This is a genomic window from Poseidonibacter ostreae (assembly GCF_009208075.1).
Taxonomy (GTDB): domain Bacteria; phylum Campylobacterota; class Campylobacteria; order Campylobacterales; family Arcobacteraceae; genus Poseidonibacter; species Poseidonibacter ostreae.
In genome coordinates this window covers 1-56961 of record NZ_WFKJ01000014.1, presented here as the reverse complement: position 1 = coordinate 56961, position 56961 = coordinate 1, and the positions used below count along the sequence as shown (strand labels likewise).

General features: G+C 28.5%; 47 protein-coding genes. 20 read left to right on the top strand and 27 right to left on the bottom strand.

The window, feature by feature from the left end:
- From GBG18_RS06310 to GBG18_RS06295, 4 genes are all read right to left on the bottom strand, one after another.
- Nucleotides 1-335: hypothetical protein (locus GBG18_RS06310; protein ID WP_152189440.1), on the bottom strand; the 335-nt coding region annotated here is incomplete at its 3' end.
- Nucleotides 336-383: 48 nt separating this feature from the next.
- Nucleotides 384-1486 (bottom strand): IS3 family transposase gene (locus GBG18_RS06305; protein ID WP_152189438.1). Its coding sequence is split into 2 segments (ribosomal slippage): nt 384-1225 and nt 1225-1486, totalling 1104 coding nucleotides; the frame shifts between segments, so codons are not numbered across the junction.
- Nucleotides 1487-1591: 105 nt separating this feature from the next.
- The gene (locus GBG18_RS06300; protein WP_152189436.1) at nt 1592-1852 is read right to left on the bottom strand and encodes a flagellar biosynthetic protein FliQ; all 261 of its coding nucleotides are present in this window, start codon (nt 1850-1852) and stop codon (nt 1592-1594) included.
- A gap of 2 nt (nt 1853-1854) precedes the next feature.
- On the bottom strand, nt 1855-2808 hold the full coding sequence (locus tag GBG18_RS06295; RefSeq protein ID WP_152189435.1) for a hypothetical protein: 954 nt from the start codon (nt 2806-2808) through the stop codon (nt 1855-1857).
- 93 nt (nt 2809-2901) lie between these two features.
- Between GBG18_RS06295 and GBG18_RS06290 the strand changes: the two genes are divergently transcribed.
- A complete protein-coding gene (locus GBG18_RS06290) occupies nt 2902-3951 on the top strand; it encodes a flagellar basal body P-ring protein FlgI (RefSeq protein WP_152189433.1) in 1050 nt (349 codons plus the stop codon).
- 1 nt (nt 3952) lies between these two features.
- Nucleotides 3953-5059 carry a flagellar motor switch protein FliM gene (gene fliM, locus GBG18_RS06285; protein ID WP_152189431.1) on the top strand — a complete coding sequence of 369 codons (1107 nt, stop codon included), beginning with the start codon at nt 3953-3955 and terminating at the stop codon, nt 5057-5059.
- Here fliM and pyrC read toward each other — a convergent pair.
- From pyrC to amtB, 5 genes are all read right to left on the bottom strand, one after another.
- Complete coding sequence (gene pyrC, locus GBG18_RS06280; RefSeq protein WP_152189429.1) at nt 5056-6084, bottom strand: dihydroorotase; 1029 nt, start codon at nt 6082-6084, stop codon at nt 5056-5058. The two genes, fliM and pyrC, sit on opposite strands and share 4 nt — an antisense overlap.
- On the bottom strand, nt 6084-6422 hold the full coding sequence (locus tag GBG18_RS06275; protein WP_152189427.1) for a P-II family nitrogen regulator: 339 nt from the start codon (nt 6420-6422) through the stop codon (nt 6084-6086). Before GBG18_RS06275 ends, pyrC begins: the two co-directional genes overlap by 1 nt.
- Nucleotides 6423-6479: 57 nt before the next feature.
- Nucleotides 6480-7667 carry an ammonium transporter gene (locus GBG18_RS06270; protein ID WP_152189425.1) on the bottom strand — a complete coding sequence of 396 codons (1188 nt, stop codon included), beginning with the start codon at nt 7665-7667 and terminating at the stop codon, nt 6480-6482.
- Nucleotides 7668-7790: 123 nt separating this feature from the next.
- A complete protein-coding gene (locus GBG18_RS06265; protein WP_152189424.1) occupies nt 7791-8129 on the bottom strand; it encodes a P-II family nitrogen regulator in 339 nt (112 codons plus the stop codon).
- A 10-nt stretch (nt 8130-8139) separates the two neighbouring features.
- Entirely contained in the window at nt 8140-9354 is a 1215-nt protein-coding gene (gene amtB / locus GBG18_RS06260) for an ammonium transporter AmtB (protein ID WP_152189422.1), read from the bottom strand.
- Nucleotides 9355-9564: 210 nt separating this feature from the next.
- Between amtB and GBG18_RS06255 the strand changes: the two genes are divergently transcribed.
- Nucleotides 9565-11478 carry an ankyrin repeat domain-containing protein gene (locus GBG18_RS06255; RefSeq protein ID WP_193311085.1) on the top strand — a complete coding sequence of 638 codons (1914 nt, stop codon included), beginning with the start codon at nt 9565-9567 and terminating at the stop codon, nt 11476-11478.
- A gap of 19 nt (nt 11479-11497) precedes the next feature.
- Here GBG18_RS06255 and GBG18_RS06250 read toward each other — a convergent pair whose 3' ends face one another.
- From GBG18_RS06250 to GBG18_RS06240, 3 genes are all read right to left on the bottom strand, one after another.
- Complete coding sequence (locus GBG18_RS06250) at nt 11498-12295, bottom strand: ABC transporter ATP-binding protein (protein ID WP_152189419.1); 798 nt, start codon at nt 12293-12295, stop codon at nt 11498-11500.
- 9 nt (nt 12296-12304) lie between these two features.
- Complete coding sequence (ntrB, locus tag GBG18_RS06245; protein WP_152189417.1) at nt 12305-13114, bottom strand: nitrate ABC transporter permease; 810 nt, start codon at nt 13112-13114, stop codon at nt 12305-12307.
- A 293-nt stretch (nt 13115-13407) separates the two neighbouring features.
- Entirely contained in the window at nt 13408-14790 is a 1383-nt protein-coding gene (locus tag GBG18_RS06240) for a CmpA/NrtA family ABC transporter substrate-binding protein (protein ID WP_152189415.1), read from the bottom strand.
- Nucleotides 14791-15104: 314 nt separating this feature from the next.
- Between GBG18_RS06240 and GBG18_RS06235 the strand changes: the two genes are divergently transcribed.
- The 13 genes from GBG18_RS06235 (at nt 15105) to GBG18_RS06175 (ending at nt 38329) form a co-directional block, all read left to right on the top strand.
- Complete coding sequence (locus GBG18_RS06235; protein WP_152189414.1) at nt 15105-16385, top strand: MFS transporter; 1281 nt, start codon at nt 15105-15107, stop codon at nt 16383-16385.
- A gap of 91 nt (nt 16386-16476) precedes the next feature.
- Nucleotides 16477-18102 carry a protein kinase domain-containing protein gene (locus GBG18_RS06230; protein WP_152189412.1) on the top strand — a complete coding sequence of 542 codons (1626 nt, stop codon included), beginning with the start codon at nt 16477-16479 and terminating at the stop codon, nt 18100-18102.
- Between the two features lie 96 nt (nt 18103-18198).
- Entirely contained in the window at nt 18199-20190 is a 1992-nt protein-coding gene (locus GBG18_RS06225) for a molybdopterin oxidoreductase family protein (protein ID WP_152189410.1), read from the top strand.
- 124 nt (nt 20191-20314) lie between these two features.
- Nucleotides 20315-21910, top strand: coding sequence for a ferredoxin-like domain-containing protein (locus GBG18_RS06220; protein ID WP_152189408.1), 1596 nt, complete (start codon nt 20315-20317; stop codon nt 21908-21910).
- A 2-nt stretch (nt 21911-21912) separates the two neighbouring features.
- Entirely contained in the window at nt 21913-23508 is a 1596-nt protein-coding gene (locus GBG18_RS06215; RefSeq protein WP_152189406.1) for a DmsC/YnfH family molybdoenzyme membrane anchor subunit, read from the top strand.
- Between the two features lie 97 nt (nt 23509-23605).
- Nucleotides 23606-25912 carry a molybdopterin oxidoreductase family protein gene (locus tag GBG18_RS06210; protein WP_152189404.1) on the top strand — a complete coding sequence of 769 codons (2307 nt, stop codon included), beginning with the start codon at nt 23606-23608 and terminating at the stop codon, nt 25910-25912.
- 249 nt (nt 25913-26161) lie between these two features.
- The gene (gene nirB, locus GBG18_RS06205; RefSeq protein WP_152189402.1) at nt 26162-28630 is read left to right on the top strand and encodes a nitrite reductase large subunit NirB; all 2469 of its coding nucleotides are present in this window, start codon (nt 26162-26164) and stop codon (nt 28628-28630) included.
- The gene (gene nirD, locus GBG18_RS06200; protein WP_152189400.1) at nt 28630-28938 is read left to right on the top strand and encodes a nitrite reductase small subunit NirD; all 309 of its coding nucleotides are present in this window, start codon (nt 28630-28632) and stop codon (nt 28936-28938) included. Before nirB ends, nirD begins: the two co-directional genes overlap by 1 nt.
- Nucleotides 28939-29023: 85 nt before the next feature.
- Nucleotides 29024-29887, top strand: a complete 864-nt coding sequence (locus GBG18_RS06195) for a hypothetical protein (protein WP_152189398.1) — start codon at nt 29024-29026, stop codon at nt 29885-29887.
- 87 nt (nt 29888-29974) lie between these two features.
- Nucleotides 29975-34546 carry a transporter substrate-binding domain-containing protein gene (locus GBG18_RS06190; protein ID WP_152189396.1) on the top strand — a complete coding sequence of 1524 codons (4572 nt, stop codon included), beginning with the start codon at nt 29975-29977 and terminating at the stop codon, nt 34544-34546.
- Nucleotides 34546-34905 carry a response regulator transcription factor gene (locus tag GBG18_RS06185; protein WP_152189394.1) on the top strand — a complete coding sequence of 120 codons (360 nt, stop codon included), beginning with the start codon at nt 34546-34548 and terminating at the stop codon, nt 34903-34905. The genes GBG18_RS06190 and GBG18_RS06185 overlap by 1 nt, the downstream gene beginning before the upstream one ends.
- A 125-nt stretch (nt 34906-35030) precedes the next feature.
- Complete coding sequence (locus tag GBG18_RS06180) at nt 35031-35783, top strand: Fis family transcriptional regulator (protein WP_152189392.1); 753 nt, start codon at nt 35031-35033, stop codon at nt 35781-35783.
- Nucleotides 35780-38329 (top strand): [protein-PII] uridylyltransferase family protein, encoded by a 2550-nt coding sequence (locus GBG18_RS06175; protein ID WP_152189390.1) that lies wholly within the window; start codon nt 35780-35782, stop codon nt 38327-38329. Before GBG18_RS06180 ends, GBG18_RS06175 begins: the two co-directional genes overlap by 4 nt.
- Before the next feature lie 11 nt (nt 38330-38340).
- On the opposite strand, the gene GBG18_RS06170 is transcribed toward GBG18_RS06175, so the two are convergent.
- The 11 genes from GBG18_RS06170 to GBG18_RS06120 form a co-directional block, all read right to left on the bottom strand.
- Complete coding sequence (locus GBG18_RS06170; protein ID WP_152189388.1) at nt 38341-41835, bottom strand: acyl-[ACP]--phospholipid O-acyltransferase; 3495 nt, start codon at nt 41833-41835, stop codon at nt 38341-38343.
- Entirely contained in the window at nt 41835-42473 is a 639-nt protein-coding gene (locus GBG18_RS06165; RefSeq protein WP_152189386.1) for a MerR family transcriptional regulator, read from the bottom strand. The genes GBG18_RS06170 and GBG18_RS06165 overlap by 1 nt, the downstream gene beginning before the upstream one ends.
- Before the next feature lie 67 nt (nt 42474-42540).
- Nucleotides 42541-43446, bottom strand: a complete 906-nt coding sequence (gene rarD / locus GBG18_RS06160) for an EamA family transporter RarD (protein WP_152189384.1) — start codon at nt 43444-43446, stop codon at nt 42541-42543.
- 14 nt (nt 43447-43460) lie between these two features.
- Nucleotides 43461-44918, bottom strand: a complete 1458-nt coding sequence (locus tag GBG18_RS06155; RefSeq protein WP_152189382.1) for a methyl-accepting chemotaxis protein — start codon at nt 44916-44918, stop codon at nt 43461-43463.
- A 119-nt stretch (nt 44919-45037) separates the two neighbouring features.
- Complete coding sequence (locus GBG18_RS06150; RefSeq protein ID WP_152189381.1) at nt 45038-45265, bottom strand: thioredoxin family protein; 228 nt, start codon at nt 45263-45265, stop codon at nt 45038-45040.
- Nucleotides 45266-45283: 18 nt separating this feature from the next.
- Nucleotides 45284-46225, bottom strand: a complete 942-nt coding sequence (locus GBG18_RS06145; protein WP_152189379.1) for a permease — start codon at nt 46223-46225, stop codon at nt 45284-45286.
- A gap of 12 nt (nt 46226-46237) precedes the next feature.
- Nucleotides 46238-47152, bottom strand: a complete 915-nt coding sequence (locus tag GBG18_RS06140; protein ID WP_152189377.1) for an MBL fold metallo-hydrolase — start codon at nt 47150-47152, stop codon at nt 46238-46240.
- A 14-nt stretch (nt 47153-47166) separates the two neighbouring features.
- A complete protein-coding gene (locus GBG18_RS06135) occupies nt 47167-47580 on the bottom strand; it encodes an arsenate reductase ArsC (protein WP_152189375.1) in 414 nt (137 codons plus the stop codon).
- A 36-nt stretch (nt 47581-47616) separates the two neighbouring features.
- Complete coding sequence (locus tag GBG18_RS06130; protein WP_152189373.1) at nt 47617-48876, bottom strand: arsenic transporter; 1260 nt, start codon at nt 48874-48876, stop codon at nt 47617-47619.
- The gene (locus tag GBG18_RS06125; protein WP_152189371.1) at nt 48873-49238 is read right to left on the bottom strand and encodes a gamma-glutamylcyclotransferase family protein; all 366 of its coding nucleotides are present in this window, start codon (nt 49236-49238) and stop codon (nt 48873-48875) included. Before GBG18_RS06125 ends, GBG18_RS06130 begins: the two co-directional genes overlap by 4 nt.
- Before the next feature lies 1 nt (nt 49239).
- Entirely contained in the window at nt 49240-49545 is a 306-nt protein-coding gene (locus GBG18_RS06120) for an ArsR/SmtB family transcription factor (protein WP_152189370.1), read from the bottom strand.
- A gap of 154 nt (nt 49546-49699) precedes the next feature.
- On the opposite strand from GBG18_RS06120, the gene GBG18_RS06115 reads away from it, so the two are divergent.
- Genes GBG18_RS06115 through GBG18_RS06105 form a run of 3 tightly spaced genes read left to right on the top strand, consistent with a single transcriptional unit; the run spans nt 49700 to nt 52087 of the window.
- Nucleotides 49700-50275 (top strand): NAD(P)H-dependent oxidoreductase, encoded by a 576-nt coding sequence (locus tag GBG18_RS06115; RefSeq protein ID WP_152189369.1) that lies wholly within the window; start codon nt 49700-49702, stop codon nt 50273-50275.
- Nucleotides 50276-50303: 28 nt separating this feature from the next.
- Nucleotides 50304-51263 carry an LLM class oxidoreductase gene (locus GBG18_RS06110; protein WP_152189367.1) on the top strand — a complete coding sequence of 320 codons (960 nt, stop codon included), beginning with the start codon at nt 50304-50306 and terminating at the stop codon, nt 51261-51263.
- Between the two features lie 11 nt (nt 51264-51274).
- On the top strand, nt 51275-52087 hold the full coding sequence (locus GBG18_RS06105) for an SDR family NAD(P)-dependent oxidoreductase (RefSeq protein ID WP_152189365.1): 813 nt from the start codon (nt 51275-51277) through the stop codon (nt 52085-52087).
- Here GBG18_RS06105 and GBG18_RS06100 read toward each other — a convergent pair.
- Both GBG18_RS06100 and GBG18_RS06095 read right to left on the bottom strand, forming a co-directional pair.
- Nucleotides 52064-52792 carry an LrgB family protein gene (locus tag GBG18_RS06100; protein WP_152189363.1) on the bottom strand — a complete coding sequence of 243 codons (729 nt, stop codon included), beginning with the start codon at nt 52790-52792 and terminating at the stop codon, nt 52064-52066. The two genes, GBG18_RS06105 and GBG18_RS06100, sit on opposite strands and share 24 nt — an antisense overlap.
- Nucleotides 52789-53139: a CidA/LrgA family protein gene (locus tag GBG18_RS06095; RefSeq protein WP_152189361.1), complete on the bottom strand. Its 351-nt coding sequence runs from the start codon at nt 53137-53139 to the stop codon at nt 52789-52791. The genes GBG18_RS06100 and GBG18_RS06095 overlap by 4 nt, the downstream gene beginning before the upstream one ends.
- Nucleotides 53140-53259: 120 nt before the next feature.
- On the opposite strand from GBG18_RS06095, the gene GBG18_RS06090 reads away from it, so the two are divergent.
- The gene (locus GBG18_RS06090; protein WP_152189359.1) at nt 53260-53733 is read left to right on the top strand and encodes a DUF4405 domain-containing protein; all 474 of its coding nucleotides are present in this window, start codon (nt 53260-53262) and stop codon (nt 53731-53733) included.
- Nucleotides 53734-53789: 56 nt separating this feature from the next.
- Here the strand turns inward: GBG18_RS06090 and GBG18_RS06085 are convergent, their stop codons facing one another.
- Both GBG18_RS06085 and tkt read right to left on the bottom strand, forming a co-directional pair.
- The gene (locus GBG18_RS06085; protein WP_152189357.1) at nt 53790-54644 is read right to left on the bottom strand and encodes an NAD(P)-dependent oxidoreductase; all 855 of its coding nucleotides are present in this window, start codon (nt 54642-54644) and stop codon (nt 53790-53792) included.
- 129 nt (nt 54645-54773) lie between these two features.
- Nucleotides 54774-56690 carry a transketolase gene (gene tkt / locus GBG18_RS06080; RefSeq protein ID WP_152189355.1) on the bottom strand — a complete coding sequence of 639 codons (1917 nt, stop codon included), beginning with the start codon at nt 56688-56690 and terminating at the stop codon, nt 54774-54776.
- Nucleotides 56691-56961: the final 271 nt, after the last annotated feature.

The window sequence follows — 56961 nt, the reverse complement described above, 5'->3', positions numbered from 1 at the left end:
CTTTGAATATATTCATTAGCCTCTTCTTCTTCAGCAACTAACATTCTTCTTATAGCTTCTTGCTTTTGCTCTTCTAAAATATATCCAAATTGTTCTGTTTCTTTTTGTAATTCTATTATATCTTTTATTAGTAAATCTATTTCTTGTTTTAGCTTATTTTTTTCAATTTCTAATTTTGAGATATGTAACTTCATTGTATTTTTATGCATTTGCAAAACTGAAAAGTCTGATATTGCACCAAATTTCTGTACAGTAGCTGTATCTATTTGTGTATTTGTAATTAAAATTTCTGCATCAATTCTCTCTATTTTTGATAGTAATTGACCTTTTTGCATTAGTTTTTGGTCTGTTTGTTGTAGCCATCCCCCAAAAATGGACCACTTTTAAGCGGACTTTCCTTGAGTTAGATTATACCGTTCCAAAAATTGAATTGGAGTTAAATCATTTAGTGCTTCATGTGGTCTATGATGATTATAATCATGCATCCACTCATAAACATGGTCTCTAACTTCTTTCAATGAGCTAAAAACATAACAATCAAGAAGTTCTCTACGAAAAGAACCATTAAAGCGTTCAACTCTTGCATTTTCTGTAGGTTGACCAGGTCGAATAAAGAGCAGTTTGATATTGTTCCTTTCAGACCACATCTCTAGTTGAGTGGAAATAAACTCAGGTCCATTGTCAACACGTATTGCCTCAGGTTTTCCTCTCCAGTCAATAATACGTTCAAGCACACGAATAACTCTTATAGATTGTAATGATGTATCTACTTCAGTTTCAAGTAGTTCTCGATTAAACTCATCAATTACATTAAGTAACCTATATCTCTTTCCACTCCAAAGATTGTCTGCCATAAAGTCCATTGACCAGATCTTGTTAGGTTGGTCAAGCTGTGCCAATGGTTTCTTAATACGTTTTGGTAAGCGTTTTTTAGTCTTACGCCTTATATTAAGTCCAAGTGATGTATAGACACGATAAACCTTTTTATGGTTCCACTTATGGCCTGCATTTCTTATTCTCAGAAATAGCTTGCGAAATCCATTACGTGGATGCTTCTCTACTAGAGTGTTGAGTATATCAATTACTTCACTATCATCACGTGGTTTGGATTTATAGTAGAAGGTACTTCGATTAATTTGTAATGCTAAACATGCCTGACGAATACTCAGCTTATGTTCTATAGCTAGATATTTTACTAACTTGCACTTCTGGTCAGGCCTTAGAGCTTTTTTTCGATTAGATCCTTGAGTGCATGATTTTCTAAAGCCATTTCAGTAAACATCTTCTTCAGTCTCTCATTTTCTGCTTTAAGTTCTTTAAGACGTTTAATATCTGAGACTTCCATATCAGTATATCTATTTTTCCAATGGTAATAAGTTGTTCTTCCTATTCCATATTTACGACATAAATCGTTTATAGCCAAACCTGCTTCTGCTTCTTTCAAAATCTTTATGATCTTTGTATCATTAAACTTTTGTGGTCTCATGAATTCTCCTGTTAAATTATACAGAAAAGTTCACTTTCAAGTGGTCTAAATAATAGGGATGGCTACATTGTGTTTTCTTTAAATTATATAATTGATCAATCATACTTAATTACCAAAAACTAATATTAAATCCCATAAATCTTTTGTATATGTTTCAATATTATCCCCAATCCAAGGTAATGATATTAAGATAAATGCAGATACAAACACAACTTTTGGAACAAAACTTAAAGAAGCATCACTAACTTGTGTAACTGCTTGAAAAATTGAAATTATCAATCCTATTATCATACTTACAAGTAGTGAAGGTAAACCTAGAATTAAAATGATTTTTACTGTATTTTCTGCAATACCAATTAAATCCACTTTTAGTCTTTAATTTTTATTGTGATTTCTAAAGTTTTATTATTTAATAATTTTGATATTAATTCTGCAATATCTTGAACATTTGAACTTGCAAGTTCAACTTTTTCATTAGTTGTACTATTACTAGCTTCAATTACTGGACTATCAATATTCTGTAAAGCACTTAAAACATCTTGTTCATCTAAGGAATCAAGTTCTGAAAAATTACTAGACATATCATCTCCTTGTATAGGTTCTTGTAAAATTATATTTTCTATTTCGTTAATATCTGATTTATTCTCTTCTTCTAATTCTTCAACATTCTCTTTTTTAATAAATTCATCATCATAATCGGACTTAACATTATTTAATCCAACATCTTCATCAAAATTTATCATATCTGCAAATTTATCTTTTGATATTTCCTTATGTTCAAGTTCATCCTCATTTAATAAATTTTCAAGTTCATCCAGATTAACGTGACTTGATTCATCATCTATTTTATCTTCTTTTTTTGCACTTGAAAGAAGCTCTGATAATTCATCATCTAGTTCTATATCAAAATCATCCTCATCATTTTCATAAGCTTCATCAACAATATTTATTATTGAGTTTTGTATATTCGGTTCTATCTCTTTTTGTTGCTCATGTCTTTTCAAAATATATTTAGGAATATCTTTCAAAGAATCTAGAGAAACGTCTGCTATTCCATTATCTAATAAAAACTCTTCTTCAATACCATCTTTAGGAATAAGAAATTTTATTTTTTGCGTTATTGCATTTTTTTTAATGATTTTTTCATCATCGATTAAATAAATATCATTTGGATTGGCTTCAATAGTAGATTTAAGTAGGTCAAGACTAGTAATATTTTCTATTTTACTATCACTATCTAGTTTAAATTTTATATTCGCGTGTTCTAAAGTTTCATGAATTTCTTTTTTAAAACTATTATTACCATAAATATAAATATTCAAATCAATGCCCTGTAATAAATTTTATTGTGATGATTATACCTTTTTTTATTAAATTTACGATAAAATAATTAGAATTAAGTCTAAGGTAGCATATTGAAGTATTTTTTATTAATATTATTTTTCTTTTCTTCTTTGTACTCTCAAACTGTAAAAGATATCTCAAATATCATCGGAATTAGAGATAACCAACTAATTGGTTATGGTTTAGTTGTTGGACTTGCAGGAACAGGTGATAAATCAAAATTCACAATGCAATCTTTACAAAACTTACTTAGAAACTCGTATATAAAAATTCCTGCTGCGTCAATTGATTCTAAAAATATTGCAGCAGTTATGGTAACAGGAAAGCTTCCTGCTTTTTCAAGACAGGGTGATAAAATAAAAATAAAAGTATCTACAATTGGGGACTCAAAATCAATTGATCATGGTGAGCTTTTAATTACTCAATTAAAAGGTGTTGATGGTAAAGTTTATGCTCTTGCACAAGGAACTATTGTTGCAAATGCCAATAATAAAACTACAGGTTTTATTTATCAAGGTGCTACAGTTGAAAATGAAATTGATTATAACTTACAAAAAGAAGATCATGTAACACTTAGTTTATATAAAAGTTCTGCAAAAAATGCAGATTTAATAGAAACTAAAATTAATAAAAAATTTGGAAGAAGATTAGCCTATGCCATTGATACGAGAACAATTCGAGTAAGTAAACCTAATGAAATCTCAATTATTAAATTTATCTCTATGATTCAAAATATTCCTTTAAATTCTGATTTTAAAAAGAAAATTATTATAGATATGAACAGAGAATCAGTAATAGCAGGTGCTGATATAGTAATATCTCCTGTTACGATTGCTAGAGATTCTTTTACAATAAGAATTAAAAAATCAACTTTAAATGAACCTCAATGGAATGACCCTAAATATAATAAAGGTGTTGATGTTGGAGATGATGTCAAAATTGCAGATAAACCAGCAGTAGATATTAATAATGCCATGATTAATACAAAAGAAGCCCCTACTGTATCAGATTTAGTAAGAGCAATGAAAGTTATGAAATTGCCAATGACAGAAATAATTGATACTCTTAAAATGATAAAAGAGATGGGTGCTATAGATGTTGAATTTGAGATAAGAGGATAATATGGCAGAATTTTTAAGTCAAGATGAGATTGATGCACTTTTAGATATTGCCGAGCAAGGAGAGGATATTGATAACTCTCCTATTGAAAAAGTTGTTTCAAAAGAAAAAAATTACTCAATTTATGATTTTAAAAAACCAAACCGTATTTCAAATGAACAATTTAAAGCTTTTTCTGCTATTCATGATAAAATGCTTAGAGACTTTATTACTGATCTTTCAGCAATGCTTAGAAAAATTGTTGATGTTAAACTTTACTCAATTGAACAAATGACATATGGAGAGTTTATTCTTTCAATTCCTCAAATAACATCATTAAATACACTTTCTATTAAACCTATGGAAGGAAGAATTGTAATTGAGTGTAACCCTGGTATTTCACATAAAATTATTGCAGAACTATTAGGTTCTGGTGCTGTTAATACAAATGATAATTTAGATAGAGAGTTAACTGAAATTGAAGTAGAAATTTTTGAACACTTCTATACAATGTTTATAAAAAATCTTTATAAAACTTGGGAAGATATTTCAACATTAAACTTTAAAACAGAATCAAGAGATACAAATGCAAATGCAATTCAAATTATTTCTGATCATGAAATTGTACTTTTAGTTGTTCTTGAAATTACAATTGATGAAGAGTCTGGCTTTTTATCTATTTGTTACCCCATTTCTTATATTGAACCTCTTTTAAACAAAATTGTTGAAAAAGTTTTTTCTGAGGGAAAGAATAGAAAATCAAGTAGAAAAAAAGATATTAAAACATTAATATCAGGTGCAAAAATGAAAGTTGAGTCAATTATGGCTGAAACTGAATTAAGTGCAGAAGATATTTTAAATTTAAAAGTTGATGATGTAATTGTGTTTAATAAAAATGCGACATCCTCATCAAATAAAATATATATTAATAAAAAAGAGAAGTTTTTAAGTTTATCTGGAATTTCAAATAATAGAAAAGCTATTCAAATACAATCTAATCTTGATAAAGAAAAACTTGAAACATTAGATATATTAAGAGTTATGAGAGAAGAAAGAATAGTAAAAGCAAAAGAGAAGTCTACTAATATTAAAAGACTTCTAAGTGACAGAGAGGTTAAAAAGAAAAATTAATTCTTTTTAATACTCCATGCTATAGTTTCATTTGCATACATTGGAACTACATTTTCGTTTGCGTATGTATATAAAGAAGGAACTACAAAGTCTTTCTTTTCAAATGTAATAGTTTTTTTCTTCGGTGTTAATCCATATACTCTTTGTGCTGTTAAAGATACAAAATCATTTAAATTATCCAAACAGTCATGTTTCTCAAATAATTCAACTAATACCTGTAGAGCAATTGGAGATGTAAATACACCAGCTGCACAACCACAAGACTCTTTTTTATGTTTTGGATGAGGAGCAGAGTCACTTCCAAACATTAATTTTGGATGAGCTTTTAAAGCAGCCTCTAACAATGCAGATCTATCTTCAGGTCTTTTTGCAATTGGCTTACAAAATAAATGAGGTTGAAGCATTCCACCTGCTACATCATCAAGAGTAATTAATAAATGCTGTAAAGTTACAGTTGCATGTAAGTTTTCATACTTTTCAAGTAACTCAACTGCTTCTTTTGTAGTAATATGTTCCATTATAATTTTTAAATCAGGAAAAGCTTTTGCTATTGATTCATAAATTGGCATAAACTCTTTTTCTCTATCCATAACAAAACCATTAGTTTCACCATGAATACATAAAGGTATTCCTAATTTACTCATTGATTCTAAAGTTGGTCTTAATACTTCAACATCCATTGAAGAAACACCTGTTTCAGAATTAGTAGTAATTCCAGCTGGATATAGCTTAATTCCAATAATATCCTCTTTTATATCTTCTAAAAATTCATATGAATAATCTGCTTGAAAAAACAGAGTTACATGTGCATCAAAGATATCTTCTTTACAAGCTTCTTTAATTCTTTGTTTATAAGAAAGTAATGCTTCTTTTGTAGTAATTGGAGGTACTAAGTTTGGCATAATTAAAGCACCAGAGAAAGTGTTAGAAGTTAAGGGACCAACTAACTTTAGCATATCACCATCACGTAAGTGAAGGTGCATATCTAAAGGTTCATTAATCTCAAAAGTTGAAGAAGAACTCATTAAATAGCTTCCTCGTCTTCTTCTCCTGTTCTAATTCTAACAATTTTTTCAATTGAAGATACAAATATTTTCCCATCTCCGATTTTTCCTGTTTTTGCAGAATCAGTAATTAACTTAATTGTATTATCTACATCTGCTTCTGCAACAATTAATTCTAATTTAATTTTTGGAAGAAAATCAACAACATATTCAGCACCTCTATATAATTCAGAGTGACCTTGTTGTCTTCCATAACCTTTAACATCAGATACTGTCATACCTGTTATTCCAGCTTCTGTTAATGCATCTTTTACATCTTCTAATTTAAATGGTTTTATTACTGCTTCGATTTTTTTCAAACTATATCCTTTTTAATTCTGTTTATTCTATCAAATTTTATATAAATTTATAACTTATTAGAAAGCTCTTTTAAATTCTGGGTAAGCTTCAATACCACATTCTTCTACATCTAAACCTTGCATCTCTTCGTCATTATCAGCACGTAAAGGCATGATTTTATTTATAATAAATAAAACAATATATGATGAAACAAAAGCAAATACTCCAACAACTAAAATACCTTTTAATTGTCCTAATAAAGTAATATCACTTCCATTTGATGCAAATATTCCAACAGCTATTGTTCCCCAAATACCATTTAATAAATGCACTGATAAAGCACCAACTGGATCATCAATTCTTAATTTATCAAAGAAAGATACTCCAAAAACAACTATGATTCCACCAATAGCTCCTATTAAAATTGGAGTATAAATATCATATAAATCTGGTCCTGCTGTAACTGCAACTAATCCACCTAAAGCACCATTTAAAATCATAGTTAAATCAAGTTTTTTATATCTAAACTGCATAAAGATTGCAACCATAATAGCTCCAGCAAGTCCAGCTGTATTTGTATTCATAATCGTAAGTGCAACTGCATCAGCATTTTCTTTACTTGCAATTGATCCTACAGAACCACCATTAAATCCAAACCAACCAATCCATAAAAGAAAAGCACCTAAAGTTAATAAAGGAATATTTGAAGCTGGAATTACTCTAATTCCACCTGTATCTGTATATCTACCTTTTCTTGCACCTATAATTATAATTGCAGCAAGTAAAGCCCAACCACCAGTTGAATGTATTACTGTAGAACCTGCTAAATCATACATTGATAAAGAAAGAAATGTTCCATCTAAAAAATTCATTCCCCATGTTATATTTACAATTAATGGATAAAGAAGTGAGGCCATAATAACAGTAAATATTGCTAAAGGAACAATTTTAGCTCTTTCACTAACACCACCTGACATGATATTTACAACTTTCCCAACAAATGCCATTTGGAACATAAATGCAGCCCATTTACTCATACTGTCACTTCCAAAATCACCAAATGCGATTGAATAACCAATAAGTAAGAAAGATAATGATGCAATTGCATAAATTAATGTATTAATTGTTAATACAGCTGTAACGTTTTTAGTTCTAACAATACCAGCTTCTAGCATTGCGAAACCTGGAACCATGAAGATAATTAATGTCATAGCAAAAATTGCATATAACGTATCAATTATATAAGAGACAGATTCTATATTCATAAATAATCCTTGTGATTGTTTTATTTATATTATATAGGTATAAAAAATATTTGTTTTAAGTTGATTGTATAAAAAGTATACAATTTGAGAAAAAAGTATATTTTCTCAAATTATAAATAAAAACTATATAGCTTCAGGACCTTTTTCTTCAGTTCTAATTCTAACTACTTCATCTAATGATGATACAAAAATCTTACCATCACCAATTTTTCCAGTTTTAGCAGCTTCAACTATTGCAGATATTGCAGTATCTACCATATCTTCTTGAACAACTAAATCAATTTTAATTTTTGGTAGAAAATCTACCACATACTCAGCCCCTCTGTATAATTCAGAGTGACCTTGTTGTCGTCCATAACCTTTTACGTCATAAACACTCATACCTGTAATACCAGCTTCAACTAATGCATCTTTTACATCTTCTAGTTTAAAAGGTTTAATTATTGCTTCAATTTTTTTCATATTTTACTTCCTATGCTCTTTTAAATTCTGGATAAGCTTCAAGTCCAGTTTCATGAATATCAAGACCATCAATCTCTGTTTCTTCATCAACTCTTAATCCAATTACCATATCTAAGATTTTCCATACAATGAATGATGAAATAAATACAAATGCACCAATTACAACAATACCTTTAACTTGTGCCATAATAGCAACTTCAGGATTGAAAATACCTACAGCTAATGTTCCCCAGATACCTGCAACTAAGTGAACAGATAATGCACCAACTGGATCATCAATTCTTAACTTATCCCATAAAGGAACAGCAAATACAACTAAAGCACCACCAACAATACCTTCAACAAATGAAACAACCATACCTAAATCAGGACCAGCAGTTACAGATACTAAACCAGCTAAAGCACCATTTAATACCATTGTTAAATCAACTTTTTTGTATAAAAGTTGCGTTAATAATGCAGCCATAAGTGCACCAGCACAAGCAGCCATATTTGTATCTGCAATTACCATAGCAATTCCATCAATATCAGCTTTAGATCCTAATGCTAATTGAGAACCACCATTAAATCCAAACCAACCCATCCATAAAATGAATGTACCTAAAGTTGCTAATGTAAGATTAGAACCTGGAATTGGTCTAACTTGTCCATTTTTACCATACTTACCTTTTCTAGCTCCTAAAATAAGAACACCAGCTAAAGCAGCCCATCCACCAACAGAGTGAACAATTGTTGAACCAGCAAAATCAGAGAAACCAGCGATTACTCCACCAAGCTCAGTTCCACCCCATGTCCAGTGACCTTGAATTGGATAAATAACACCAGATAAAACAGTAACAAATATTAAGAATGGCCATAATTTCATTCTTTCAGCAATTGTTCCAGAAATTACAGATGCTGCAGTTGCAACAAATACTACTTGGAAGAAGAAGTCAGCCATAACAGGATAACCCATCGCTTCATTTGTTTTACCACTTAACATAGCACCACTACCAATAAACGCACTACCGTCACCATACATAAAGTTATATCCAACAAAATAGAACATAATACAAGATATTGCAAATAACGCAATATTTTTTGTTAATACTGTCGCATTATTTTTTGTTCTCGTTAACCCAGCTTCTAGCATTGCAAATCCTGCAGCCATCCACATTACTAAAATTCCTGCAAACACGAACAGGAAACCATCTAAGATGTATTTTACATCAGCAAAATTTTCCATAAGACCCCTTTGTCAATTTTTATACGAGTATTATAAAACATTACATGTGATAAGTAAACATACTTTCTGTATATTTTATATACAAAAATAATAAAATTTAATAGACTACTTTTTTATAACTATAAAATCATCAATATAGCTATCTTTTAGCTAAGTGATAATAAAATAAATAAAATTTCAGATGAAGAGTGATATATGTTAAAAGGTTTTATGAACAAAAAGAATTATACTGAAGTTGACTTATTAACAGAACTATTAAATCCTGTATTTGATCCAAAAAAGATTGATACAGTTTATCAAAACTCTAATATAGATTTAGAATGGCAAAATGATAATAAGGAAACATTTCTTCACATATGTTCAAAAGCTGGTTTCTTAGAATCTGTTAAATGGCTATTAAATAAAAATGTAAATACTGAAATACAAAACTTAGAAAATGAAACAGCATTATTTTATGCATCACACTCTAACAATTTAGCTCTTGTAACACTATTAGTTGAAAGAGGAGCTAATGTAAACCATATAAATGTTCATCATAGATCTTTATTACAAGAAACTATAATATCTAGTAATAATCGATTAGTTAACTACTTAATTTCACAATCTAATAATCTTTCAAATGAAGATAAATATGGTAATAATTTAATCTTTGATGCTATTTCAAATGGTAAAAAAGAGATTATTTCTTTAGTTGCACAATTAGAAGAAGTTGATATAAATCATATAAATCATGAGGGAAATACTGCTTTACAACAAGAAGTGGTTTTACGAAATAATAATCTTGCTATTGATTTAATGCAATTAGGCGCAGATCCTACAATTCAAGATAAAAGTGGAAAAAATTTTTTATTTTATACAATCTCTAAAGGATATAAAAATGTAGAGATTTTAGAAAAAGCTGTTGAATTAGGTTGTGATATTAATACAAGAAGTTCTGATAATACAACAATATTAATTGAATCAATTAATCATTTCCTAAACACTCCAAAAGATAACCAAGAAGAGAGAGAAAATCATTTATTAATGGTTAAAGAATTAATTGCAAAAGGCGTAGATATTGAAGCACTTGATGATAAAAATGAAACAGCATTTTATGCAGCAACTAGAAGTGCAGATATTAAACTAATAGATATTTTTCTAACAAATAAAAACATCTCAATTAACCATCAAAATATTAAAGGTGAAACTGTTTTATCTATCCTTATATTGATGGGAATTGCAAATATTAAAACTATAATTAAGTTTTTAGACCATAATGCTAATCCAAATATTATAAATAAAAAAGGTCAAAACTGTATAGAGATACTTAGTGATATAATCTTATTTTATCAAAATCACAAAGATTTAGATCCAGATATTGAAAATAAACTCGATATTAATGGTGAATACTTAACAGTTTTAAGTAAAATTATTGAACATTCAAGTGTTAACTTTAAACATCTTAATTCAAAAGGCAAGCCCTTATTTTTTGATTCAATTTTATATTTTAATATGAACCTTTTTAAAATATTTAGAGACTCTAATATTGATATTAATTTAAGAGATAAAGAAGATCATAATATTATATTTGAACTTATGGATTATAATAATACGCACTCAAGTAAAAAAGAAAAAAAACAATACTTAGAAATGATGCAAAACTTAATCAATATTGGTGTTGATGTAAATGCAAAAAATCATGAGGGACTAACACCCCTACATAAATCAGTTGCTGAAAAATGTGAATATACAGTAAGATTACTACTTGAAGCAAAATCAGATACACTAGCAGTTGATAATAAGGGTAGAAGTATAATCCATAATTGTATTTGGAAAGATACAACAAGATATTTTAAATTAATTCATTCATATAACCCTAATATTATTAATATCCCAGATAAATTTGGATTAAAACCTATTAACTATGCTGCTTTTATGGGTAAAAAAGATTTAATAATACAAATGCTTGATGCAGGAGCATTAGTAAATAATCCACATAAAAAAGATCCTAAAATATTGGAGTTCTTTGAGAAATTTCATAAAAATATACTTAATATTGAAGAGGGAGTTAAGAGTGAACTTGATAGAAAAAGTTTAAGACTCCTGGCAAATACAATGATTGAAGAGTTTGATATTAAAGCTTAAATGAATAACAGTAAAACTGTTATTCATCATCTTTTGCAAATTTTTCATAAAGAAAACTTAAAATTGCTTCTCTACATCTAATATATTCAGGGTCACTTTGTAATTCAACTCTATTTCTTGGTCTATCTAATTTTACTTCTAAAATTTCTCCAATTGTAGCTTCTGGACCATTTGTCATCATAATAACTTTATCACTTAATAAAACAGCTTCATCAATATCATGAGTAATAATAATTACAGTATTTTCAACACTTTGTTGTATTCTCATTAAATGTTCTTGAAGATTTGCTCTAGTTAAAGAATCAAGAGCCCCAAAAGGTTCATCCATAAGTAATACATCTGGTTTAATAGATAAAGCTCTTGCAATTCCAACTCTTTGCTTCATACCACCTGAAATTTCTCCAGGATATTTATCTTTTGCATGATCTAAATTTACCATAGAAACAAATTTTTCAACTCTAGCTCTTAGTTCTGAAGAAGATAATTCAGGCATTACTTTTTTAACTGCCATTTCAATATTTTCATATACACTTAACCAAGGTAATAGTGAATGATTTTGGAAAACAACAGCCCTTTCTGGTCCTGGTCCTTTTATCTCTTTATTATTTAAAATAATATTACCTTTTGTTTGTGCATCAAGTCCAGCAATCATATTTAATAAAGTTGACTTACCACATCCACTATGTCCAATAATTGAAATAATTTCATTTTTTGCAATTTTCACATTTACATCAACAACTGCAACGTATTCTTTTCCCCCACCAAGAGGGAAGCTTTTATGTATATTTTCTAATTCTAAAAAGTTTTTATTACTCATCTTTTATCCCTACGTTCTTTTTCTATAATCAAAATAATCTGCAATTTTTCCCATCATTACATCTAAAATAAATCCAATCAGACCAACAAGGATAATTCCTATAATAATATTATGATAAGAAAGGTTATTATACTCATCCCAAATCCAGAATCCAATACCAATACCACCTGTTAACATCTCAGCTGCAACAATAACAAGCCATGCAATTCCAAGTGATAATCTCATTCCTGTAAATATATACGGAACAGCAACTGGTAATATAATTTTTGTAATCTTCTCTAAAGAAGTAAACTGTAATACCTTAGCAACATTTAAATAATCTTCACTTACATTTTTAACACCTAATGCCGTATTAATAATAATAGGCCAAATTGATGTTATAAAAATTGTAGATATTGCTGTTGCATTAATATCTTGAAAAACAAATAGTAATAAAGGTAGCCAAGCTAGTGGTGAAACTGGCTTAAATATCTGAATAAATGGTTCAAATGCATATTGGAAATTTTTACTCATTCCTACAAGTAATCCAACAGGAACTCCTACAATAATTGCTAAAACAAAACCTGCAAATACTCTTTCTAACGATGCTAATATTTGCCAGAATAAACCTTTATCATCTTGATTCTCTATATAAAAAGGATCAGATAAAACACCCTCTATTTCATCACCATCAGCTGTTTCTCCACCAAATGCATATACATATGTATCACTAGGTGTTGGGAAATCCTCTACAATAGTTGCAAGACCAGACCAAACTTGTATTAATACTAATAACACTATAAAGGGTAGTAGTATTTTTTTATATGTTTCTTTATTCATCTTTTACCTTTTTTTTGTTCTTTTAAATGCCTAGAATCTGCGCATAAGTAGGAAGGAACTTAATAACTAGGCATTTAAAAAGACAAAGTTTAAAAACTTTATCTTTTCAATTTTAATTTTTTGTTGCTTATCTTCCAGTTGCCTCGCCCTTCAGTGGTATTTCATACATCACTTTCGGGTTCCAACTGATAAAAGACAAACTCTTGTCTTTTATTTTCCAGTTGCCTCGCCCTTCAGTGGTATTTCATACATCACTTTCGGGTTCCAACTGATAAAAGACAAACTCTTGTCTTTTATTTTCCAGTTGTCACATATTTAGGATCAGCACAACCAGCAGGTCCATAATGACACTCATATTTTGGTTGTTTAGTTTCAACTTTCCAGTTGTTCGCTTTCATTAAATCTTCTTTTGAAACTAATGAATTTTGAACTTTTGCATCAAAAATATAATCAACAGCTTTATTTGGATCCCAAACTCTACCATCTAAGAATTTATTATATTCATCAACACCATCTTTTTTCCAAGCACTTGGAGGTAATGTATAACCAACTTCTTTTGCAACTTCGGCAAATAAATCAGGTCTATAAACTTTTTCAATTAATGCTTTCATATCTACAGGCTTATCAAGTTGTCCCCATCTATACATTTGAGTAACGAACCACATACCATGTGAATAAAATGGATATGATGCATAGTTATTTGCAAATACATTAAACATTGGATTAGCAGAATCTACACCTTTATTATAAAGGAATGTTCCGCTCATAGATTTTCTTAATACATTTTTAGGAGCATTTACATAGTTTCTTTTTGCTAAGTAACCAATTGCTTCTTCTCTATTTTCCCATGATTCATCTAACCATTTTTGAGCTTTAACAACTGCTCTCATAACAGCTTTTGTAGTTTCTGGATTTTTCTTAACAAAATCAGCTCTTGCTTGTAAAACTTTTTCAGGATTATTATTCCAAATATCATAATTTGTAACTAATGCAGAACCTTTACCTTTAAGTACGATTCTTGAATTCCAAGGTTCACCAACACAATAACCTTCAATATTACCAGCAATTAAGTTTGATGGCATTGTTGGTGGTGGGAATGGCTTAATTGTACAATCTTGATCTGGTCTAATTCCAGATGAAGCCATCCAATATCTTAACTCATAGTTATGTGTAGAAACTGGGTGAACCATACCAAAGTTTAAAGGAGCATAGTTTTTACCCTCTTTTGCTCTTTTAGCATCAATATATTTTTTTAACGAATCAGCAGTAACTGGACGTTCAGTTTTATCTAAACCATATTTTTCCATTTCAGCAATAATATTATTACCATATGTAATTGCATTACCATTAAAGTCTAAAGATAATAAAGCTTGTAAATGAGCATTTCCATTAATTCCTAAAGTTGCAGCAATTGGCATACCTGCAAGTGCATGAGAAAAGTCATATTCACCAGAAATTACTTTTTGTTGAATCCCAGGCCAACCTCCACCTTCTTTTGCAACATGTACATCTAAACCTTCAGCTTTAAAAAAACCTTTTTCTTTTGCAATTACTAATGGTGCACAATCAGTTAATGCAATGAAACCTATTTTTAACTTTGTTTTCTCTGGAGCTGCTAATAATGTACTTGCAACTATAGATACACCTAACCCAATTTTTAGAACCTGCTTAATCATCTTTTTCTCCTTTTAATCCATGTTAATGTTTTATAGCATCAATTGTAACAGAGCAAAAACAAAAAAGATACAATTTATTGGATACTTTTTATACATTTAATCTTAAAAATACATTAACTATATCTACAAAGCTAGTATTATTAAGCAATAGCAGCATTTTTTATTTTATTTACATTTTTTATTTCTTAATATTTCATTAATATTTTATTTCTGTAAATACATATTAACCAATTGGATATTTTATATACAACTATTATTGTTTATATTTACTTATCAGATATATAATAAACTTATAATTACATTAAAGGAATAAAATGGCAGGATTAAAAGATTTAAAAGGTCAAGGACATGCACCAACATTGTTTATGGCTTTTTTATACTTTGACATGAGTTTTATGGTTTGGACAATGTTAGGTCCATTAAGTACAGAAATTACTGAAGCTTTAGCTTTAACTGGTCATATAATGACAGCAAGTGAAAAAGCTACTTTACTTTCTCTTCCAATTCTTTCAGGAGCTATATTAAGAGTTCTATTAGGATTTGGTGTTGATAAACTTGGTGCTAAAATAACTGCACTTATGTCCCAATCCGTAGTAATTGCTGCTTTATTAACAGCATACTTATTAGGTAATGAGATTTCTTATAATCAATTACTAATTGTTGCACTTGGTCTTGGTTTTGCAGGAGCATCATTTGCAGTTGCACTTCCACAAGCTGGTCAATGGTATCCACCAAAACTTCAAGGTGTTGTTTTAGGAATTGCAGGTGCTGGAAATATTGGTGTTGTTATTGACTTCTTATTTGCTCCAAAGATTGCTGAAATTTGGGGATGGGAATCTGTATTTGGTGTAGGTGCATTTATGGCAATTATTGTATTAATTGCGTACTTCTTCTTAGCACAAGATGCACCTGAAGATGTATATAAAAAGAATCCAAAAAAATTAAAAGACTATGGTAAACTTTTAAAAGATAAAGATACATGGTGGTTCTGTTTATTCTATGCAGTTTCATTTGGTGGATTTGTTGGGTTTGCAGGATATATGAAAGTTTATTTAATGAATACATATCAAATTGATATGGCAGCATTTGGACTTGATGTATTAGATGAAGGAAATGTAAAAGTAATTGCTGGATACTTTGGTGCTTTATGTATCTTTGCTGGTGCAATTTTAAGACCAGTTGGTGGAGCAGTAGCTGATAAGATTGGTGGAATTAGGTCTCTATACTACTTCTATGGAACTGTAGCATTATTAGCAATCATTAATGCGACAATAGAATTACCATTTGCAGTTGCAATATTAGTATTATTCTTAATTATGGCAAATCTAGGTATGGCAAATGGAGCAGTATTCCAACTTGTACCTCAAAGATTTGGTAAAGATATTGGTATTATGACTGGTATTGTTGGATGTGCTGGTGGACTTGGTGGTACTGCATTAATCCAAACTCTTGGTTGGTCTAAAGGTGCATTTGATGGATATACAGCAGGTTTCTTAATCTTTGCAGTTGTTGTATTTGTTGCAATCTCAGGAATCTCTTTAGTAAAAACTAGATGGAGAACTACTTGGGGAGTAAGTGCTGGTGGTAGAATATAAAAAGAGCATTTGCTCTTTTTATATCTAAATTAAGACTCTTTAGTAGAATTTTAATTTAGATATATATTTGATATATAACAAAGGCAAAAATTTGAGTAAAAACAATATTAAAACTTCAGGATTCTCTTTAGCAAAAAGAAAAGATATTGTAGGTGATGACTACTATGAAATCAAACAATTTAATGATTTAACAATTGCTGTTCTTTGTGATGGCGTAGGTTCTGCTGAAGCTGGAGCCCTTGCTGCTAAAAAAGTTACTCAACATATTCTTACAAATTTTCAAAATATTCCAAAAGCATGGAGTATAGAAAAAGCTATTAAAACTTTTATTACATCAATTAACTCAATTTTATATGCACAGTCTATGCAAGATTATGAACGTCCTGAATTAGTAACTACTGTTACAGTCGCAGTTATAAAAGGAAATAGACTTTATGGTGCAAATGTTGGTGATAGTAGAATTTATTTATACAGAAATAAAGAAATAGCACAACTTTCACATGACCATAATGAAGAGGGAATGGATAATGTATTAACAGATGCTATTGGTATAGATAAAGATGTTGAAATATTTTATTTTGAAAACAATATTCAAAAAGATGACAGGGTTTTGTTATGTAGTGATGGTCTTTATTCTGTAATGAGTGAGAATATGATTACAAGTCACTTAGAAAATGGAGCATATAATTTAGTAAAAAAAGCTAGTTCATTAATGGAAGAAAATCTTCCAGATGATACAAGTGCAGTAGTTTTAGAAATAAATGATACTGACGAAATTCAAAAAATGAAAGATTTAAAACTAAATATTCCTGAAAAATTAAAAAAAGGTGATGAAATAGATGGTTATAAACTAACACTATCGTTAATCCAAAATGACAGAACTTGGGTTTGTGAGAAAAACTCAAAAGAGTATGTTATAAAATTTGCACCTTATGAAGCATTAGAAAATGAAGATATATTAGATTTATATACAAAAGAAGTCTGGAATGCAAAAAGACTAAAAGCTGGGTTTTTCCCAAAATCAGTAGTACCTAAAAATAGAACTTCAAGATATTATATTATGAAGAAACTTGATGGAATTACACTAAAGCAATATCTTAAAAAAAGAACTCTAAGCGTTGATGATGCTATCACACTTACAAAAACTCTTCTAGCAATGAGTCAGTATTTACTAAAATTTAATCTTGTTCATGGGGATATAAAACCTGAGAATATCATTGTTATAAATAGAGATGAAAAAAGAATCTTTAAAGTTATTGACTTTGGTTCTATTACTGAAGTATTCTCTATTACAAATAAAGCAGGTACAGCTTCATATCTAGCGCCTGAAAGATTTAAAGAATCTGCAATTAATGAAAAAACAGAAATATACTCAATAGGTGTTACTTTATATGAAGCATTAACAAAAGAGTTTCCTTATGGAGAAATTGAGCCTTTCCAAAACCCAAATTTTAAAAATATAAAATTGCCTCAAAAATATAATAAAAATATCCCAGATTGGTTAGAGAATATTATATTAAGGTCAACTTGTGCTGATGATGAACTTCGATATTCTAATTACTCATTAATGAAATTTGAACTTGATAATCCAAATAAAGTACCAGTATTTTTTAATAAAAACACACCTCTTTTAGAAAGAAATCCTTTAAAAGTCTATAAGTTTGGTTTTTATTTTCTTTTAATACTTAACTTCATTTTAATAATGCGTTCTGTTTAAAAAGTATATTTTTTATACTATAAATTCTTAACTTTACATTAATTTACTGTACAATAATGGTTAAATATTAAACATTATAAGATTTAGGGTAAAAAAATGATAAAGTCAGTATGTGGTTATTGTGGTGTAGGATGTGGTTTAGAATTTGAAGAAAATAAACTTATTGGAGATGTAGTTTATCCAACAAATGAAGGAAAACTTTGTTCAAAAGGAATTTCAGAATTAATTAGTATTCAAACACCTACAAGATTATTAAGACCGCACATAAGAGAAGATATAAATACAGAATATAAAGTAACTTCATGGGAAGATGCAATATCTACAATTGCAAATAAAATCAAAAAAACTTCAAAAGAAAAAATAGGTTTTTATTTGTCAGGTCAACTTTTAACAGAAGATTATTATATTGCTAATAAACTAGGAAAAGGTTTTATAGGAACAAACAATGTTGATACTAACAGTAGAACTTGTATGTCAAGTGCTGTAAGTGCACATAAAAAAGCTTTTGGTATTGACTATGTTCCAGTACGCATGGAAGATGTACATATTGCAGATTTACTAATCCTTGCAGGAGCAAATACAGCGGAAGCTCATGTTGTTTTTCATAATCGTATAAAAAAAGCAAAAAAAGCAGGATTAAAAATTATTGTAATTGATCCAAGATTTACAGATACAGCAAAGATTGCAGATTTACATCTTCCTTTAAAACCAAATAGCGATATAGATTTTTTTAATTTAGTTTCAAAAAGAATTATTGATGAAGGACTTGTTGATGAAGAGTTTATAAAAACTCATGTAAATAATTATGAATTATTAAAAAATAAATTTAAAAGAATCCCTGTTACAAAAATGCTAAAAAGAACAGGATTAACAAAAGAACAATTTGAAGAGTTTTGGCTTTTATATAAAAGTAGCGAAAATATTATATCAGCTTGGACAATGGGATTAAATCAATCATCTCAAGGAGTTGATAAAAATCTTGCTTTAATTAATACTCATCTTTTAAGTGGAAAAATATTTAAAGCAGGAAATGGACCCTTTTCTTTAACAGGTCAGCCAAATGCAATGGGTGGTAGAGAAGTTGGAGGTCTTTCAACTATGCTAGCGGTTCACTTAGGTTTTGATAGTGAATCAATTAAAAAAGTTTCACAGTTTTGGAATACAAAAAAAATTGATAAAAATGTAGGCTTAACAGCTACACAAATGTTAGATGCAAATTTAGATGTACTAATCATTTGTCATACAGATCCAGTTTATCACTTACCAAATAGAAATAAAGTAGAAGAATTAATTAAAAAAATACCAATGGTAGTTGAAATGAATGCCTATGAAAACTCTGAAACTTCAGACTTTGCTCATATAAAACTTCCTGCTGCTCCGTGGGGAGAAAAAGAAGGAACACAAACAAATCTAGACAGAACAGTAACCAAACAAGAAAAATTAACTAGGTCTTCAATTGATTGTAAAGCTGATTGGGAAATTTTTCAACTACTTGCTCAAGAGTTAGGATTTAAAAATGAATTTAATTATTCATCATCACAAGAAATTTTTGAAGAGTTTCAAGAAATGACAAAGTTAAATCCACATTTAAATATGAGTGAAACTTCATATTCAAAGTTAAAAGAAGAGCCTTTTATCTGGGGAGAAAAGATTAGAAAAAACAAAGAGTTTTTCACTGAAAATAAAAAAGCAAATCTTCACTTTGTACAAAATAAACTTTTAAGTGAAAAAGCAAATCTTATTTATCCACTTATACTTCTAACAGGAAGAACAAGAGATCAATGGCATAGTGGAACAAAAACAAATCTGCCAAGAACTCTTTTAAAATTCAAAGATTTGAATTTTTGTGAAATTCATCCTAAAAATGCAAAAGCTTTTGATATTAAAGATGGAGATTTTATTAAAATTTCTTCAAGAAGAGGAGAGATTGAATCTAAAGCTTTAATTACAGATTCTATTAGAGAAGATACTATTTTTATTCCAGTTAGTCATAGAGAAATAAACTACTTAACAAATGATTTATTAGATAAAGAATCACTACAACCTGATTACAATCATTCTGCTGTAAAAATCGAGAAACTTTCATAAAGCTTAATTTTACATAAATTATATAATATAAATTATCAACATGTCTATTTTTTATATAGTTTAACTTTAATTTTACATAAAATTACTGTTAAACTACCATATATAATATATTTGGAGATTGAGAATGGAAATTTTAGAAGAAGCACATAATTTAAGAAATAAAAAAATCAATAAAATTGAGAAAATGAAATCAGAACAAAACCCTATGGATTTTATTAAATCATTCGAAGAATTTTGTCAAGGTTCATATGAAGAAACAGTAACAGACTCTCATACAAAACACTTCTTAAAATGTCTTGGATTATATGATAAAGGTACAGCTGAAACTTTTGTTATTAGAATTAGAATTCCAGGTGGTCAGCTAACAGTTGAACAAGCTCTAAAACTTGCCCAATGTTCAAAAAAATATGGAAATGACTATATTGATTTAACAACTAGGGGACAAGTTGAATTTAGGTATTTAAAATTCAATGAACTTCCTGCTTTACTAAAAGATTTACAAACAGTTGGAATATCTGCAATTCAATGTGCAGGTGACAACTTCAGAGGTGTAGTAACTTCTCCATTTGATTCATTCTCTAAAACATCTCCAATTGAAACTATGCCATTACTTAAAGAAATCCAATCAGTATTTTTAGAACAAGAAGCTTGGATGGGAACACTTCCTAGAAAATTTAATATTGCAATTTTAGGTGATAGTATAAATACTTGTAATATCTTTGGTAATGACTGTGCTTTTGCATTAGCTTCAAAAAATGGCCAAATTGGATTTAATTTATACCTTGGTGGGAAAGTTGGTGTTCAAGCAAGACCTTTAAATCTTTTTGTTAAACCAGAACAAGTAAAAGAAGTATTTGCAGCTGTAATTTCATTATATAAAACTTATGGGTTTAGAGATAATAGAAATAAAAATAGATTAACTTTCCTTTTAGATGCAGTAAGTTTAGAAGAGTTTGCAAAGTCAATTAAAGAGTACTCAAAACTTCCTTTAGAAGATGCTGGTGAGATGTTAGTAAAAGATGAATTTACACTTGATGATTCGTCTACAATTGAACTTAAAGATGGAAAAAGTGCTATTCACTTTGGTATTCCTTCTGGGATATTTTGTAGAAGTGATTTAAAAGAAGCAGCACTATTAGCACAAAAGTATGATGGAGTTATTAGATTAACGTATGAACAAAGTTTCTATATCATTGCTGATAAAGCTGGTATTGAAGATATTAAGCAATCAGAATTATATAAAAAATATGACTCTTACCATAATATATATTTTAATAATCAAATTGCATGTGCTGGAAAAAATGAGTGTTCTTTTGGAGTAATTCTTGGAAAACCAGATGCAATTAATATGGCTGAATATTTAAATAAAGAAATTCCAATTAAAGATGGGAAAGTAAGAATGTATTGGTCAGCATGTCCTAAAGGATGTGGTATTCATGGTGTTGCAGATATTGGTTTTGAGGGTGCAAAGGCAAAGGATGAAGAAGGTAATTCATGTTATGGAGTTAAAATATTCATTGGAGGGAAAGCAGCATCTTCTATTTTAGAAGCAAGACAGTTAACAAAAGCTGTAACTATGTCAAAAGCACAAGAATTAACACGTGAACTTATAAGTATCTATAAAAATGAAAAAATTGAGCATGAAACTTTTGAAAGTTTTGATACAAGAGTTTTATCACATTTAGATATTGAAGAAATTCAAACAAGAATTGGACTTTAATCATGAGTACGAATGAAACAACTCCTTTAGAAGATTTTATAAAATATAAAACTGATACTTCTATGCAATGTGGTAACTATAGTATTGATATAGAAAAACCTAAAGAGGGAGAACAATATAGATTTCACTTTGATGCAACTGCATGTGTAGGATGTCATTGTTGTGAAGTTGCTTGTAATGAGCAAAATGGAAATAGCGCAGATATAAAATGGCGAAGAGTTGGTGAAACTCAAAGTGGAATTTTCCCTAAAGTTACAAATCATTTTAATTCAATGTCTTGTAATCACTGTGTTGACCCAGAGTGCTTAAAAGGATGTCCTACAAATTCATATATAAAATTTGATAATGGTATTGTTTTTCATGATGATGATTCATGTATTGGATGTCAATACTGTACATGGAACTGTCCATATGAAGTTCCTGTATTTAATGAAGACAGAGGAATAGTTACAAAATGTCATATGTGTCATGAAAAGTTAGATGTTGGCCAAACTCCTGCATGTGTACAAGCTTGTCCAGCAGGTGCAATTGCTATTGAAATAGTAAATGTAAAAGATTGGGTAGAAAAAGATATGGCAATACAAGGTGTTGCACCTCATCTACCAAATATTGAGATTACAAAACCAACAACAAGATATACAATAAACGAAGAAGAAAATACTCAAGAAGTAACTCCAGCAGATGCCCATATAATTAAAGCAAACCATTCAGAATGGCCTTTAGTATTTATGACAATTTTAACTCAAATATCTGTAGGAGGATTTGCAACTTTAGTTTTAGGAGAATTAGTAAATTTCCTTGGGTTTAATTTAGCAAGTCCAAATATTTGGATGATGCTTGCAGTATTTATTCCAGCAGCCATAGGTTTACCATTGTCAGCACTTCATCTAGGACGACCAGGACTTGCTTATACGGCTATGAAAAATATTAAAACATCATGGTTAAGTAGAGAAGCTTTAGCACTTGGAGTTTATGCACTTGGACTTACAATTTTAATTGCTATGTTCTATTTAGAGTTTAATCAAGTACTTAAACTTATTGTAGAACTAGGTGTTTTAGCAGCAGGGGTATATGGTATTTATGCTCAATCTATGATTTATAGAATAAAAGCACGTCCTTCTTGGGATAAAAAAGAGACAAGTAAAGTATTTTTCTATGTTTCATACATAGGAATATTACTAATTACTTTAATATTAGTTTTAAATGAACAGTATACAACATCAGGAGTATTATTACCTTTTGCACTATTTCTTGGATACTTCCAATATGAAGAGTTTAATAAACAAAAAAACTTTTATAAAGATTTAAAAGAAGAAAACGAAAACTTCTACCAGTTAAATAAAACAAAGATTTTATATGAAGACAACTTCTCTAAACATAATGATTATAGAGAAAGGTCTTTAAGTATTGGTGCTTTAGCTTTACCACTACTTGCAATGTTATTACTTGCAAGTGGTAATTATTCAAGTACTATTTTAGTTTTAGGTTTAAGTATTATTATTTCATTTTCAAGTGAAATAGTATCAAGATTATTATTTTATAAAACAGCAGTGGCTTTAGGTCTTGCTGGAAATTTCTTCGCTGGGAATCAAAGGTGAAAAGCGTAAAAAAACTAAACTGCTTTAGTTTTTTAGCTTTGGAACCAAGAAGCATGTGCACTTGTGCACCTTCGAGGATAATAATTAAGGAATTTAAATGATAAATAAAGTTAAAGATTTTTTAGGACTAGATATCAAAAATGATAAATATTCCCTAGTTGATGATAAAGTATTTGGAAAAGTAGCAAAACAAAAAGCTCCTGAGAAATGGGTTCGTTCAACTTGTGGATATTGTGGAGTTGGATGTGGCTTATATATTGGTGTTAAAGATGGAAAGCCAACTTATACTAAAGGTGACCCAGCACATCCTGTAAATATGGGAACACTTTGTCCAAAAGGTTTAAGCGAGCATGAAATGGTTCAAAGTTCAAATAGATATACAAAACCAATGATTAGAAAAAATGGTCAATTAGTTGAATCTACTTGGGATGAAGCTTTTAAAACTACTAGTGATAAGTTTAAAGAAATACAAGCCAAACATGGAAACGGTGCTGTTTCAGTTGTATCAACGGGTCAATTATTAACAGAAGAGTTTTATACTCTTGGAAAATTTGTACAATTAGGCCTTAAAACAAATAACTATGATGGAAATACAACACTTTGTATGGCAAGTGCTGTTATGGGATATAAACAAACTTTTGGAAGTGATGGACCAGTTGGATGTTATGAAGACTTTTCCTATGCTGATACTATTATGTTAATAGGTGCAAATATTGCAGATAATCATCCTATTTTAAAACTTCATATTGCAAAAAACAAAAAGATTACAGGTAAAAAACCTAAAATTATAGTAATTGACCCAAGATTTTCAAAAACTGCAAAAATGGCAGATATCTTTGTACCTATAAAACCACGAAGTGATTTAGCACTTATGAATGGACTTTGTCACATCATCTTAGAGCAAGGATGGGAAAATGAAAAGTTTATAAACGAAAGAACTACTGGATATAAAGAGTTTAGAAAACATATTATGGCTAATTATTCTCCAGCAGAAGTAGCAATTACAACAGGAATTGAAGTAAAAGAACTTTATGAATTAGCACGTGTTTATGCTAAATCTCCTGCTGCTATGTCTGCTTGGACAATGGGTGTTAATCAAAGTTCACTTGGTACTGATACAGTAAGTGCTATATGTAATCTTGCTCTTATTACTGGAAACCTAGGAAGAAAAGGTGCAACTGCTTTATCAATTACAGGACAATGTAATGCAATGGGTACAAGAGAGACTGGATTTACTTCTTCAATTCCTGGATATAGAAATTTTGCATCTTCATATGATAGAGAAGAGTATGCAACAATTGTAAATGTACCTGTTGAAGATGTACCACAAAAAAGAGGTTATTCATATCCACAGATTATTGATGCAATTGAAGCAGGTGAAATAAAAGCCTTATGGTTAGTAGCAACTAATCCTTTAGTATCCTTTCCAGATCAAAAGAAATTAAGACGTGCTTTAAATAAATTAGAACTTCTAGTAGTTCAAGATGCCTTTAAAAGTGAAACTGCTTTTAAAGCTGATGTTGTTTTTTCTGCTAGTACTTGGAGTGAGAAAGAGGGAACTTATACAAATTCTGAGCGACGTTGTAACCGTGCAAAAAAAGCAGTTGAACCATTAGGACAGACTAAAAGTGATTTTGATATTGTTCTAGAATTTTCTAAATACTTTGAAGGTGTAAATGAGCGTTTATATCCAAATTGGGAAAAACCAATTGATGCTTTTAATGAATGGAAAAAAGTAAGTGAAGGTAGACTTTGTGACTACACAGGTATGACTTATGAGTTAATAGAAGAACTTGGAGGAATCCAATGGCCTTGTAATACAGCTAATCCAAAAGGAACTCCACGATTATATAGTGAGGATATGCCATGCCCTACACCTGATGGAAAAGCAAAACTATTAGCTCTGGATTGGCTTCCTATGAGTGAACCACAAAATTCATCTTTTCCTCTTATTCTAAATACAGGTAGAACAGTAGAGCAATGGCATACAAGAACTAAAACAAAAACTATTTCAATACTAAATGATTTAGCACCTGAAGCATGGATTGAAATTAATCCTCAAGATGCTTTAAAACTTGAAGTAAAAAGTGGTGATAGACTAGATATTTCTTCAATTAGAGGAAAAATTAAAGATATTATTGTTAGAGAATCACAAAATGTAAGAGAAGGTAATATCTTTGTGCCTTTTCATTATAATGAACAACTAATCAATACTATTACAAAAGCAGAGTTTGACCCAAAATCTTTTGAACCAAATTATAAACAATGTGCAGTTCAACTTCATAGTATTAAAGTTCCAGATGGTATTAAATTTGCTGAAGAAGAGATTGCTGGAGAAATAGAACATGTTCATATAAAACATGAGACACCTTTGGTTCAAGAAGCTTTTAAAAGTGTAAAATAGAAGATTAAAAGTTTAAACTTTTAATCTTCTTTTATTTATATTTTAATTATCGCATATGAAATTAAATATAATTAAACTAATTAATTTAATGTAAAATAAAGCTTTAAAAGACTTATCCTACTATTTATTCCTACATAAATATATAAATTAATTAAAAGTTAAGCTAATGAATACTTTTTATACAATATTTTTCATCATAAATCCTTCATTTCTGTCATACTATTTATATAAGAGTTAGAAGGAAGATTTATGAAAGAGAAACTAATAGTTATTGGTAATGGAATGAGTGGTTTAAGAACCATAGAAGATTTATTTGATATAAAAAAAGATAAGTATGATATTACAATTTTTGGAGAAGAACCTCACGTAAATTATAATAGAATCATGTTATCTTATCTTTTATCAGGTGAAAAGACTTTTGAAGAAACTATCATCAATCACCAAACTTGGTATGATGAACATAATATCACCTTACATAAAGGTGATAAAGTAGTTAAGATTGATAAAGAAAATAAAAAAGTAATTTCTCAAAATGGTAAAGAACTTTCTTACGATAAATTACTAATAGCTACTGGTTCAAACTCTTTTATACCTCCTACACCTGGAAGTGAACTAGAAAATGTTATTGGGTTTAGAACAAAACTTGATAGTGATACAATCTTAGATTTAATATCTAAAGATAAAACAGCAGTTGTTGTAGGTGGTGGACTTTTAGGTCTTGAAGCTGCCTATGGTATTGCAATGCATGGAATTAAAACTATTTTAGTTCATAGAAGTGGCTCTATTATGAGTCAACAACTTGATTCTACTGGTGGTAGACTTCTACAAAAAAATCTTGAATCTTACGGAATTGAATTTAAACTAAATACTACAATTGAGAAAATTGAAGGACAAACAAAAGTTGAAAGTGTAACTTTTACTGATGGACAAACAGTTGAGTCAAATATCGTAGTATTTGCTACAGGTATTATTCCAAATAAAGCACTTGCAATTGAATCTGGACTTGATACTAAAAAAGGTATTTTAGTAAATGACCACCTTCAAACATCTGATGAAAATATTTTTGCTATTGGTGAATGTGCAGAGCATAATGGTAATACTTATGGTTTAGTTGCACCACTTTATGAGCAAGCTAAATTTTGTGCTAAAAAATTAGCAGGAAAAGAAAGCGATGGATATAGTGGTTCTACACTTTCTACAAGATTAAAAATTTCAGGTGTTGATTTATTTTCAGCAGGTGATTATTTAGGTGATGAAACAACTGAAGAGTTAATTCTTTTAGATGAAAAAGTTGGAGTTTATAAAAAACTTGTAATTTATGAAGACAAAATTATTGGTATTGTTTTATATGGGGATACAGTAGATGCTTCGTGGTATTTAAAACTTCTAAAAGAGCATACTGATATTAGTGATTTAAGAACTAAAATACTATTTGGTAAATCAGCACTTTCAGGTGATGCAGGTCATTGTGGTAATGATATAAAAGCTATGAGTGACGATGAAGAAATCTGTGGTTGTAATGGAGTTACTAAAGGTGATGTTGTTTGTGGAATTAGAGATAATGACTTAAAAACATTAGGTGAAGTAAAAGCATGTACAAAAGCTGGTGCTTCATGTGGTTCATGTTTAGGTATTGTTGAACAAATTCTAGTTGATACTTTAGGTGATGAGTATAATGATACCGTAGAGGGTATTTGTGACTGTTGTGATGTTGGACATAAACAAATCAAAGAGTGTGTAAATACAAATGAGTTTGATAATGTTTATGATGTATTTAGAAAACTTGATTGGAAGACTGAAGATGGTTGTACTAAATGTAGACCAGCTGTAAACTACTACTTATTAGTTAAATATAATGATGATAAATATAAAAATGATAAAAGATCATTATTAGTAAATGACAGAGTTTTTGCAAATATTCAAAAAGATGGAACATATTCAGTGGTTCCTAGAATTTGGGGTGGATTAACTTCACCACAAGAGTTGAAAGATATGGCAGACATTGCTGTTAAGTATGATGTTCCAACTGTTAAATTCACAGGAGGGCAGCGTCTTGATATGCTTGGAGTTCGTAAAGAGCAATTAGAACCTATGTGGAAAGATTTAAATGATGCTGGTTTTGTATCTGGTCAAGCTTATGCAAAAGGTTTAAGAACAGTTAAAACTTGTGTTGGTAACCAATGGTGTAGATTTGGTACTCAAGATTCTATGCAAATGGGTGTTGATATTGAAAAAATGACTTGGGGTTCATGGACTCCACATAAGTTTAAAATTGCAGTATCAGGATGTCCAAGAAACTGTGCTGAAGCTACTATTAAAGATATTGGTGTAATTGCTGTTGATTCTGGATGGGAAATTCATATTGCAGGAAATGGTGGTATTAAAGTTAGAGTTACTGATTTCTTTACAAAAGTAGCAACAGACGAAGAGTTATTCCACTATATCAAAGCTATTATGCAATTTTATAGAGAAGATGCATATTACTTAGAAAGAACTGCTCATTGGGTTGAGAGAGTTGGTTTAGAGTATGTTAAAGATGCATTATTAAAAGATAAAACAAACCTAGATTATTATGCAAAAAGATTTGATGAATCTCAAAGAACAGCTCAAGTTGATCCATGGGAAAAATCAAGAAAAGATGGCTTTACAGATGAATTTAGTCCAATAGTAATAGCACCTGAAAACTCAGAAAGTTTTGAAGCAAAGGAAACAATATAATGGCAAAATGGATAAAAATAACAGAGTGTGAAAATATCCCATCAATGGGTTCAAGAGTAGTTCAATATGGCGATATTGAAATTGCAATTTTTAAAACAAGAGATGATTCAATTTTTGCTATTAACAATGAATGCCCTCATAAACAAGGAAAACTAAGTGAAGGGCTTGTACATGAATCAGTTGTAACTTGTCCTATGCATAACTGGGATATAGACCTTGCATCTGGAGAAGTTCTAGGAAATGATAGCGGATGTACAAATGTTTATGAAAGTAAAATAGAAGCTGGTATTTTTTATATAAATATATAACACCTGTTTATATTATAAACAGTTTTATAGACGAATAATCCTGTATTAACTATATAATTATATAAAATTTATACAGGATTATAAAATGAAAGAGTTTATAGAAACATATAAACAACATCAAGAAGAAATAGAGTTCTTTTTACAAGAAAGCGTTAGAAACCTTGGGAGTTTAAAAACTCATAAGAAAAATGAATTTTCAGAACTATTTAATCTTTTTCCCTCATTAGAACTTATTTATTTTACAAATAAAGATACTAAAATCCAAACATCACCAAACTATTATAGAAGTAAAGTTGCATTTGAAGCAAAAGATAAAAATAGATCATATCTAATTTCAAAACTAGAGTTTAAGGGTGAAAATATTGCTTTTTCAACACCATATATTTCTATTGCTACAAGAAATAACTGTGTGACACTTACAATTAAAGAAGATGATGAAATTATCTTTTTAGATTTTAGGATTGATATCCTACTTGAAAAGCTAAATTTACTTGAATTAAATAAACCTTTTCATGCAGTAACAAAAGGTTTTTATATTTTTGCAGGTTTTTCTATGATGGCACTTGCAATAATTACTATTGTATTTTCATTATATGATTTTATCTACTATTTATTTATAAAAAATGATTTATCTCTAGAAATGATATTTAAACCAATAATTGCATTAACTCTTAGTATTGCCATTTTTGATTTAGCAAAAACCATACTAGAGCAAGAAGTATTTTTCAAATCTTATTCAAAGAATTCAAAAGTTGAAACGAAGATATTGACTAAATTTTTAAGTACAATTATTATTGCTTTATCAATTGAAGCACTTATTGTGGTATTTAAAATTGCATTAAATGATTATGACAAGATGATAAATGCCTTTTATTTAATTGCTGGTATTTCTTTGATTTTAATATCACTTACAGCATTTACTCACTTTTCAGGGAAGAAAAACAAATAATTATAGGAAAAAATAATAAAATCTAGATTTTTTATAAGTTCTTTACTTTTTAAGTATATAATTAAAAGATAACTTAAAGGTGAGCTTATGAAAAATATGGTTTTAGCATTACTCTTTTTTCTTTTTACAAGTAATTTACTTTCTGCTGATAAAATCAAAGCATTAATGCCCTCAAGTTTCTTACCATATTTTACAATTGATAAAAATGGTAAACCAGCAGGGTTTGCTGTTGAAGTTTTAAATGAAATTGCAAAAGATGCGAACTACGAAATTGATTATATAATAAAACCAAATTATGTAAATGTTGAAGAAGCATATTTATCAAATGAAGGCGATTTAATTGTTGCTAGTGGAATAAGTGAAAAAAGAAAAAAAGTATCTATATTTACAGACCCTATTTCTTCTTTACATATAAAAGCTTATAAAAGAACTGATTTTGATATTAATTCCCTTGATGAAATTAAAAATCACAGATTAATTTTAAAAACAAATAATATTACAGTATCACTTTTCAAAAACCCAAAAAAAGACAAAGTAAGATTTGTAGATAGTAAAGAAGAAGGTTTATTATCTTTATTTACAGGACAAGGTGATGTTTTTGTTTTTAATGACTACCCACTTGAAAAACTTATAAAACAACTTGCTTTTGAGAATAAGATTAGCTCTTTTGGAGAGAAGATACATCAAGTTGATTTTGCAATTAGAATTCAAAAAGATAAGATAAATATACAAAAAAGGTTAAATGACTCTTTAATTAAATTTAAAACTACTAAAAAATATCAATATCTTTATAATAAATGGATGCTAGATAAAGTAGTTGAAGAACCTAAAGAAGAAATTAATTTTACAGAAGAAGAAAAACAATGGATTCAAGAGCACCCTACTCTTACAGTAGGCCATTCAAGTAAATTTGAGCCACTATTTATTAAAACACCTAATGGAAAATTTGAAGGAGTTATTCCTGAAATTTACAAACTATTGGAAGACAAAATTGGAGTAAAATTTAAATATATAGAAGATAATTGGTTTAATATTCATAAAAGAGTTTCCAATAATGAAATTGATATTGTTGGAATGATGAATGACAAAGCTGTAAAGCAAAAAAACCTTTTAAAAATTGATAAATTTTTCACCTATCCTTTTACAATTTTTTCAAAGAAAAATGATAAAAGACAAATAAACTCTATGGAAGATTTAAAGGGTTTAAAAGTTGCTTACTATAAAGAAATAATTGTAGTTGACGAGTATTTAAAAGATTTTAAAGGTATAGATACGCTAAAAGTAAATAGTCCAATAGAAGCTTTTCAAGCTGTTTTAAATAATAAAGCGGATGTTGCAATTTCTTTTGAAATGCATAGTTATTTACTAAATAAATATTCTATTTTAGGATTAAAAGTTTCTCACTATCTAAAAGAGGGCTTTACACATTGGGTTCCTGCTGTTGCATCAAATTCTTTAATACTACAATCAATACTTTCAAAAGCAATAAAGACTATAAGTATTCAGGATCATAATAAGATTCTTAGTAAATGGTCTTATAGAAATGAAGACTTAAGAAAGGTCTATAATCTAAGTAATGATGAGTTTTTATTTTTACAAAATAAAAAAGATTTTACTGTATGTACACAATATAACTCTTATCCTGTATCTGCTGTTTTAAACAAGGAACTAATAGGAGTAACAGGAGATCTTTTCAAAAAGATTTCTAATAAATTAGAGATTAATTTTAAAGCTATTGATGTAAGTTCAAATGAAGATTTAAATAAAAAAGTTAAAGAAGAAAAATGTGATTTTGTATCAATTGTTATACAAAATCAAAAAAGATTTAAAAATATAAAACCTTCTCAAACCTTTTCGGCATACCCTTTTTCAATTGTTGGTAATTTAAATCAAGAGTTTGTTGGAAATCCAATAGCATTAAAAGATGCAACAATCTTAGTACGATTTGGAATTTATAAAGAGTTAATAAGAAAAACATATCCATATTTAAACGTTGTAGTTGAAAACGATTTAGATAAAGCAATGGAAAAAGTAAGTAAAAATAACAATTTTTATATCTCTAGTATAGAGCCAAATTCAAATAATTATATAACAAGATATGGTTTTGATAAATTCAAAGTTACAGCTTTACTTCCAAATACTGTTTTTGAATCTGCAATAGGAATAAATGAAAACCTTCCACAAATGGAAACAATTATAAATAAAGTTTTAGATACTTTTACAGAAAAAGAAATAGATGATATATATAATAAATATGAAATAAAAGAGTATAAAGTAAATGTTGATTATAAATATCTTTGGTTCATCTTTTTTATATCTTTAATTATAATTACTCTTATTTATATGAAATATTTCTTTAATAAAAAACAAAAAGAGAGAATTGAACAATTAAATAAAAAATTAAATGTAGCTACAAACAGTGCTAGTTTAGGTGTTTGGGAATGGGATATTAAAAATGAAATTTTAATTTGGAATGATTTGATGTATGAAATATATGAAATTGAGCCTAATACATCTACTAATAGATATGATTTGTGGAAAAATTCTTTAAGTTCCGATTGTAAAAAGAGAGCAGAAAAAGAGATATTTCAAGCACTTGAAAATCATACAATATTTGATACAGAATTTAAGATAAATACAAAAAGTGGAATTAAATATATTGATGCATATGGAAAAGCCACTTATGACAAAAATGGAAATGCAATAAATATGATAGGTATTAATATTGATATTAGTGAAAAGAAAAAACTAATTGAAGAATTAAGTACTAAAAATAAAGCACTAGAACATGCTCAAGTGGAAATAAAAAATAGTTTATTTAAAGCAAATTATGAAAAAGAAAAAGCACAATCAGCTTATGAGGAAGCAAGTGTTGCAGAAGAAGAAGCGATATCTTCTCAAAGAGAACTTATTAATATGCATGAACAATTAATAAAAGCAAGTAAATCAAAATCTGATTTCTTAGCAAACATGAGTCATGAGATTAGAACTCCACTATCTGGTATTATGGGAATTACAGACATCATGCTAGAAGATGATTGCTCAGCATCACAAGAAAGATATCTATCTATTATCAAGAAGTCTTCTATAAGTTTAAAAAATATAATTAATGATATTTTAGATTTTACAAAAATTGAAGAAGGAAAATTTGATATTATTAATAGACCTTTTAATCTAGAAAAAATGATTGATTCAATAAAAGATATGTTCAAAGTAAATTTAAACCATAGAAATGTAGAGTTTAAACTCTTTATACAAAATGGTATCCCTACTAATATTATAGGAGATGAATTACGAGTTACTCAAATACTAAATAACATTATTGGAAACTCTTTAAAGTTTACAGAAAAGGGATATATAAAACTATCAATTAGAGAACTTAGTAGAAGAAGAAATTTACTTAAACTAAAATTTATGATTGAAGATACAGGTATTGGAATGAGTGAAGAGATAACAAATATAATTTTTGAATCTTTTACTCAAGGTGAATTATCTAATACTAAAAAATACCAAGGTACGGGTTTAGGATTAAGTATCTCTAAAAACTTAGTTGAACTTATGGGTGGTAAAATTTGGTTTGATTCTGTTCAAGGGCAAGGTACTACATTTTATTTTACTATTGATTTTAGAATAGATAAAAATAAAAAAGAAGAAGAAATTATAATAAATCAAGAACTAAATGTACTAAAAGAGAAGAAAAATGCTTTAGTTGCTGAAGATAGTAAGGTAAATCAAATTGTAATTAATGGATTACTTACTAAATATGGGTTTAATGTTGATATAGCAAATGATGGAGAAGAAGCTTTAGAATTAGCAAAAACTCGTAAATATGATATTATTTTTATGGATATACAAATGCCTAAATTAGATGGTCATGAAGCAACTAGATATATTAGACAATTTGATATAGATATTCCAATAATTGCTGTAAGTGCTGCTGTATTACCAGAGGATAAAGAAAACTCTTTAAATGCAGGAATGGATAACCATATAAGAAAACCTATTGATAATATTGAACTTTTAAATGAGATTGCAAAATATTTTGAATTGACAAAAAAAGAGAAGAAAGAGAAAAAAAGCACTATAAATTCTCTTAATTTGAAGTTTATAGCTTTAAATAGTTTATTAAAAGATTTAAGCCTTGAAGAGAATGAAGCCTTTTTACTTCTTCAATCTTTCGTAAAAAGTAATAAGAATTTTGATACAAAGATAAAAGGATTAGCCTTTAATTCAAAAGAGTTCAAAGCAATGATTCATAAGTTAAAAGGAAGTTGCGGTAATCTAAAAGTTGAAGAACTTTATTCTTTATGTGTAGATATAGAAGAGAGTAAAATTGAGTTTTTAAGTGTTCCGTTAAACCTTTTAATTGATAGATTAAATGAATTTATAAAAGAGATTGAAGAGAAAGTAGTACCTTTAATTAAAAAAGATATAGTAAAAGAAGAAGTTTTAAAAGAGCATATTACTTCTTTAATTGATGATTTAGATAATTTTAAATTTATAAAAGAACAAAGGTTTTTAACTTTATATGATTCTTTAGAAGGGATTATCAATATAGAAGTTATTCAAGATTTAAAAGATTCTAGGAAAAACTCTTTAAATAATGAAACAATAAGACTTTTAGAAAATATTTTAAGTGAATTAAAAAAGGATGAGTAATGCTTGAGTCAATTTTATACGTTGAAGATGAAGAGATAACTGCACAAATGATTGGTGAGATATTAAATGATTATTGCGAAAACCTTTATTTTGCGCCTAATGGAAAAATAGGTCAAGAGATTTTTAAAAAGAAAAAACTAGACCTTATTATTACAGATATACAAATGCCAATAATGAATGGTATAGAAATGATACAAAAAATAAGAGAAGAAGATAAAGATATTGTAATTGTTTGTACAACTGGCTCTTGTGAAATAGAACTTCAGAAAAGTCTATCAAATCTAAATGTTCATGCAAATATAAAAAAACCTATTAATATACATACATTAATAGAATTTATAAAGTCAATGGAAGTATAAAACACTTATAAATATAAGTATTTTAACCATATATAGTAAACAATTGATTATAAAGTAAACAATTTTAAAAAAAATATATAAAAATATACTGTATAATTACTTTATATAAAATAAGGTTAAAAAATATGCAAGATTATATAGCCCAAGATGAAATTTCTAAAGAAATATTAAACTCAGCAAAGTTATTACAAGCAGTTAATGTCCATGCACTAATTATTGGTAGCCCAGGTGTTGGGAAAAAATCCCTTGCTTCTTATATACTACCTAGTTCAAAAATCTATAATGCTAAATCATTACAACAAGACATTCATGATGAAATAATTAATATACAAGATGATGCAATTATTATTGATAAAATAGATGAGATTACAAATATTGATCTTTTATTAAACTGGATTAATACAAATAGTATTCGAATTATTGCGATATCTCATAATGATATGCTAAATCAAAAACTAAAAGATATATTTTCAATAAATCTAGAAGTACCAGATTTATATAAAAGAGATTTAGATACAAAAGCTTTAATACATAAGTTTTCTATTGAAGCATCTCAAACTTTAGATATGCAAATGATTTCTTCATCAAAACTAATTACAAATACTACAAATAATACGCACTCACTTAGAAAATCTATCTATTTTTCATATCTTTTTGAAACAATTGGAGAAGAAGAAATACTAATGTTTTTAGAAAAATATTTAGGAGAAAACTTAGGAGAAGAAAATGCATATAAAAATCTTCTTTATCTATTTGAAGTACCTTTAATTAAGGCTTCTACAAAGAAATATAAATCCCAAGTACAAGTTGCAAAACATTTAGGATTAAATAGAATTACTTTACGTAAAAAACTAGAAACACATAAAGAGTTATTATGACTGAATTAAATATCCAAATTGAAGAATTAATATCTCAAAACGCAAATGATTTTCAGATATCAAAAGTTTTTAAAAACTATTTTAAAAACTATGTAGCTTCTATTGATACAACACTAGAAACTACTGGTGGAAAAGACTTTTTTGTAAAACATACAAAGCATACAGACAAATTTTTAATTCTGCTTTATAAATATATTTTAAGAAAAAACTTTGGTTCTTATCAACCAATGAGTTCTTCTGTTCCAATTTCTTTAATTGCACTTGGATCTTATGGAAGACAGCAACTTTGTATATATTCTGATATTGATATTATGATTTTATATGAAGATATAAAAGGTTATAACTTAAAAGAAATAATGGAAGAGTTTATTACTCTAGCATGGGATTGTGGCTTGAAACTAGGCTCTAGAGTTCATGAACTAAAAGAAGTTGCTTTAAGTGTTGAGCAAGATATTACTATAAAAAGTTCAATTTTAGAATCACGAATGATATTTGGTTCAAAATATCTTTGGTATGGCTATGAAAACGTTTTAAATTTAATTAGAAAAACAAATCAAAAAGAGTTTGTATTAGAAAAACTTGAAGAACATAAACAAAGACTTTTAAAATATCCATTAAAAATGGAGCCAAATATTAAAGATGGATTTGGAGGAATTAGAGAGTCTAATATGATGTATTGGATTGCTAATATTTTATATGGAACAACAGATACAAAAACTTTAATAGGTACAGAGTTCACAGAAGAAGAATATAGGAAATATAGACAATCTTTAGAGTATATTTTTCAAGTTAGAAATGCTTTACATAATATTGCAAGAAAAAAGCAAGATCAAGTAACTTTTGATATTTTGCCAGAACTAAGTACTAAATTAGGCTTTAAGAATACTCCACGACATACAAAAGATAGACAATGTATGGCAAAACTTCTAACATGCTTACACATTATCCATAGTTTTACAGCAACTATGGTTAAAAAGTTTACAAGAGGAGTTATATTTAAAGCTGAAAATATAACTAAACTAAAAGAGCATAGATATAAAAAGAATTTATACATAGTAGAAAATACTTTATACACTTCTTTTAATGCAAAACAAGTAACACTAAATACTCTTTTAAAAGAGTTAATAGAACTTCCTGCAAAAGTAACAAGATTTGATAGATCTTATATATATTATGCAAGTAAAACAAAACTACCAAAAACACAAACTAAAGAACTACAAAAAAATATAAAAGCAATGCTTTATAAAAAACGACTATATCCTGTAATTAAACTAATTTATAATGCAGGTTTATTTGAAGCAATTTTACCTAGTACAAAAAAGATAATTGACCAACCTCAATTTGATGGTTATCACCAACATCCTGTTGATGTACATTCAATTGCAACATTAAAATTTGCAGAAGAAATTAAAGATCCTTATATCCAAGAGATATTTAATTCTTTAACTAAACAGCAAAAAAGTATTACAAAACTAGTAGCGCTATTTCATGATATTGGGAAAGGAAGACCAACTGACCATCACATTGTGGGAGAGAAGCTATTTAAAGGAATGGGACTTTCATTTGGCTTTGATGAAGAACATACAAAAATAGGAGCAAGACTTGTAAGATATCACAATATGATGTCTTATATTGCAACACATGAAGATATCTATTCTGAAAAAACTATTTTAAATTTTGTAGGTTTAGTAAAATCAGAACTTGCTTTAAAGATGTTATATGTGGTAACTTACTGTGATATTTCAGCAGTTGGAAAAAATATTTATAACTCATCAATGGCTTCACTTTTAAAACAACTTTACACTCAAACTCTTCCAGCTTTTGAAAATGAAGATTTACTAAATGAGAGTGCAAGAAGAGTTGCTAAGCAAAATACTATAAAAAATTTAAAAAGATACAAAGAGTTACCAAACTTAGTAAAAAAGAAAATCATGTATATCTCATCAAATCAAATGTTTTTAATACTAAAAGCAGAAGATATTTTAGATATTGCGATTAAAGCAAAAGATGTAAATAATTATATTTATAAAATCATGAATACAACACATTTAACTATTAGAATTATTAGAAATGTACCATTAAACCTAGGATACCTTTTAGGAAAATTGGAGTTTTTAAATATTGCATCAATGAATATTTTCAAACTATATGATAATAAAAAAGCATTCTATATCTCTTTTACTGAAAAAGTTGATGATGAAGATTTGCCTTTTATCGAGGAAGTTATAAAAAGCTCTTTTGATATGTCAAAAACAACAAAATCAGCAGCACCAATTATAAAAAAAGAGAATATAAAAGTTAATTGTAATCATACAGCACACTTAGCTTCTATGAGTATAGTAGCAAAAGATCAAAAAGGTCTTTTTGCTTATATTGCAAAGATTTTTGATGATTTTAATATTGAAATTGAGAGTGCAAAACTACATACAATTAAAGGTTACGCAAAAGATTTATTATTGATAGAAAAAAATGGTAACTTCTGTGGAAACCAAGATGATATAATTGATTTAATGTGTACAGAAGATAAAATAGAAAAAGCAGAATAATCTGACTTTTTCTAAACTTTTCTAGCTAACTCTTTAGCCCCTTTAAAATCTTTCTTACCTGTTCCTAGTTTTGGGATATCTTCAACAATTTTAATTAAACTTGGTATCATTAGTTTATTTTCAAAAGAAGTATTTATTCTCTCTTTTAATTCACTAACAAAACTTTCATCAACACTTGAAATCAGAAGAATAATCTTTTCCCCTTTTTTTTCATCTTCTAGTGAAGTTGCTATAAAATCAGTTTGTGAGTCTTCTTCTAAATCTATTAGTTTTGAGATTTTTTGTTCAACAGCTGTTAGACTAATCATCTCGCCACCAAGTTTTGCAAAGCGTGAATATCTATCAACAATAGTTAAAAACCCATCATGGTCAAGTTTTCCCTTATCCCCTGTAATATAATAAGTATGTCCATCAATTTGCTTTAAAACTTCTTGTGTTTTTTTCTCATCTTTTAAATATCCTTTCATAACTTGAATACCAGAGATTAAAACCATTCCTTCTTCGTTTGTTTCCAACTCTTCAAAAGTTTCAGGGTCAACTATTTTGATAAAAGTTCCAGGTAATGCCATACCTACTGTTCCTACTTTATTTCCCTTTTGAACTATATAATCAGGTGTTAAAACATCAGGTAAATTACAAGAAGTAACTGGTGTTGTTTCTGTTGTACCAAAGCCTTCTAAAATATCTTTTCCAAACTTCTTTTTAAACTCTAATCTTACATCAGATCTAAGTTTTTCAGCACCTGCAACAGTTAATCTTAAACTTTCAAACATCAAAGGATTAACCTTAGGATTTTTAGTATAAAGTCTAAAGAATGTAGATGTTCCAGTAAGTATTGTTGCTTTATACTTATGTATTAACTTTCCTAAACCTAACCCATCAGTTGGATCTGGATGTGCAACACATTTAATTCCCTCAATTAAAGGTAAAAATGTAGTAACAACTATTCCAAAGGCATGAAAAATAGGAAGTGAACCTACAAAAATATCCTCATCATTTACATTTAAAACATTTGCAATTTGCTGTGAATTTCCAAGAACATTATCACTACTTAACTCAATACCTTTTGGCGTCCCTTCACTTCCTGATGAAAATAAAATTAAAACAGTATCATCTTTTTTAATCTTTTTTAAATGTATTGACTTTAAAATAAAACTAGGTAGAAACTTTACACTTAAAAGAGTAAGTAATCCACTTGATTTTGTAATCTCTTTTTTCAAATCTTCAAGATAAATCACTTCAACTAAATCAAATAAAGAAGAGATATCAATTCCTTTACTTTTTAGTTTTTCTACAAACTTTAAACTTGCAACTATTGTTTTTACTTCTGCTTTTTTAACAGCTTGCTTTAAAGACTCTACTTCAGAAGTATAATTTAAATTAACTGCAGTTTTTCCCATCATTAAAATAGAATTATTTATAAAAGCTCCGGCACAAGTTGAGGGAATTAATAAACCAATATTTTGCCCTTTTACCTTTTTTTCTAATAAGTTTTTAAATAGTATAGATACAGTTAAAAACTTATTACCACTTAATTCTAAACCAGTTGAATCTGCCATAATCATTTCAGTTGAAACTTCTTTTAACTTATCAAAAATTGTTTCACTAATCGTACCTAAGTTTGAAATATGTTGTTTCCATGATATTGTAGATAAGGCTAATACTTCTTTTTTAATAAGAGAAATATTTGCCTTTTCTTTTTTCATTGATTTTGAAAAAGATACAGTTACTGTATTTGTTCTATATGATTTTTTTAATTTTTTATTAGCTCTTGAGAACATTGATTCCCATAAACCTCTAATATAAAAAGAGACAACTCTAACATCCGAATTTGTCTGTTTTAAAATTAATTCAAAACCTCTTTTGAATTCTCCTAAATGACCATTTCTTGTAATATTCCCCTCAGGAAAAAGTACAACTACATTTCCTTTATCTAACTCTTTAGCAACTAATTGCATTGTACTTTTACTAGAAGCCCCTGAAATTGGAATAGCATTAAACATTTTTAGTAACCAGTTTAGATACCACTTGTTATAAATTGATTTTTCCATTACAAACTTTACTTCACGTGGTACACTCATTAAAATAACAGCCCAATCAATCCATGAAACATGATTCCCTAAAAGTAAAACTCCACCACTTGAAGGTATATTTTTAATTCCATTTACTTCCAATTTATATTTTAAACCAACAACCATTTTTAGAAATAGTAAAATCATTGATTGAGGAAATTTTAATACAGTATAACTTGCTCCTAAAATTGTAATAAATAGTATTAAATATATTGTATTTAGTGGGTCAAGATTATAAAAAGAAACTATAGTTGTAATACTTAGCATAAGAAACATAGATAAAGAATGGAACCAATTATTTCCAGCTAATACAGTTCCTAAAATCTTTTTATTTGCATTAAACTGTATTAGAGCATTTAAAGGAACTACAAATAATCCACCAAAAATACCAAATAGTAAAAATGTCATTGCTAAAAAAAATGGAGTTTGTACAATTGTAGAAATGTAAACCATTATTGCCATCCCAAATGCAGCAATTGGAATTGTTCCTATTTCTATATAGTTTTTAGAAACCTTTGAATATATAAATGCTCCAATTGCAATTCCAATTCCCGAACACGCAATTACTCCATTTATAACAAATACATTTGTAACTTCTAAATACTGCTTTGCAAATGATGGAAATACTGCCATTAAACCTTGTGAGATTCCCCAAAAGATTGACAAGCCAATAACAGATAAAAATATTACATTATTTGAAGATATTGTTTTGATATTTTTTATTAAAAGCTTACCTTGAAACCACTCTTTTTTATTAATTGCTAAGGTATCATTTTTTCTATATGAAGTTTTTAATTTACGTAAAATAAAAAGTGAAACAATCATCTCTAAAAAAGCTATAGGCAAGATATAGTAAGTCAAAGGTAATATTGCAGTTAGTAACTCTTCTTTGGTATTTAATGCACCTAAATCATTTGAGATATAAAAGCTTTCAAAAATATATGAAGCTACTCCTATTGCAAATAAAATTGCAATAATAGATATAGATTGAAGTGATGAATTACCTCGAGCTAGATTCTTTTTTCCATAAATATCTATTATTAATCCAAACTTTGCAGGTGAATATATTGCACTTTGAACTGCTAATAAAACTAAAGATATCATTGCAAAGTAAAAGTTACCACTAAAGTAAGCTATTATCATTAAAACTGATAAAGCAAAAGAAGATACAGCACCATAAACTAAAATATCTTTTTTATTATACTTATCTGATAAATAACCACTAAGAGTAAATAGAAGTAAAAATGGTATTATAATCATTGCATTTATTATAGATATCCAAATAACTTGCTCACTTCCATCAAAAACTTTAAACGCTATATTTTGTAATAAAACCTTATGCGAAACATCAACTAAAGCATTACAAAATACAACAAATAAAAATGCAAATTTTATCAATAAAATATTATTTAAATTATCTTTTAACTTTTTCATTACATATCCTTCTTAAACTCTTCAATTGTATGACGATTGAAGATAAATGGCTTAAATGAGTTCAAAATATCAAGTACCAAAATTTCTGGAAGCACGCCAGTTTTTTCTAAAACTTTTGTACTTAGTTTTCTCTCTAAGCTTGCTAGTTTTTTACTTGTACTTACATATTCATTTATTAAATCAATTGAGATATCATATTTTAAAAGCTCGCTAAATGTTTTCAAAACTTCAACTTCAGTTTTAAAATATATATCTTTATTATCAACTAAATCTAGTTTAATCGCCTCTTGTAAATTTAAATCTAATAAATCTTTTTTTGATATTGGATTTTTTATCTCACTTGAAATCATTTGAATTGATTGCAAAATTAAATCTGCTCTATCATTAAAATTAATATTATAATAATCAAAAAGCTCTTTGATATAATCAAGAGAAAAATTAAGATTATCTTTAAAGTATTTAATTAAATTTAAAACTGTTATTGTGATTTCTGGATAGTATTTCATATTTTTTGAAGTACTTAAAGTATTTGGTAATAATCCCTTTTTATAATAAAAAGAGATTGTGTGATTACTCAAAGTTGATATTTCAACTAGTTCACTCATTTTATAGTATTTTTTATCTTCAATAACTTTCATTTTTATTCCTTAAAGTTAAGAGTTTAACTCTTTACTTTTGAAAGTATAGATAAATTTAATTAAAAAGTCAAGAGTTGGACTCTTTACTTTTTTTATTTTTATTCTTTGTGTTTAAAGAATCTAATGAAAATATAACTAAGGCCAGCCATATAAGAGAAAAGGTAATTAACTTATCACTATTAAACTCTTCCTTATAAATAAAAATTGCAAGTAAAAAAGCACAAGTAGGTCCTAGATATTGAAAGAAACCTAAGGTAGATAGTTTCATTCTAGTAGCTGCTCCATTAAATAATAAAAGAGGAGTAATTGTAATAATTCCACCTAAGCTTAACATTATATTTATATATTCACTTGAGTTAAGAAAAGAGATTTTATCATTTATCATTAAATAATATATACCCAATAATGCAAAAGGCATTAATATTAATGTTTCTATAAATAGTCCTACAATAGAACCTACATTTATTTTCTTTCTTATCATTCCATAAAAAGCAAAACTAAGTGCTAAAGTAAGAGAGACTAGAGGTAGAGAACCTAAAGATATTAATTGATATAAAACTGCTAAAAAAGCTATTAAAATAGCAAAATTTTGATATCTTGTCATTCTCTCACCAAAAAATACATATCCTAAAAACACACTAACAAGAGGGTTTATATAGTATCCAAATGCAGTTTCCATGATTCTTTCATTTGTAACAGCCCAAATAAATACAAGCCAGTTAAGGGAGATAAAAAATGTAGAAAAAGCAAGGTATTTTAATTTCTTAACATCTTTTATTATAATTTTAAAAATATCAACTTGTTTTGTAATAAAAAGTAGTGGTATTAAAATTATAAAAGACCAAAATATTCTATGTATTAAAACTTCTAAGGGCTCTACACTTGATACTTGTTTAAAATAAATTGGAGCAATAGCCCCCCAAAATAAAAATGCTAAAACGGCATATACTTGCCCTAATCTATTTTCGTTCAAATGTGTTCTTTTTATTAAATTTCTAGACCCATATCTTTTACTGTTACTTTATTCTTTCCAATGAACTCTTTTTCATTTGCATTAGAAACAATAAGTTTTGCAATTTTATCTGTTATTTCTGCTATATTCTTTGTTTCTGAAGCAATAACAGCATTTTGTTGAGTTTGCTGATCAAGTTGAGTTACTGCCGTATTTATTTGTTCTATCCCTTTTAATTGCTGACTACTTGACATTTCAATATCTGCAATTAAGTTTGTAGTTTCTTCAATATTCTTATTTAACTCTATATATCCTTCTATCATATTTCCAGCTATTTTTTTACCTTCATCTGCTTTTGATCTAGCATTTTCTACTATATCTTTTATCTCTTTTGCAGCTTCAGCACTTCTAGAAGCTAAATTTCTTACCTCTTGAGCAACAACAGCAAATCCTTTTCCAGCTTCACCTGCTGTTGCTGCTTCTACTGCCGCATTTAAACTTAATATATTTGTTTGAAAGGCTATTTGATCAATCACACTAATTGCTTCATTTATTGAGTTTACTTGAACATTTATTTCATCCATTGCAACTGTTGTTTGGTTTGCAAGTTTTTCACCTTGGTTTGCTGAGTTAATAACAGTATTTGAATTATTAGCCACTTTTGTTACATTTTCAGTATTATTTCTTACAGTTGAAGTTACTTCTTCTAGTGCAGCTGCTGTTTCTTCTAAACTTGCAGCTGCTTCATTTGAACTTTGATTTAATTTATCAACATTAGCTAAAAGTAAGTCTGAACCTTGATCAAGAGTTAATCCATTAGCTTTGTTCTCTACTAACATATCATTTATTACATTAGCAAGACTATTTAAACCTTCCGATGTCTCTCCTAACTTTCCATTTAATCTATATTCAAAGTTCAGGTTTTGGAATGCTTCTAAAGCTTCAGATATTTTATTTAAATCTCCATCAACTTTTGTAGATACAATATTAAATAAATCATTGATGCCATTTTTAAGGCTTTCAATTCCTTCATTTTGAGTAGATTCAAGTATAGTTTGTTTCATAATACCTGTTTTTGCTAAATCAATCGCTTGATTTGCACTATTTATTACTTTTTTTGCATCTGTAATATCTTGAGCAAACTTAACAACACGAATTACTTTTCCCTTACTATTTTTTACAGGAGTATATGAAGCTTGAATCCAAACAGAAGTACCGTCTTTTGTAAATCTTTCAAATTCATTTATTTGAGATATTCCATTAGCTAAACTTTCCCAAAACTTTTTATATTCTTCACTGCTTGCATATGCTTTATCACAAAACATACTATGATGATTACCAACTGTTTCATTTAGCTTATAACCTAATACATTTAAGAAATTATCATTTGCATGTATTATTGTTCCATTTGGCTTAAATGATATAATTGCATAATTTTCTTCCATTGCAATAAGACGTGCTGATTCTTCTTCTGTTTTTCCAAAACTAAACATTATGATTCCTTCTAATTATCATTAAATTTATTATTATTTTAATGATTTCTAAAAATAGTTATTAATTATTTCATATTATAATAAATGACCTAAAAATCATATATATAGTACTTTATTTTTTAAAAATATACTTTTATTTCTTCAGAATTTAAAAGTTTTCCAGTAGATTTAACTTCACCATTTATTACAAGTCCTGGAGTATTCATTACACCATAATCCATAATTTTAACAATATCTTCCACTTTTTCAACCTGAGCAAAAATACCAGCTTCTGCAACTGCTTTTTTTACATTTTCTTCTAAGGCTTTACATTTTGCACAACCTGTTCCTAAAATTTCTATTTTCATTTCTTTCTCCTATTATTTTTATAAAATCGCGTTAAATATATATCCAACTAAAAGTATTGCACTTCCAACAATCCCAAAGAATATTGAGATAAGTTTAAGAGACATTACTCTTTTTAAAATCATAGCTTCAGGAAGACTAAGAGCAACAACAGCCATCATAAATGATAATGCAGTTCCAAGCAGCATTCCTTTTGAAGTTAAAACTTCAATAAGTGGAATCATACCTGCAGCACTTGAATACATTGGAATTCCCATAGCAACTCCTAGAATTGGAGCATACCAAGAGTTACCACCTGCATATTTTGCAATAGTCTCTGCTGGAACATATCCATGTATAAAAGCGCCAATTGCAATACCAACTATTACATAAGGATATATTTTTTTAAAGATGTCAAGTGTAGCTTCCCAAGCTTCTTTTACTCTTGCTTTAAAAGTACTTCCTTCTTCTTGGGAATTACAACAAGATGCAGGTTTAACTTCAATTAATACTTCTTTCTCTAAGTTCATACTTCCAATTACTAAGCCTGCAACTATTGCAATAAGTAAAGCACAAGAAATATAAAGCAGTGTTATCTTCCATCCAAAAAGTGAAAATAGTAAGGCAATTACAACTGCATCACTAAGTGGTGCAGAGATTAAATATGAAAAAGTAACTCCCAAAGGAATCCTAGCTTGCAAGAAACCTAAAAATAAAGGTATTGCAGAACATGAACAAAAAGGTGTTAGCATTCCAAAAAAAGCTGCTGAAATATGACCTATTAACTTATGTTTTCCACTTAAATAATCTCTTACCTTTTCTACAGGGAAAAAACTTCTTAAAAAGCTTACAATATAAATAATTACAATTAAAAGAAAAAATATCTTTATCGTATCATAAATAAAAAAGTTTATAGCTTCACCTAAATGACCTTCTAAACTCCAAAGTTCATAAGTTAAATAATCAACAAAATCTTTCCACATAAGTATCCTTTTTTATTCCCACTCTAATTGATCGTATAAAGTTTTTGCATTCAAAGGAGCTATAGTTTTATAGTGATCATAATATGAAAATTTTTTATCATCTACATAATTATAAATATCCTCTACATCAACCTCATCATCGTAAGCTTTTGTTACACTTTGTTTTAAAACTCTTAAGTATTCTAATGTTGGCTTATAAGAAGTTTTATCAAACTCTTTTCCATGTCCACCCATCACATACTTAACATTCATTTTTTCAAGTTTTTCTAAGGCTTTTATCCATTCATTTATATTTGAATATTTTGCATATTTAATCATTCTTCCATTAAATACTATATTTCCAGTAAAAATAAACTCTTCTTTTGGAATATAAACCGCAATATCTGAAACACTATTTGCACCTTGGCTTAATTTTAATACCTCAATATTAAATTTTTTACCTTTGATTACATACTTATCATTAGTAAAAATATCAGCTTCTACAACTTTTGATTTTGAATACTCTTCTTTTGAAGTAATTTTTGGAATTCTATTAAACTTATCAGGGTTTTCTTTTAGCTCTTGCACAATAGTTTTATGAGCAATAATAGGAATATTCTTTTCTTTATAAAAAGAAGCTCCAGTATACCTATCATCATGAAAATTTGTAACTATTACATAAGATACATCTTTTGCATACTTCTTTTTTATTAACTCATTTAACTCTTTTGCAAAAACATATGTAGGACCTGCATCAATTACTACTATAGAATCTCCAATATCAACTGTACAAACATTTGATACAAATCCTTTGTTTTCTTTTGTTGGAGGGTTCAAATCTCCAATATAACAATCTATGTTTGAAGTCACATTAACAACTTTTAATTTATACACATTGGCATATAAATTAAAAGATAGAAGTAAAAGTATATATATAAAAGATTTCATTTTTTGCCTTTTTATTATTTTAAAGCCTCTACAACTTTTGGAAGTAAAAGCTCTTCTATTTCTTTATATGTATCTTCAAATGCTTCAAAACCTTTTCCATCTGGATCTTCAAAACTTACATGAATTACTTTAGTTGCATTTGGGAACATTGGACAAGTTTCATGTGCATTATCACAAACAGTAACTACTAAATCATAAGTATTTTCAATTACCTCATCAATCACTTTTGAGTGATATTCTTCTTTCCATATACCTTTTTGCTCTAGTAATTTCTTTGCATTTGGATTAACTCTACCACTAGCTTTCACCCCTGATGAATCTGAACTTATACGATCTAACTTTGCATTTATAAGTGCTTCAGCTATTATACTTCTGCAAGAGTTTCCTGTACATAAAATTAAAACCTTTTTGTCTGATTTATTTTGCATTTTTTATCCTTTTTTATTTTAGATTAATTTATTTTCTTACAACCACGCTAGTGATAATAATACTACTAGTAAAACTGGTGGTGTAATTATTAGACCAAATTTACTATATTGTGCAAATGAAATATTTACACCTTTTTTTGCTAATACATGTAACCAAAGTAAAGTAGCTAATGAACCAAATGGTGTCATTTTAGGTCCTAAGTTACAACCAATAATATTTGCATAAGCTAAAGCTTGATTTGGAATATCTTGAAGTGCTATATCCATAATCATAACTGTTGGCATATTATTCATAATTGCAGATAAAAATGCTGCTATAAATCCAGTTCCTACAATTGCAACAGTATCACTACGAGTGCTTAAATCTTGTAAAATTAAAGCTAGATAATCAGTAAGACCTGCATTTTTTAAACCATATACAACTATATATAGTCCAATACTAAACCATACAACTTGCCAAGGTGCTTCTTTTATAATACGAACAGGCTCAACTGTTTTAAACATAGTTGCAATGATTAAAAATATTACTCCACCACCAAGGGCAAATACTGCAACTGGTAAATCATAAGCATCACCAATAAAATATCCTACGATTAAAAGTGCTAAAAAAGCCCAAGATAATTTAAATAAAGTATGATTTTTAATTACACTTGATGGCTCTTTTAAAAGTGAGATATCCACAGTTTTAGGAATATCTTTTCGTAATAGAATCCATAAGAAAACAATAGATATAAATACACTCACAATATATGGAATTAACATATTTGAAATATACTCAGAAAAGCCTATATCAAAATAGTTTGCAGTTACAATATTAGTAAGGTTTGAAAATACTAAAGGTAATGATGCACTATCAGAGATAAATCCACCTGCAAGTAAAAAAGCAATGATTGATTTCATATTTAGTTTTAATATTCTCATTTTTGCAAGTAAGATAGGAGTTAAAATAAGTGCCGCTCCATCATTTGCAAAAAGTGCAGATACAAAAGCACCCAATAAAATAGAATAAATAAACATCTTCTTTCCACTTCCATTTGAAAACTTTGCCATTTTTAAAGCACACCATTCAAAGAATCCAATCTCATCTAAAACCATAGATAAAATTATAATTCCAATAAAAGAAAGTGTTGCGTCCCATACAATATCAGTAACTATTAGAACATCTGAAAAACTTACTACACCTAAAACTAAAGCAACAATTGCTCCAATAACAGCAGTAGTTCCTATTTGTAAATCTTTTGGTTGCCAGATTACAAAAATAAGAGTTACAAGAAATATAAGTGAACTAAGTATCATAATTCATCTTCTTTTATTTCAGATTCACTTGCCTTAAGAACATAAATAAAGGTATCTACATCTAATTCATCATATCTTTCAACTGTAACTTCTTGACGTTCAAACTCATTTCCTTCAAACTCATCTAAATTATCCCAATGGTTAATTAAGTTATTTGAATAAAACAAAAATCCATGAATAGTATCTCCACTTCCATCTTCGTTTAATTTAATACCTGGGTACCCCATAGAAGCAGACCAACCTGCATCTTTTAGGTTACCTTTTACAGTTGCAGGTACAAACTTTCCTACAATATTTTCCAAAACATGTCCATTTGGACAGTTTGGCATTAGCGTTCCATATACAAAAAGTGTATCAGTCATTTTAATTACAAGCCTTTTTTAAATTTGGTAAATCAATATCTAAAGTATTTATCTCTTTAATTGCAGAAATTCTAAACTCATCAAGTGGAGTTCTAATAGAATAATAAGCCCATCTTCCTTCTCGCTCAACTTTTAAAAATCCTGCTTCTTTTAAAATCTTCAAATGTCTAGATAGTCTAGATTGAATCATTTCAAAAGAGTTTTCTAAATCACATACACAGCACTTTCCATGAATATCTATAAATTTTAATAGTTTGATTCTTGTTTCATCATTTAAAGCACTTACTGTTTTTAAAAAAATATCCATTGATTTTCCTTTGATTTTTAAAAGTATATCATATTTACATTAATATATCAAGATATCTTGATATATTAATGTAATTTCTTTTTTCTTAATACTTACATAAATTACTGTAAGAGATATTTAAGTTTAAAGAGTCTACAATTCATTACTTACAAAAATTACAGTATTAGAAATTGGAACACTAAGTCCTAGTTCTTTTGGTTTTGAGCCATGGAAGTTTGTAGTAATTCAAAATGAAGATTTGAGAGAAAAATTAAAAGAATTTTCTTGGGGAGCTCAAGGTACGCTTCCAACTGCTAGTCACTTTGTAATTATTCTAGCAAGAAAGAAAAAAGGTATGATATATAATAGTGATTATATTACTCATATGATGAAAGACGTTAAGCAATTACCTGAAGATGTTCAAAAAATGTATTCAGGTTTTTATGAACAATTTCAAAAAGTTGATTTTGATTTACTAAAAGATGATAGATATTTATTTGATTGGGCTACTAAGCAAAACTATATTGCTTTAGCGAATATGATGACAGGTGCAGCATATATGGGAATTGATTCTTGTCCAACAGAAGGCTTTGATGCTAAAAAGACAGAAGAGTTTTTAAAGAATGAATTAAACATTGATACAGAAGAGTTTGGTGCATCTGTTATGGTTCCTTTTGGATATAGAAAAACTGAACCTTCAAGAGAAAAAGTAAGACAAAGCGTAAATACTGTAACACAATGGTTTAATTAAAATAAATAGCTAGTTTAAGGAGAAAAAAATGAGTACTTATATTGAAGAGTTTGAGACAATTAACAAGGGATATAATTCTACATTTAAAGTAAATAAATTAAGCCTTGGATTAGTTGTACCTTTAGAAAATTATTCAAACACTGCAATCCCTAGTATGAATAATCAACTTGAACGTATTTTATTAGCAGAACAACTTGGATTTTCAAGTATTTGGTTAAGAGATATACCTTTTAATGTACCCTCTTTTGGTGATGGAGGACAAATGTTTGATCCATTTACTTATCTTGGCTTCCTTGCAGCAAAGACTTCGAAAATAACACTTGGAGTTGGTAGTGTCATTTTACCTCTTCGTCATCCTGCTCATATTGCTAAGGCAGCAGCGAGTATTGATGTTTTATCAAATGGAAGACTAATACTTGGTGTTGCCTCTGGTGATAGACCTGAAGAATATCCTGCTTTAAATAAAGACTATGCAAATAGAGGTGAGATTTTTAGAGAAAGCTTTAAATATATAAAAGAAGTTTGGGAAAATTATCCAAGCTTAGATAATAGTTTTGGAAATTTATATGGTGGAATTGATATGTTACCAAAACCAACAGTAAATAAAGTACCTATGTTAATAACAGGAGCATCACAACAAGACTCAAAATGGCTAGCACAAAATGGACAAGGTTGGATAACATATCCAAGAGATCCAATTTATCAAGCAAAATTTATTGATACTTGTAGATCACAAGTAAAAGAGTTAGATGGAGTTAATAAACCAATCTCACAATCTTTATATATTGATTTAGTTGATGATGACGATGCAAAACCAAAACCAATACATTTAGGATATAGATGTGGAACAAAGTATCTTCTAGAGCAATTAAAAACATTAGAAGCAATTGGGATTAATCATGTAGCATTAAACTTACGATTTAATCAAGCTAATATAGAAAAAACACTAAATAAATTAGCAGAAAATATTCTAGTAGAATTTAAATAAAAAGGAAGGTCATGCAAAAAACTATTTTAATTACAGGTTCAACAGATGGTATTGGATTACTAACAGCACAAAAACTACTAGATCTTGGACATAAAGTTTTAATACATGGAAGAAACTCATCAAAACTAGAACACTCAAAACAAAGACTTTTAGAGTCCAATAAAGAAGGTATTATTGAAACTTATCTTGCAGACTTATCAAATATAAGTGAAGTAAAAAAGCTTGCAAGTGATATATCAAAAAACAATAATAAAATTGATGTTCTAATCAATAATGCAGGTATCTATAAAACAAACGACAAAGTTACAAAAGACGGTCTTGATGTAAGATTTGTAGTAAATACAATAGCACCATATTTATTAACTAAAGCTCTTATGCCATTACTTCATAGTTCATCAAGAGTTGTAAATCTATCATCAGCTGCTCAAGCACCTGTTCAAGAAGAAGCACTAAGAGGTGAAATACTTTTAGAAGATTCTCATGCTTATGCTCAAAGTAAATTAGCACTTACTATGTGGTCTTCATATCTTGCTTTTAAAAATGAGATTGAAGGATTAGTTATGGTTGCTGTTAATCCAAAATCTTTTCTAGGAAGTAAAATGGTAAAAGATGCTTATGGAGCACAAGGAGTTGATATAAATATTGGAGCAGATATTTTAGTTCGTGCTTCTTTAAGTGATGAATTCTCTAATGCAAATGGAAAATATTTTGATAATGATATAGAACAATTTGCCCTACCTCATCTAGATGCTACAGATATCGACAAATGTAAAAATATTGTTTTAGCAATAGAAGAGATACTAAAAAGAGATAAAATCTTTTAAGAACTCTATAATTAAAGGTAAAAATACAGCTGTCATAATACCACTAAGTCCCATTGCAAGGGCTGCAAATGCTGCTGCTTTTTCACTAATTTCAATAGCTCTTGCTGTTCCAATTCCATGAGATACCAAACCTAAGGCAAAACCTTTTGATGTTTCGTATTTAATTTTTACTATTTTAAAAACTATACTTCCAAATAAAGCTCCAATTATTCCAGTGATTATGACAAAACCTATTGCTAAAGATGGAATTGCTCCAATTTGCTCTGAAGTAATTATTGCAATTGGTGCTGTTATTGATTTTGTTGTCATTGATAAAATAGTTACAGTTGAAGCTCCAAAAATCCATAATAATAAAACTGCAATTAAAACAGAAAAAATTCCAGCAACTATTAATGTTAAGACTATTGGTAATAGTAACTGTTTTATATATTTTAGATTATTATATAAAGGAAGAGCAAGTGCTACAGTTGCAGGTCCTAAAAAGAAGTGAATAATTTCTACACTTTTAAAATACTCTTCAAAAGAAGTATTTGTAAATAAAACTAGTGATAAAAGAATTATATAAGAGATAATTATAGGTTGAAGTAAAGTATGCTTATTAAACTTCTCATATATTATAATTCCAATTTTATAAGCTAGTAAAGTTAGAATTAACCATGTTAAAGGAGTATTTGATATATAATCATTTAAGGCTTCAAAATTCATGATTTTTTCTCCTGTTTTGAAGTTAAATAATCCATAAGTTTTGCGCTAAATGCTAAAGCAATTAAAGTTCCTGCAACAAGTGCTATAAGTATTGCCCAAAATTCTTTACTTATTAAATCCATTTGAGTGATTATTCCCATGGCTGCTGGAATAAATAAAAGAGGTAAATATCTTAATAAAACTCCAACAGAGTTATCCAAACTTTTAAAACTACTTTTTCTTATAATTAAAAATATTAGTAATAGTATCATTCCAATTACAGGACCTGGTACTAATAATGAGAACAGTATGGCAATACACTCTCCTAAAAATTGAAAAATTAATAAAGTTATAATTCCTTTTAGCATTTGCTTCCTTTAAAAAAATGTATTATACATTCTTTTCATAAACTTTAAAATGAAAACAAAAATGTTCATATTTGATTAATATTGATTATGTATAATTTCACATATTATTAAGGAATAAAAATGTTTAAAACACTTGCAACATCACTTACAACTTTTGCTTTTATTGTTATGGGAACAACAGGAGTATTAATGTACTTTCATATTCTTGACAATTACACAAAAGAATTACATGAGATTTTAGGATTAGCTTTTGTAGCAATAATCTTTGCTCATGTCTTTTTTAACTGGAAAGCAATGAAGAAATATTTTACGAAAAAAATATTTTATATTTCTGCTGGAATAATCTCTGCTGTATCTTTAGGTTTTATCTTAAATGCCCCTACTGGTCCAAATGTAAAAAGAATACTTATTAATTCTGTTTTAGGAAATCCTATTGAAAAGACTGCTGTTTTATTTGTAGATTCTTATGATATTGCAAAAACAAAACTTGAAGCAGCTGGTTTAATTGTTGAAGCAGATAAATCGCTAAAAGAGTTAGCAATGATTAATCAAACTTCACCTTTTGTGATAATTGATACAATATTAAAAAAGTGATTTAAAGTGATTTTATACAAACAAGTGCATTAAAGCACTTGTTATTTTTAAGAATTTTAAGAGTTTTTAAATAACTGATAAATTGAAGAAAAATCTTCTTCACCCTTACCCATCATTTTCATTTTAGAGAATAACTCTTTTGGCATTGCTGCTGAATAAAGTGGTTTTTTCATAGAGTATGCTAAATCTTGTAAACAATGTAAATCTTTATTTATTGCATCATTAGAGAAATGTGCTGAGAAATCTTCAGTAATTAGCTTTTGTTTTTTAGCATTTAAAACAAGTGAAGTCCCACCACCAACTCCTAAAATATCTAAAGCTTTTTCTTTTGGTATTTCACAATCTTCTGCAAGTGAAGTACACTCAGCAATTGTTGCCATAAATGAACCTAAACACAAGTTATTGATTAACTTCATTTTAGTTGCACTTCCTTGTTTTTCAAGAAAGAAAATCTCTTTTCCAATCTTTTCTAAAAGAGGTTTAACTTCCTCATAAACTTCTTTTTTCCCAGATGATACTAATGTTAATACACCTGCAAGTGCTGGAGCAACGCTTCCAAATACTGGATTTTCAAGATATTTAACTTCAAACTCTTCCATAATTTTGTGAACTTCCAAAACATCATTAAAGTGGTGAGTACTTAAATCAATAATAGTTTTACCTTTTAATTCTTCACATAAAAGTCCATCTTCCATATGTAAAATATTATCAACAGCAGGAGAATCAAAAAGACATAAAAATATTACATCACATTTTGAAAGTAAATCTTTTGGAGTATCAACAACATCAAAACCTTTTGCAAGAGCTTTTTCTTTTGTTCTATTATAAGTAAGAACCGTCTCACCTACTTCTTTTAATCTTGTTGCAACTGCAGTTCCTAAGTTTCCTAAACCTATAAATCCTATTGGCATAGTTTCTCCTATATTTTTTGTATATTATATGGGAGTTTTTTTAAAGGTAAATAAAAATGATGATTTTGCGAAAAAAGAGTGAGAATAAATAGATGGTTTTACCATCTATTTATATTTGAAGTTTGTGTGTTATTTTTTAAAGTCAGCTACTATTTTAGCTTTTAACTTAGGAATTGTAAATCCAAATTCGTCAAATAAATCATTTGCAGGTCCACTTGCTCCAAATGTATCCATTCCATAAACCTTGTCTGCAAATCTATAGTATTCTAATCCACGAGCAGCTTCAACAGCAAATACTTGAGTATTCACATCAATTACTTGATCAATATAAGATTGCTCTTGCTCTAAAAATAAATCAAAACAAGGAACAGAAACAACGTTTGCAATAATCCCTTCTTCTTCTAAGGCACAAGATGTTTGTAATGCTAACATTAATTCACTTCCTGAAGCCATGATTGTAATGTTTGCATTTTCTCTTTTTTTAAGTAAGTAAGCTCCATTTGAAACTTCACCAAACTCTTTTTTATCTTTTAAAACTGTAAGACCTTGTCTTGAACAAACAAATGCAGTTGGTGCATTCATTTTTAAAGCAGTTTTCCAAGACTCAACATTTTCAGTAGCATCTGCTGGTCTGAATGTATAGAAATTTGGTAAAGCTCTAAATTGAGATAATTGCTCTATTGGTTGGTGAGTTGGTCCATCTTCACCTACACCAATAGAATCATGAGTCCATACGAAGTGTTGAGGAATAGAAGCTAAGGCTGCAATCCTTGCACTTGGTTTTAAGTAATCAGAGAATACAAAGAAAGTTGCAGAATAAACTCTATATAAACCATAAAGATTCATTGCATTTGCAATCGCTGCCATTGCATGTTCTTTAATACCAAAGTGAATGTTTCTTCCATTTGGAAAATCACCTTCACCTTTTAGTTCAGTTTTATTAGAAGGTCCTAAATCTGCAGATCCACCTAAAAATCCTGGAACTGCTGCTGCAATTGCATTTAAGATTTTATGATTTGAATCTCTTGTAGCTACTTTTGTATCAGCTTCAAAAGTTGGATATTCAACTGCATCATAATTAGGATTTTGTAACTCTTCAATTGTTTTCTTAGCTTCTGCACTTAATGAATCATTCCATTCATTTTCAGCAACAGATCCAACTATTAATTTATCAAAAGCACCTTTAACATCAGCAGGTACGATGAATTTTTCATCTGGGTTAAATCCAGCTTTTTTCTTAGATGCTGCAATATCTTCTTCACCTAAAGGAGCACCATGTGCATGATGTGAACCTTCCATAGAAACAGAACCTTTTCCAATTGCAGTTTTTGCAATAATCATTACAGGTTTTGTGGCAGCCTTTGCTTGAACAAATGCTTTTTCAATTTGATCGAAGTTATGACCATCTATTTCAATTACTTCAAAATCAATACCTTGGAATCTTTTCTTAACATTCTCGCTCCATGCTAAAGAAGTATCACCTTCAATTGTAATTGAGTTTGAATCATAAATAATTACTAAGTTGTCTAACTTTAAGTGTCCTGCTGTTGCAGTTGCTTCATAAGAGATACCTTCTTGTAAATCTCCATCACCACATAAACAGTAAACTTTATGATTAATAACATCAGTACCTAAAGTATTTTGTGCATATTTTGCAGCTGATGCAAAACCTACTGCATTTGCAATACCTTGTCCTAATGGTCCTGTTGTAATTTCAATACCATGAGTATGTCCGAATTCTGGATGACCTGGAGTTTTTGAGTTTGTTTGTCTAAAGTTTTTTAAATCATTTAAAGCAACATTAAATCCCCATAAATGTAATAATGAGTAAACTAAACCAGTTGCGTGACCACCTGAGAATACTAATCTATCTCTGTTTAACCATTTTTCATTTGCTGGGTTTACATTTAAGTGCTTACTTAAAACTGTTGCAATATCTGCAAGACCCATAGGTGCACCTGGGTGTCCTGAGTTTGCTGCTTGTACCATATCTGCTGCTAAAAATCTAATCGTATCAGCTTGTTTTTGTAATAATTGTTTCGACATAATTATCCTAGTTAATTGATTGAGTTATCTATATTTTTGAGATTATATCTAAAATTGATTAAATACAATATGAAGTGGTTTTTATCTATGCTTTTGGAATAATAATTGTAAATTCTACTTGATAATTAGCAAATAAATACAAAACACCTTAAAAAGCAACTTACTAACAATTCTAAAAAGCAAAGACTTTGTTTATCTTTGCTAAAGCTGGAACAAAACTGGAACAATTTATTTTCTCTAAATGAAACTTAATAAGAGTTCCAAATATTAC

Excerpts from the sequence above, each read along its gene's own strand:
- fliM (WP_152189431.1), top strand. The coding sequence starts at position 3,953 with ATGGCAGAATTTTTAAGTCAAGATGAGATTGATGCACTTTTAGATATT.
- pyrC (WP_152189429.1), bottom strand. The coding sequence starts at position 6,084 with ATGAGTTCTTCTTCAACTTTTGAGATTAATGAACCTTTAGATATGCAC.
- GBG18_RS06270 (WP_152189425.1), bottom strand. The coding sequence starts at position 7,667 with ATGAATATAGAATCTGTCTCTTATATAATTGATACGTTATATGCAATT.
- GBG18_RS06265 (WP_152189424.1), bottom strand. The coding sequence starts at position 8,129 with ATGAAAAAAATTGAAGCAATAATTAAACCTTTTAAACTAGAAGATGTA.
- amtB (WP_152189422.1), bottom strand. The coding sequence starts at position 9,354 with ATGGAAAATTTTGCTGATGTAAAATACATCTTAGATGGTTTCCTGTTC.
- GBG18_RS06255 (WP_193311085.1), top strand. The coding sequence starts at position 9,565 with ATGAACAAAAAGAATTATACTGAAGTTGACTTATTAACAGAACTATTA.
- GBG18_RS06250 (WP_152189419.1), bottom strand. The coding sequence starts at position 12,295 with ATGAGTAATAAAAACTTTTTAGAATTAGAAAATATACATAAAAGCTTC.
- ntrB (WP_152189417.1), bottom strand. The coding sequence starts at position 13,114 with ATGAATAAAGAAACATATAAAAAAATACTACTACCCTTTATAGTGTTA.
- GBG18_RS06240 (WP_152189415.1), bottom strand. The coding sequence starts at position 14,790 with ATGATTAAGCAGGTTCTAAAAATTGGGTTAGGTGTATCTATAGTTGCA.
- GBG18_RS06235 (WP_152189414.1), top strand. The coding sequence starts at position 15,105 with ATGGCAGGATTAAAAGATTTAAAAGGTCAAGGACATGCACCAACATTG.
- GBG18_RS06225 (WP_152189410.1), top strand. The coding sequence starts at position 18,199 with ATGATAAAGTCAGTATGTGGTTATTGTGGTGTAGGATGTGGTTTAGAA.
- GBG18_RS06220 (WP_152189408.1), top strand. The coding sequence starts at position 20,315 with ATGGAAATTTTAGAAGAAGCACATAATTTAAGAAATAAAAAAATCAAT.
- GBG18_RS06215 (WP_152189406.1), top strand. The coding sequence starts at position 21,913 with ATGAGTACGAATGAAACAACTCCTTTAGAAGATTTTATAAAATATAAA.
- GBG18_RS06210 (WP_152189404.1), top strand. The coding sequence starts at position 23,606 with ATGATAAATAAAGTTAAAGATTTTTTAGGACTAGATATCAAAAATGAT.
- nirB (WP_152189402.1), top strand. The coding sequence starts at position 26,162 with ATGAAAGAGAAACTAATAGTTATTGGTAATGGAATGAGTGGTTTAAGA.
- nirD (WP_152189400.1), top strand. The coding sequence starts at position 28,630 with ATGGCAAAATGGATAAAAATAACAGAGTGTGAAAATATCCCATCAATG.
- GBG18_RS06195 (WP_152189398.1), top strand. The coding sequence starts at position 29,024 with ATGAAAGAGTTTATAGAAACATATAAACAACATCAAGAAGAAATAGAG.
- GBG18_RS06190 (WP_152189396.1), top strand. The coding sequence starts at position 29,975 with ATGAAAAATATGGTTTTAGCATTACTCTTTTTTCTTTTTACAAGTAAT.
- GBG18_RS06185 (WP_152189394.1), top strand. The coding sequence starts at position 34,546 with ATGCTTGAGTCAATTTTATACGTTGAAGATGAAGAGATAACTGCACAA.
- GBG18_RS06180 (WP_152189392.1), top strand. The coding sequence starts at position 35,031 with ATGCAAGATTATATAGCCCAAGATGAAATTTCTAAAGAAATATTAAAC.
- GBG18_RS06175 (WP_152189390.1), top strand. The coding sequence starts at position 35,780 with ATGACTGAATTAAATATCCAAATTGAAGAATTAATATCTCAAAACGCA.
- GBG18_RS06170 (WP_152189388.1), bottom strand. The coding sequence starts at position 41,835 with ATGAAAAAGTTAAAAGATAATTTAAATAATATTTTATTGATAAAATTT.
- GBG18_RS06165 (WP_152189386.1), bottom strand. The coding sequence starts at position 42,473 with ATGAAAGTTATTGAAGATAAAAAATACTATAAAATGAGTGAACTAGTT.
- GBG18_RS06155 (WP_152189382.1), bottom strand. The coding sequence starts at position 44,918 with ATGTTTAGTTTTGGAAAAACAGAAGAAGAATCAGCACGTCTTATTGCA.
- GBG18_RS06150 (WP_152189381.1), bottom strand. The coding sequence starts at position 45,265 with ATGAAAATAGAAATTTTAGGAACAGGTTGTGCAAAATGTAAAGCCTTA.
- GBG18_RS06145 (WP_152189379.1), bottom strand. The coding sequence starts at position 46,225 with ATGTGGAAAGATTTTGTTGATTATTTAACTTATGAACTTTGGAGTTTA.
- GBG18_RS06140 (WP_152189377.1), bottom strand. The coding sequence starts at position 47,152 with ATGAAATCTTTTATATATATACTTTTACTTCTATCTTTTAATTTATAT.
- GBG18_RS06135 (WP_152189375.1), bottom strand. The coding sequence starts at position 47,580 with ATGCAAAATAAATCAGACAAAAAGGTTTTAATTTTATGTACAGGAAAC.
- GBG18_RS06130 (WP_152189373.1), bottom strand. The coding sequence starts at position 48,876 with ATGATACTTAGTTCACTTATATTTCTTGTAACTCTTATTTTTGTAATC.
- GBG18_RS06125 (WP_152189371.1), bottom strand. The coding sequence starts at position 49,238 with ATGACTGATACACTTTTTGTATATGGAACGCTAATGCCAAACTGTCCA.
- GBG18_RS06120 (WP_152189370.1), bottom strand. The coding sequence starts at position 49,545 with ATGGATATTTTTTTAAAAACAGTAAGTGCTTTAAATGATGAAACAAGA.
- GBG18_RS06110 (WP_152189367.1), top strand. The coding sequence starts at position 50,304 with ATGAGTACTTATATTGAAGAGTTTGAGACAATTAACAAGGGATATAAT.
- GBG18_RS06105 (WP_152189365.1), top strand. The coding sequence starts at position 51,275 with ATGCAAAAAACTATTTTAATTACAGGTTCAACAGATGGTATTGGATTA.
- GBG18_RS06100 (WP_152189363.1), bottom strand. The coding sequence starts at position 52,792 with ATGAATTTTGAAGCCTTAAATGATTATATATCAAATACTCCTTTAACA.
- GBG18_RS06095 (WP_152189361.1), bottom strand. The coding sequence starts at position 53,139 with ATGCTAAAAGGAATTATAACTTTATTAATTTTTCAATTTTTAGGAGAG.
- GBG18_RS06090 (WP_152189359.1), top strand. The coding sequence starts at position 53,260 with ATGTTTAAAACACTTGCAACATCACTTACAACTTTTGCTTTTATTGTT.
- GBG18_RS06085 (WP_152189357.1), bottom strand. The coding sequence starts at position 54,644 with ATGCCAATAGGATTTATAGGTTTAGGAAACTTAGGAACTGCAGTTGCA.
- tkt (WP_152189355.1), bottom strand. The coding sequence starts at position 56,690 with ATGTCGAAACAATTATTACAAAAACAAGCTGATACGATTAGATTTTTA.